Below are 45,648 nucleotides of genomic sequence, written 5' to 3'. Positions count from 1 at the left end.
ATATTTAAAAAAAAACTTCAACTTTTCCCCTTTTTCAACTTTTTCAGTCATAGCGTTTACAAACTGACAATCTACTGAATAGAACCGATTAAATCATTAATTCCAGAAAGTTACACTCCTTCCTTATTTTTGCTTAATAAACTGAGAATCAAATATAAACCATTGATTTGCTCAGCAAAACAGAAACGTTCGCTAACATGCTGTTTTATCACGCTTTTTTACAAAAAAACGCTTGTAACCCTTTTTAACAGGAGTATACTTCAAAGCATCAATAACCAATAGTTGTGGATTTAAAACACATCTATCATAGGAGAAGCATCATGAAGTGTCCTGTATGTATCAACCACGAACCTCACCTGATCAATCTGCATTCCGACCAGTTTTCAGAAGGCGTCTACGAATGTAGCGTCTGTGGTACCAGCTGGTCTGTCAACCACGGGCTCTCAGAAGTAATTGAAGACCCGAATGCCAGCTCCTTCCTTTCAGCCACCACTGAAGCAGTAGAAGGAGATGATTACTGCTGGTCAATGTAGATTCAGCCCCAATAGTTAAAAAAAAAGCCTGCCGGAGGTAACCGGCAGGCTTTTTTTTTACACAGCCCCACTTTCATTTGCTCACTCTATTGACTTGGAACTAATCTACAGTAGGCTTTTTCATTAAGAAAACATTGCCCATCCGTATTGTCCCTCCATAAATATTTCGCCCGGGAAATGGAGGTGCCAATGTCAACGATCAATTCCTATCAAACCAGTATCAACAGTGCCACGGCCTACTGGATGGCGCGAATCGCAAAAGCGGTCTACCTGAAAAAATCGGATAACACCCCCGACGAAACAGCCATCTTGACCGACCTGCAAACAGAGGATGCAGAATTTGCTTCTGTATTCGGCACGATCCGCAACAGTGCTCAGGCGGCGCTGATTGAACATAAAATCTATTTCTGACTGGCTCGCTAACATCAATGTCTTTTCTGAGAAAGTTCTGCTCGGCGAATTTCATCGCGGTTATTGAATACCCCGAACGATGTCTGGCAGCCACTGTTTGAAAAATATTTGCAGCTACGCAGCATTAGACGTCGGCCGTTGTTTTTAACCGTACACAGTCGGGGCGGAGTCATGGCAACTGTCGCGACTGCCAAACTGATCCATGACGACCTTCCTTTTACTTCGGCCAGCCGCGTACCATGTCATTGACCACAGCACGAATTTTCAATGTTGAGGCCAAGAACAAATTTTTCCGTTTTTAGAACAACAATGACATTGTTACCCCTGTCCCTTCGAGGTTGATGGGCTACAGCTATGTCGGTACCTACCTCTACATCTCCGAAGAGAAACAAATTTATAACGACTCCGGCTACTGGTTGCGATTCCTCGATTTTGTCTATGGGATTGTCAGTGATATAGGGAAAAAAGGGTTGGATGGGGTCGAAGACCACGGCATGGACAACTATCTGGCGGCAATCAAAAGCTGGGACTGCTCTTTCTAAACAAACACCCCCCAAAAAAGCCGTTCGGGAGATCCCTCGGCCGGCGCTTAGTCTCCAATAGATCAGTTTTAATCTCAGCCTACAGTGGTAGACGATAGTAAATTACCGACAAGGTTGCCGCCAGAAGACCTCCCAGCAATGCCCAGAGTCCGTTTCTGATCAGCTCGTATTTGCGCGTCAACCGATGAGTCCCCAGATAATAGATTTCATGCAGATAGGCATCGTAGAGCTTTTCCCGATCAATGATGGTTTCTTTGAAGCGCTGCTTATACTCCTCTTCTGAAAGTTCGGCAAACGAACGGAAATAAAACAAATTGGTATGATCGCTGACATGCAGTGGTGGGATGATCGCGACAATGGAAAAAATCACCGCCAGCAAGCTGGCTCCAACCAGCAATAGTGATGTTAATATGGGCAATTTGCCGTACTGGGTCAAGGTGATCGTGATCACCAGAGAGGCGGCGGTCAGGATCATCGAAGCCTTTGAATCAGCCATTTTATTTAGGGTCATGTGCTTGGTCAGGTTGGCGCGAAGCGCATTACTGGCCAGTAAGCGGGGAATCAGCGGTTCTTCAGTTGAAGGTGTCGGCATGAGAATTTGTCCTTAAAGCGGCTTTCCCAAAATGGGAACCTTGGCCAAAAGTTGCACACTCTAACACAAAAAAACTTCCAACCAAAAGCGGCCTGGACATTCTCCGATCACCGGAGATCCTGGCCATAAAACAAAAGGGGCAAGGCGTAGATGAGTTACTATTTTTTATCGCCAGAAAGGTGCTTATCAGTAATAACGCAATCGGGACAATGCAGTTCAGAATTATAAAAATAAGACATGCATTCTTGATAGCGTTCCCCTTCGTCCACCTCAGCTTCAAACTCAAGAGCATGCTGGCGACAGTGGGCATCAAATTTATCATGCAGAGCCTGCATTCTCCTATCGGGGGAGGTGGCGCAAGCGGTCAATAAAACGGCGAGTGCTAGAGTTAAACCCCATGCGATACCTTTCATATAGGTATCCCTCCTTTCCTGTTGCCGTTGCCCCTTACAGAAAAACTTTATCACGAATAAAACGGCTGACAAGGAAGCGATTGCTATTGTTTTGACCTTCGATGAAAGCGGAAAATAAACTATATGTTACTCTTTTATTCACTGTTGAGTTTGAATGTCGGAGGTAAGTTATGCCAACACTGGAACAAATCAAATTTGCCGCGACAAATCTACAGGACCGGATTCGCAGAACCGAATTGATCCACTCTCTCTATTATTCGAACAGCCTCGGCGTCCCCCTTTATTTCAAATGCGAAAATCTTCAGCACACTGGATCATTTAAAATCCGCGGCGCCTATCACTTCCTGTCTCAGCAGCCAACTCAGCAGCTGGCCACCGGAGTGATCACCGCGTCAGCGGGGAACCATGCCCAAGGTCTCGCCTATGCTGCCCGGCTGCACGACTGCCCCTGCAAGGTGGTTATGCCGGAAGGGACTCCGTTGGCCAAAGAACTGGCAACCCTCGATTACGGAGCGGATGTCGAAATCAAAGGGGCAAATTTTGATGAAGCGGTCGACTATGCCAAGCAGATAGCCGAAGAAACTAAACTGCTCTACGTACCAGCCTTCGACCATGAATTGATCATCGCCGGACAGGGCAGCCTCGGGCTGGAGCTGCTGGAAGACCTGCCGGAGCTCGAAACCCTGATCGTTCCGATCGGCGGTGGTGGTCTGATCGCCGGCGTTGCCACGGCTGTTTGCGAGACAAAGCCGAGCGTTCGAGTCATCGGTGTCGAAGCGGCCAGCGTGGCCAGTGCACAGCTGGCCCGCCGCAAAGGCCACCCGATAAAGGTTCCGACCCGTTGTCATTCGCTGGCGGACGGGATCGCCGTAAAACAGGTTGGCGAACTGACCTTCCCAATCATGGAACGATATATTGATGAAATCATAGCAGTGGAAGAAGAGGCGATCGCCATGGCGATCGTCAGCCTGATGGAGCGAGGCAAGCTGGTGGTAGAAGGTGCCGGCGCGGTCGGCCTCGCAGCAATGCTGTTCGGTCACAAAGCCATCCACAAAGGCACAACTGTCTGCCTGCTGTCGGGCGGCAACTTGGATGTCCAGACTATGTCGCGCGTGGTCGAACGTGGAATGCTGGCGGAGGGACGCTACCTGAAGCTGCGCTTGGAGATGATCGACATGCCGGGTGCCCTGGCGCAGCTGACCAAGATTCTCAGCCAGCTCGGCGCCAACATCTTCCAGGTCAGCCACGACCGGCATAAATCGTCGCTGCCACTCGGAGAAGCGGAAGTGATTCTCGAACTGGAAACCCGCGGTCCCGGACACATTCAGGAAATCCTGCTGATGCTGGAGGAAGAAGGCTACCGCCCGGAAGTGATGCGTTGAACGTGGCACTGAAGAAAGTAATCTCTTTTGCCTGACTGCTCAGTTTGTTGCTGACAGCCAGCATTGGTTGGTCACCCCAACACTGGGAGCGGTGATTATTCCCGATTCGACGCAGAAGCCGATCATCGAAAAGGCGATGCAGTTTGTTACCCTTCTCGACCAGCAACAACCCCTCAAAGCCTGGGCCGCGACAACTCGCTATTTCCAAAGGCAATTGCCGCCGAAACCTTGGCAACTCATCTATCGCGATCAGCGCCAACGCTTCGGCGGCACCATTGATCGTCAGCTGGCCGGCTATCGCTTCACCAGCTCTTTTGAAAAAGCCCTCGATGGCCTCTACCTGCAAGTCCGCTTCAAAACCGATTTCGAAACCCGTGCCGAGGTCAGCGAGCAGGTGACGATGTACAAAGACTTTGATGGCCGCTGGCGGGTGATCGGCTATCTCCTCGAACTGAATTAACCTCCCTTGGTGCATTTTCCCGCACCACCTCAGCATCTGTACAGCGACTATTGTTTTAAGGCAACCAATTCGGTTAAACTTACTCCTTTACAAATCAGAAAAGGGTAGATGTGAAACCACTATTAATCACCATGGGCGATCCAACTGGGATCGGTCCAGAATTGCTTATCAAGGCCCTGCTGGAACGAGCCTTCGCCAACCGTCGGCATCCACTGCAGCTGGTCGGCGACCTAGGGGTGTTGCAACGAGCTGCCGCAATTTTTTCCTGCAATCTGGAAGCGACCATGCAACAGAGGGATAGCTACGAATTAACCTGTGGGGGACAGACTATCGATCTGGTCAACCTCACGCAGCTGGATGCCGGCCAGCTGAAATACGGTAACCCGGACCATGCCTGCGGGAGGGCGATGGCCGATTACATCGAATATTGCATAAGCCGTTGCCTTGATGGTTCGGCCGCCGGGATGGTGACCTGCCCGATCAATAAGACTGCGATCAACGCCGCCGGAGTTCGTTTTCCAGGCCACACCGAGATGCTCGCGAAACGTTGCGGAGTGGAGAAAGTGGTGATGATGCTCGCAGGACAGAAACTGAAGGTCTGTCTGGTCACAACTCATCTTGCCTATCGGGATGTGCCACAAACCCTCTCCACCACCGAAATTCTGGAGACGATCCGCATCACCGAGCGGAGCTTCCGCCAGAAGTTCGGGATCGATCAACCAAAATTGGCGGTCCTCTCCCTCAATCCGCATGCGGGAGAGAACGGCCTGTTCGGCGACGAGGAAGCGCGACTGATCATCCCGGCGATCAAACAAGCACAAGCAGAAGGGATAGCTGCCGACGGGCCGCACAGCGCCGACACCCTGTTTCACTTCGCGGCCAAAGGCAGCCATGACGTGGTGATCTGCATGTATCACGACCAGGGGCTGATTCCCCTGAAGCTGTTGCATTTCGAAGATGGTGTCAATGTAACCCTAGGCCTGCCGATCGTGCGTACCAGCGTCGATCACGGTACCGCCTACAACTTGGCTGGAACTGGTAAAGCGAGCATTGCAAGTCTGGTTGCCGCGATCGACATGGCAGAACAGATGATGGACAGATAATTCTCAAGAACAGAAAAGACCGATGATCGACAAAATAAAAATCCGTGGTGCACGTGAGCACAACCTGAAGAATATCGATATCGACATCCCGCGTGACCAGTTGGTGGTCATCACCGGTGTTTCTGGCTCGGGTAAATCGACCCTCGCGTTTGACACCATTTACGCCGAGGGACAGCGCCGCTATGTCGAGAGTCTGTCGGCTTACGCCCGCCAGTTTCTCGAACAGATGGAGAAGCCGGATGTCGACCAGATCGATGGCCTGTCTCCGGCGATCTCCATCGAGCAGAAGACCACCTCGAAGAACCCCCGCTCCACCGTCGGCACAGTCACCGAAATCTACGATTACCTGCGTCTGCTCTACGCCCGAGTCGGCGAGATCCTCTGTCACCGTTGCGGCGAAAAAATCAGCTCACAGACCGTCGAACAGATGGTCGACCGGGTTATGCAGCTGCCTGAACGGAGTAAGTTGCTGGTGATGGCGCCGATCGTCCGTGAGCGCAAGGGCGAGTACCGCAAGGAGATGACCGAGCTGCAGGCGGACGGTTTTGTACGCATCCGCATCGACGGCGAAATGCGTGAACTAGGAGAAAAGATCGAGCTCGACAAGCAGAAGAAACATACCCTCGAAGTGGTTGTCGATCGACTAGTAATCAAGGAAGGGATCGAATCACGCCTAGCCGACTCGATCGAAACCGCACTGCGTTTGGCCGACGGGCTAGTGCGGGTAGAAGTACCGGACGGAAAGAGTCAGATTTTCTCGGCCAAACACGCCTGCATCGAATGCGGGCTCTCCTATCCCGACATCGAGCCGCGCATGTTCTCCTTCAACAATCCGCACGGCGCATGCCAGGACTGCAGTGGCCTAGGCACCCGCAACTATTTTGACCCGGAACAGGTGGTACCGAACCCCGACTTTTCCTTACGCGACGGGGCCATCGTCCCCTGGGATACGCGTACCGGTTACTATTACCAGGCATTACTCGAAGCCCTGGCGATACATTATCAGTTCGACATCCGCACCCCGTTCAACAAGCTGTCGAAACGATTACAGCAGATCATTCTTTATGGCTCCGGCGATGAAGATGTGCGCTTTTTCTACGATCAGGGAGAGAGGCGCCATTTCTACGAAAAACCCTTCGAAGGAGTAATCACCAACCTGGAGCGGCGCTACCGGGAAACCGATTCGGACGGGGTACGCGAAAACTTGGAACGCTTTATGAGCGTGATCCCCTGCCCCACCTGTGAAGGCGCGCGGTTGAGGCCGGAGTCACTGCATGTAACGGTGGCAGAAAAAAACATCCAGCAAACCTGTGCCATGTCGATCGCCGAGGCGGAAAAGTTCTTCGCCGAACTGGAACTCCCTGGCAAGCAGGCCGAAATCGCCCGACGGATTCTCAAGGAGATCCGTGAGCGGCTTTCGTTCTTGTCGCACGTCGGCCTCGATTATCTGACCCTCGACCGCAGCGCCGGCACTCTCAGCGGCGGAGAAGGACAGCGGATCCGGCTTGCCACCCAGATCGGCTCCTCACTGATGGGCGTGCTCTACATCCTCGACGAACCCTCGATCGGTCTGCACCAACGGGACAATCAAAGACTGCTGACCACGTTGAAGAGGCTGCGCGACCTCGGCAATACAGTGCTCGTGGTAGAGCACGACGAGGAAACCATCGCTGCCGCCGACCATGTCATCGACATGGGCCCTGCCGCTGGCGTGCATGGCGGCGAGGTCGTCGCGCAAGGCACACCGGAGCAAGTGATGGCGGTCGAAGACTCGCTGACAGGCCAGTACCTCTCCGGCAAACGACAAATCTTGGTGCCGAGCGAAAGACGCACCAGCGGGCGCTGGCTCGAACTGTTTGGCGCTCGCGCCAATAATCTGCAGTGCGTTGACGTCAGAATCCCCCTCGGCGTGTTGACTTGCTTCACCGGAGTCTCCGGCTCCGGTAAGTCGTCATTGGTAATCGAAACCCTCTACAAGGCGCTCGCCCAGAAGCTGCACCGCAACCGCGAAAAGGCCGGTCCGGTAAAGAAAATTGTTGGTCTGGAGCAGCTGGACAAAGTCATCGACATCGACCAGTCGCCGATCGGCCGCACTCCGCGTTCCAACCCGGCCACCTACACCGGGGTGTTCACCGACATCCGCGAACTGTTTGCCCAACTGCCGGAGGCGAAGATCCGCGGTTACAAGCCGGGGCGCTTCTCCTTCAACGTCAAAGGGGGTCGCTGCGAAGCCTGCAGTGGCGACGGTATCATTAAGATTGAAATGCACTTTCTACCCGATGTCTACGTGCAGTGCGAGGTCTGCAATGGGGCACGATACAACCGCGAAACCCTCGAGGTGAAGTACAAGGGCAAAAGCATCGCCGAAGTGCTTAACATGACTGTCAACCAGGCAAGCAAGTTCCTCGAGAACATCCCGAAGATCAGCAGCAAGTTGCAGACGATCCGTGACGTCGGCCTCGGCTATATCAAGCTAGGGCAGAGCGCCACCACCCTCTCCGGCGGTGAAGCTCAGCGGGTCAAGTTAGCACGCGAGCTGGGCAAGCGGGCAACCGGAAAAACCATCTACATCCTTGACGAGCCGACCACCGGCTTGCACTTCGCAGACATCCACAAGCTGCTTGAGGTGCTCAACCGACTGGTCGAAACCGGCAACACCGTCGTAGTCATTGAGCACAATCTAGACGTGATCAAAACCGCCGATTATCTTATCGATCTAGGTCCGGAAGGTGGCAGTCGCGGCGGCCAGGTGATTGCCGCCGGGACACCGGAAGAGGTGGCACAAGAACCCCGTTCCTATACCGGCCAGTTCCTACGTGATTATCTGGTGAAAGATTACAAGGTGGGGTGACGAGCCTCCGTCAGGTGTGGCATTTTGCTGACGCAAAATCTGCACAGGTTGCCAAAATCTGTCGCTAACAAGGCTCCTAAAGATTTTCACCGCACCTGCCGAAAAGCAAGACAGAAGTTAATGCAATCTTCTTATCTTCCTGATATAACCAAACTTGCTTCACCCCTTCGGGCACCAGGGCCAAATCAATTAACAAACTCGATGAAACGGCACACGCTTTGCAGGTTCCTAGACACTGCCGGCAAATCTGTTTCCGCGAAGGAGCCCCTAAATGATATGTAAACTGATAACCCTAATCGTTTTTTGCGCGTTTCTTTGTGCCTGTGCCCCCCATCAGGCAATGATTCAATCCGAACCGCCTGGAGCGATCGTAACTATTGATGGAAAAAAGATCGGACCAACTCCGGTCCGTTACGATTATGCTCTGAGTACTGGCAGTCAGCATCAGGTGTCGATCACCCAACAGGGGTATGAACCTGTCGACCTGACCATTAAGGCTGACAAAACTGATTCCGGCGCCATGAAGCGCTGGCTTATGGCGGGGGTGGTCTGGAGTCCGTTGTGGATTGGCACTCTCTTTACCAAAAAGTTGAAGGAAAGTTATCTGTTCGTCATGAAGCGCGACAACCCGCAGATGACAGCGAAGCTTGAAATCGAAGACTAACAATTCTTCGCTGTAACTGCCATGATTTGCCGACAAAAAAGAAGGCCAGCCCCCTCGGGACTGGTCTTCACTATTCCTGCCTCCTGACGAGGAAGTCAATCGATCAGCACCACGTTACGCACCAGGCTGCGATTCACCAAATGGGCATGTTCCCCGGCAAAAAGCGGGAAAAACTCTGTCCCATCGTTAATATAGTCGCTTAAGCGCGCCGAGTTAGCGAGCATATCCATCTTGATGGTGCCCTGCAGAACTTCTCCCCCTAGGAAAAAAATCTTCACCTGGCAGTCAGTGTATTCCAATCCAGGGTCAGGCTCGACCTGGCAACGGGCATGGCAGATCATCCCTTTGCAAATCAGGTGGAATTGGCCATCAGCGGTTTTTGCCGGCAGGAAGAGGTCCTCTTCCTGCAACAGATCGAAAACCGTCTGTTCACCACTATGATGCATGGCATAGGTGGCGAGAAAAACCGTGGCCTCAAAAATCGAACCATCCGCCATGAATAAAACTACTGGCTGCTGTTTTTTTTCAACCCGAAAATCGCTCGTCATTCACTGGCTCCTGCAAATCGAGAATATTAAAAACAACTAAAGGATCATAACAACAAACGTCCTCCGACTCAAGACCAGACTCTGCTTGGCAATCCGGGTCCGGTCGATTACAATAGAAAACTCCGACTGCAACGTGTCGATCATCAGAAAGAGGACGGGGTTGAACAATGGCAAAAAAATGTTCCAACTGTGGCGAACCACTCAAAGGCGAATACTGGTGCAGCAAGTGTAAAACCGTTTTTAAATGCCCGATTCCGGGCTGCGAAGCCACCATTCATAAACCAGGCACCAACGAATGTCCGCGTTGCGGACTATTTTTCGAAGACTATCTGAAAAACCGCAAGATGTACCGCCGCTGTCCGAAATGCAAGAAGAAACAAGGGCTTTCGGAGCAACAGTGCCGCTTCTGTCGGCACTGGTTCAACTGCCCGACCTGCGGCGATAAAATTTCCACCAACACGGTTCTCACCTGTGCCCGCTGTGGCACCTCGCTACGCTGATCTTTAACACCGCCGAATAAAAAATCTCCTCGCCATCGGTCACTTGCTGGACAAGTGACCGATGCTTTGCTAACCTCTTGAAAACGTTAAGATCTTCATTTTTCGTTCGGGGGCTTCATGCTCACCCTGCTACTGGTATTCATCTGGCTCCTAGCGTTCTTCTCGGCCGGCCATGCATTGTTAACCAAACGCGACCCGCGGGCCGCACTCGGCTGGATTGTGGCCTGTATCGCCTTACCCGGATTCGGCGCCCTCTTTTACTGGATGTTCGGGGTCAATCGCATCCGTACCCGAGCCCGTGAATTGCAGGAGCAAGGGCAGGGGATGCACTGGCTCAACGTCGATGCGTCTCCAAGCAGCAGAGACCTGCGGAGGTTTCCCGACACCCCGACAAGCCACGCGCTGATCCAACTCTCCGATGCTGTCACCCGCCGACCGCTGATTTGCGGAAATAGCGTCAAGGTTCTCTACAATGGTGAGCAAGCCTACCCGGCCATGCTTGAAGCGATCCGTAACGCAAAGGAAATGGTTTTACTCTGCAGCTATATTTTCAAGGCGGATTGTACCGGCGAATTATTCGTAAAGGAACTTGCGGCCGCGACCAAACGCGGAGTTGACGTGCGGGTACTGATCGATGCCTTCGGCCAATATTACGCCTTGGCCAAGGTGCGTCATCTGCTGAAACGGGAAAAAATCCCGTTCGCCATCTTCATGCCGCCGAGTCTGGCACGCAGCCTTTATCTCAATATGCGCAATCACCGCAAGTTGCTGGTTGTCGATAATGACATCAGCTTCACTGGCGGAATGAATATCTGCGACAAACATCTGGCAGAGATCAAGAATAATCCGCGCCGAGCCATTGATCTACACTTCCGCCTTGAAGGGCCGATCAGCAACCAGCTGCGCGATGCTTTTCTTGAAGACTGGCATTTCGCCACCGACGAAAAACGCAAGCCGCGCAATTGGCCAATCCCCCAAGTTTCCGGTAACGCCTGCTGCCGCGGCATCAGTGCCGGCCCGAACGAGCAGCATGAAAAACTGAACTGGATCCTGATCGGAGCGCTGACCTGCGCCACCTCGTACATCCGCATCATGACTCCCTATTTTATTCCGACCCGGGCACAGCTTGCAGCAATCAGCGCAGCAGCTTTACGCGGAGTCAAAGTCGACATCCTGCTGCCGGAACAAAACAATCTGCCTTACATGTCCTGGGCAACCAACGCCTTCCTGTTCGAACTGCTGGAGCACAATGTCAACATCTACTACCAACCACCGCCGTTTGTACACAGTAAACTGTTGCTGATCGACGACGAATATGCCTTGGTCGGTTCCGCCAACCTCGATCCGCGCAGCCTACGATTGAATTTTGAGTTCAATGTCGAAATTTTCGATACTGAAACGATCACCGAGTTGGGCGATCATTTTGATCAAAGTCGCGCGAGATCTAGGCAAGTCAGCCTTGCAGAAATCGATCAACGCTCGCTTCCATTACGGCTGCGCGATTCTTTCTGCAAACTTTTTACTCCCTATCTGTAGCAAAAGCGATAAAGAACCCGGCTAGGTGGTTCCGCCGGAATCCTTCTCAAACGCTACTGTTCCGCTGCAACGGAGCACCTCAGGAATGATTTTGTTCAACGGCAGGACCTTATCGACTCCTCCAAGCTAGTTTGCCTCCTTCGGCATTCCATAAACCACCATCCTGGGCAATATTTGTAAGCACCGACGTCCTTCCTCTCGAGCATTCCTTTGGCGCCATCATCCCCCATCTCGGTCATGATCACACCAACGCAGTTCTTTCCAGCATACTGGGCCGCTACGGAAGAGTACATCGACCTATGGGCGGCGGTGAGAGACCAGCGGAGCGTCCTTGACCTCCATGTAGTAACGGGCACCATTATGTTTGAGCAGGATCTTCTTGATGCCATGTGCAATTAGTGCCCATCTGCGGATAACAGTATCGTTGTTGGTCGCTTCCATGACACTAATCTTACAGAGCTCGTTCAACCTTTGAGCGAAGGTGGCGGTAAAATGTTCCGGTATATGCTGAACGATGACGATGCCGGAGGAATCGGCTGGAAACGCTTCCAGAAAAATACTCAAGGCTTCGGTTCCATCGATAGATGCGCCAACAACGACAATCAGTTCCGTCGTCTGGATCATCGCCTGACTTTTGCTCGACCCTTTCGAGAGGACCGCATCGGCGGTCAGCTAGGGAGTAGGAACGGTGGGGCGCAGGCGTGCTTGTTCAGCGGCCTTGACGACATCACAAATGCGGATTTTCGATTCTTCCAGAAATTGTCTACTGCCGAAATCAACTTGGTGATGATATCGACGTCCCCACCATGACTTTGAGCTCAGTTTCGATACCTTTTCCGGTCAAGCTGGAGTACATCAACGCAGAGATTGGGATGACTCATGATCTTCTGCAGAAACGTGAAGCCCTCCATCCGCGGCATTCCCAAGTCCGACGTGATCACATCGGGAATCTCAGCATTCATCTTGGTGACGGCAAATGGCTCGCTGGCAACGCCCATAACTTCGATTCCCGGATCGGAATCAAGAATCTCCTGAAATGTTCGGAGTACAATTGCCGAGTCATCGACAATCAAAACCCAGATATTTTCCCCATAAAATCCCCTTGCCCCTAGTTGATCAATCCCAACTCTCTCAACTTGTCGACCAGCTGCTTCTTTTCGATCTGCTGTCAACTTTTGGATTAAATATTTGCTATTCCTAAGGATGTATGCAGAACGGAATAGAAAAGCACCATAAAAAAGGAGCTCCCTCAGCGGAAGACGCGTAGCATGCTATTTCGGATTATTTTCAGCGTTATCGGCCGCTTGATCCTTTTTACTTCCGTCACGCGGAAGTTCACACCTGCCGGAAAGTCACGTATCGATTCCCATCCGGGGCAAAATCCATTTGTTGACGATATACCAAACCGCCACGATGCCAATCAGCGGAAGAAAATCCATAACGGCTCCTGCAATATTAAATTCTATAAACAAAATATATCAATTTTCCATTCTAGGCAAGACTATCTCGACAATCAGCCCACCGTGCGGATGATTTTCCGCCTTGATCGAACCACCATGCAACCTGACAGAACGGTCAGCAATAGCCAATCCGATGCCGGTTCCGCCACTTTGTCGCTCCCGTGCATATGCCACCCGGTAAAAAGGCTCAAACAATTTTGCCAGCGATTCTTCCGGCACGCCAGGCCCTTGGTCAACGATCCGCAGCCGGATCGATTGCGCCGAGGGCAGCAATTCCACTGCCACGACGGAGTCCTCTGCGGTGTACTTCACAGCATTGCGGATTACATTTTCAACCGCCCGCGCCAGCAACTCTTGTGAGCCGAAATAGAGGAGTGGTCCATCCCCACTGAACGTCACTCGACAGCCCCTGTTCCTGGCTTCAAAGTCAGCATCATGGACCAGATCGGCGAGCATCTCCGTCAGATCAAATGCATGCCGATCGAGTTTGCGAGCACCACTCTCCAGACGGGTAAGGCTGAGCAGCTGCCCGATCATCTCGTTCATCCGCTCCGCTTCCAGCTCGATCCGTTGCAATGCTCTCTGCTTAGCCTCAGGGGCACCCTCCTGGCGCGCCAGTTCCAGAGCGACCCCAAGCCGGGCCAGAGGAGAGCGTAATTCGTGGGAGATATCGCGAAACAGTTGCTGCTGGCCAGCAATCAGGCCTTCGATCCGTTCGGCCATGTCGTCAAAATCACGTGCCAGACCACCTATCTCATGCTTTCCTCTTACCTGTTCTCCAACCCGAATCGAAAGTTCACCGGCAGCAAACTGACGGGTCGCCTTGCGCAGACGGCTAATCGGCGCGGAGAAAGAGCGGGCTAACCAAAGGCAGACCAGCGCCGAAATCGCCAGCAGCATCAACAACCGCCACCCTAAAAAACCGCGCGTCAACCCTTTAAGCAGCTGCTCTGGGCGTGGTTTTTCCGGCAAGCCGATCGCGACAGCGTAGGTCCTGCCCTTTGAAGTGGTCAGAGATCCGGCGACCCAGTTCCGTTCACCCCTCATCGGAAATACGATCTGCCTTTCCTGCAGCGCCCGCCGCGCCATCATCTGCATACGTCGGGGCATATGGTTAAGCTGTTCCGTCAACAAACGCCCTTCTGCATCGTACAGCGAGAGGCGGACCCGCCTGTTTTTGTAGAGCTGCTGCGTATAGCCATAAAGCTCTTGAGAGCCTCCCGCTTCATATTTACTGATCGCTTCAAACCCGTAATCTTTGATCATCTGGCGGGCAAACTGCTGGTGAGCCTCCGGCGGAAATTCCTGGTCTCGCAAAAACGTCAGAGTAAGAGCTATAGCCACAAAGAGGATGTTTATCAGCAGGAAGCTGAAGAAAAATTTGACGAACAGGCTGCGCATCAGAAATCATTTTCCGAACGGGTGTAGAGGTAACCGATACCGCGGATGGTCTTAATCCGTTCTTCGCTGCCGCACTGTTTACCCAGTTTCCTGCGTAGCGCACTGACATGGACATCAATACTGCGATCATAGGCAGAAAGACGCCGCCCAAGGGCTTTTTCCACCAGCTCTTCGCGACTGATCACGATACCGGCCTGGCGCAACAGCACTTCGAGCAGCGTGAATTCGACAGAAGTCAGCTCGATATTTTCACCGTTCCGTTTAAGACTGCGATTTGCCGGACAAAGGACCAGATCGCCAACCTGCAATTCAGCATTGTTGGAAAGTTTGCCGCTACCCGTTTCGCTGCTCTCCATCCGCCGCTGTACGGCACGGATCCGCGCGATCAGTTCACGGGGATTAAATGGTTTTGGCAGGTAATCGTCAGCACCCAGCTCCAAACCAACGATCCGATCTATATCATCACCGCGTGCAGTCAACATGATCACCGGCACTTTACTGGATTCACGGATCTTGCGCAGTACATCAAAACCGTTCATTCCAGGCAGCATCACGTCAAGAACCACCAACGAGTAATCCTCCGCCAATACCTGCTGCGCACCTTCCTCCCCGTGGTTGACACTCCGCACCTCAAACCCCTCGTTGCCCAGGTAGTCGCTCAGCAGTTCACAAAGCTCGGTATCGTCATCAATCACTAAAATTCGATTCATTGCTGTTCTCCTGTCCATTTCATCATAGCGAAAAGCCTGCACAGAGGTTGTAAAGAATTTTAAAGATTGTGGGGGTAATGATTTACCTAACTTTACAAAACACAACCATCGTTAAGACGAAAACCGACTAAATAGTAAAATAGCAGTGTTTGAAACAAACATGGGCCAAGTGTTGACTTAAATCCCGCGACTGGCGCAAGGAATAAAATTCGTTTTGTAAAAAAATTGTCAATCGATATCTCCGCATTGCTTTTTAGGGAAGAGTAGGGGGAAGCCAATTTTATCCTGAAGGTTAACACCACAATGTTTTTTAGAAAAAAGAGATTTAGAAGATCTAAAAAATGCTGAAAATCTGCGAAACGAAAAAAGATGAAAAAGTTGATGAAAATCGCCTGGTGATCAGCGGCTCCCCCTTGAAAAATTGTACATCGGCTGGTCACCAACGAATGAAAAGCTTTCTGCAGAGGGATTTTGGGAAGACTGGTAGGCGACAAACTGAAAATCAATATCGACAAAGGCTTTTAAACACGCAACACCCTGCATTCGTAGGGCGTTGCTGATTTTCATTCAATTTTTAGCGACCATAAGGATTTCGCGGATCGGCCTTCAAGCGCATATCGAGGGTATCCAGCAGTTCGGCAGCCGCTTCCTTTGGTGTCATTTTCAGTAATTTACGCTGCAATCCCGACAGCCCCCCTGGAATATTACTAGTCAAATAGGTAAAGGCTTCGGCCGGGTTCTGGTACTGCAGTCGGAGCAATTCCTGAGCCGTGCGCCGATGGGTCGGCCGGACCCCGTTGACCAAGCCCCAGGTCATCAACTGAAAAACCGGCAATCGTTCACTGTCTGACGACTCGCCCGCTTCTTTCAATTTTAACGCCGCGACCTGATTGAGTGGTAATAACCGCCAACGCTCGAATGGATTTTCCGGTAACATGCGACCCTCTAAAATCCCAGTTTACGTTGAATTTGCTGCTGATATTGTCGATGAGCCGCAGAGGGGCGCCGCTTTTCCATCAGCAGATCATAAGCCAGCTGCTTGGCTGTCCGTTTTTTCTGCAACTGCAACCGCAGATCCTCGTCACGGCAGCCATCCAGCAGATCCTGTAATTTTATCAACTCCTGCTTCAGCTGCAGCTCTTCCGGCAAGATCCCGGCATTTTTCAAAATCTTGTAGCCCATGCGCAGTTCATCCGGAACCAAGCGATCATCCTCTTGATGAATCGGCTGTCCCTGCAGGCTGAGGTTATCCAGCTCACCACGCGCAATTGCCGCTGCGATTTTTTGCTCCGCAACTTTAGCCAGAATATCCATGACACCTCTGCAAAACGATCCTTCTGTACAGTTTACAAAACTTTACACAAGCCGCACAGCTCTTAACCCGCTCTTTAGATTCTTTTCCTTATAGTAGAGTCATCGAAACGATGACACACAAACCCACATAAAGGAGATTGATCATGAAAAAACGCGTTTTGATTCCAACTTTGGTTCTCGGCACTCTGTTAACCGGCAGCCTGGCATTTGCAGGTCCCTACGGTTTTGGCGGTTGCGGCGGCGATGGCAGCGGCCGGGGAACGGGGCCAATGAATTATGAACAGCACGAGGACCGGATGGACCATCGTCTGGAGATGATGACGACGGTACTCGATCTGACCGATGATCAGCAGGCCAAGGTTGAAGCTTTGTTCAATCAACAGTGGCAGAACCATCAGCAACAGCGCGAGCAAATGCAGGCCGCTCGCGATGCCATGCGCGAAGCTCGTTTTGCCGACACCTTTGACGAGGCTGATTTCCGGGCCAAGTCCGCAAAACAGGCAGAACTGAAAACCGAAATGATGGTCGATCGGGCCAAGCTGCAGCAGCAACTGTATGCGATTCTGACCCCGGAACAGCAGGCCAAAGCAAAAACCCTGGGTGGCCTGATGGGTGGGCACGAAAACGGTCGTCACGGTGGTCGAGGCTTTAGGTTCTAAACCTCCAGAACCGAACCGCCACCGTTTAACAAAAACGGACCCTCACTACGAGGGTCCGCTTTTTAATTGCGCGCACCTAAACCTTCAGGCAGTTGCGCTGGTCATCCCAGTAGGGGGAAAGTTTCCGCAGATTGGCGACAATCTCCGGCAAAACCTCGATGATCCGCTTAACATCCTGTTCATCGTTATAGCGACTGAGGCTGATCCGCAATGAGCCATGAATGGCGGTAAATGGAACAGCCATCGCCTTGAGCACGTGCGAAGGATCGAGAGATCCGGAAGTACAGGCGGAACCGCTCGAGGCACAGATACCGTAGCGACTCAACTCGAACAGGATCGCTTCCCCCTCGATGCCGTGGATCGCCAGATTCAGGGTGTTTGGCAGCCGCTGTGCTTCGCTGCCGTTCACCTCCAGAGCCGGGATGCACTCATACAATGCAGATTGCAACCGGTCGCGCAGTTGCCGAACCCGTGTCTGCTCCTCATCGACCCCGGCCACTGCCAATTCACACGCCTTGGCCAGCCCGACGATATAGGGAACGTTTTCGGTTCCTGCCCGCAACCCCCGTTCCTGGTGACCACCTAGGATAAACGGCTGCCAGCGGGTGCCACGCCGCACAAACAACGCCCCGACCCCTTTGGGGGCGTGCAGCTTGTGCCCGGAAAAGGAGAGCAGATCGACATGCCGCAAATCACCCTGCAGGTCGACCGGCAGTTTGCCGATCGCCTGGGTGGCGTCGGTATGAAAGATGATCTGCGGATCGGTTTCCTTGGCGATCCGGACCAGCTCGGCGACCGGGTAGCAGACCCCGGTTTCATTGTTGGCCAGCATGATAGTCACCAGCAGGGTATCCCTGCGCAGCGCCTTGACATAATCACGCATCTCCAGCTCGCCCTGCCGGTTGACTGGCAGGAAATCGACTTCCAGCCCGCGTCGCTGCAGCTCCTTGCAAACCTCCAGCACCGACGGGTGCTCAACCGCCGTGGTAATAACATGGTGGCGCTGCGAATTGGCCTGCACCGTACCGAACAGGGCGCTGTTGTTGCTTTCGGTCGCGGAGCCGGTAAACAGCAACTGCTCGGGGGCACCGGCGTTCAAGCAATTGGCAATAGTCTCCCTGGCCTGACGGATCGCCGCGGCTGTGGATTGCGCTGCGGTGTACATCGAGCTCGGGTTAAAGTATTCGCTGGTAAAGTAGGGCTGCATCACCTCCAACACCTCCGGGGCGATGGCGGTAGTGGCGTTGTTATCGACATAGATCGTCCTCATGCTTCCCCCTTCACACAGCGATCAGCTGCAGCTGTTCAGAGAACTCCTCTTTGAGCTTCTGTTCCACCAGCAGCTTGAAGGTCTGTGCCGATCCGGGACAGGTCGCACAGGCACCGATCAGACGGCAATAGACCTGCTGCCCCTTGATATCGATCAGTTCGATATCGCCGCCATCCCGTTGCAATAGCGGCCGGATCACGGTCTCGATGATCTGTTCAACCTTTTTCCCCAATTGATAGGGGGAGAGCGGTTCCGGGGCAACCGGCGTTTCGGCAACGGCTTCCGATTCGCTGATCGTTCCCCAGCATTCGTCGAGCAGATCCTTCAGCCCGCCGGGAGCATAGCGGCAGGCACCACAGCCGCCACCTGCTTTCAGGGCGTTGGTGATCGCTTCCACCGAATGCAGCTGCAGCTCGCGGATCTTGCGCCGCAGGTACGGTTCAGAAACCGAGAAGCACTTGCAAACCAGCCGCCCTTCCTCCTGCCGCTCCAGTTGCGTGGGAAGATACCCGCTCAGGTCGACCCCGCGCTTTTTCGCCCAGTCGATGACCGCCGCCTTCAGAGCCTCGGCACCCATTACCGAACAGTGGATCTTCTGATCGGGCAAGCCCCCGAGATAATCGATCAGATCCTGATTGGTGATCCGCAACGCTTCCAGCGGGGTTTTGGCCTGTTTTTCCAGAACGCAGCAGAGCGCTTCGGAGGCAGCAATCGCCGAAGTGCAGCCGAAGGTCAAATAGTGCGCCTCGGTGATAATGTCGCGGGTCGGATCGGTGGGGTGACGTTTAACGCGGAAGGCGAAGCGCAGGGCGTCGCCGCAGACAATCGAGCCGTGTTCGCCGAAGCCGTCGGGAGCCTCGAGCTCTCCCATATGGGTTCCACCGCTCCCCTGGACCGCCTCTCTGAACAGCTGCAGCACCTTTTCACTATATTCCCAAGGCATCCCTTCCTCCTTTCCCGGCTGGAGAAGACGGAACGCTGCTGTGCCCTTTATACCGTTTGAATGGAACTCTAGTTACAGTTTAGCGCAAAACCTGCGGGTGAAAACAGCCTACCAGAGCGTCGGTCACTTGCCTAAAGGCAAGGAAATTTCAGACGGGAAATGCGCTATTGGTCTTTGGGATACGGGGAATGTTGGTCGCCGATCAGGTTGAGGATGTTTGCCTGGGTTTTCCTCGGCAGATAGTTCCAGTAGTCACTATCCCGCAAAACTCGGAGTTCCTCACGATAATCCTTCAGGGACGGATCATTCTGCTTTTTGCGATCCATTGACAACCCCTTTTTGCCAACCATTTACGGAATTTTTTACCAGAACTAGAATTAAATTCTAGCATCATGCTGCCGGGTTGCAATCAACGGGAAAACAAAAAAAGCGGGCTTCGCCAAAAAGCCCGCATTCCTATTAAAAGTGTCGACGTTAGCCAAAAACTAGAATAGCAGCACCGGACACTTGACGTTGTGAAGAACGTAGTTGGCCACCGAACCGAACAGCACATCGCGAATCTCTCCGGTTCCGGCATGCCGACCAATCACCAACAACTGAAACTCCTCGTCGTTGGCGATCTGCGGGATCAACCGCCGTGGCGGACCGTATTCGAGGCGCAGCTCCGGTTCGAAGCCGGCCTCATGCAACAGCGCCCCGATCTGCTCAAGTTTAACCTGCCCCGCCTTGCCAGCATTCTCGCGCACCATCTCAATCTGAAAATCGGGAATCATCCGGTAAGCGAGCTGATCGTTGACCACATGCAGTAGGGTCACCTTTTTCGGGAACCTCTCTTTATGCGCAATCACCGCTTCGACTGTTTTCAGCGAGGTGGGGGAATCATCAACCGGGATCAGGATTTTCGGATTCATAGCGCACTCCTATCAGCCGTAGACCCATCTTGGCAACAGCAACACCAGATCGGGCCAGAAGGTCAATACCAATAGTATAGCAATCTGAATCAACAAAAAGGGCATCACCGCGCGAGAAACATACAAAAGATCGCGATCGACCGTCGCCCCGGAGATATATAGGCTGACCCCGAGCGGCGGTGTACAGTAGCCGATCCCCAGATTGATGGTCATCAGCAGGCCGAAGTGCATTGTATCGATGCCAAACTTGGAGAGCAGCGGCAGAAAGATCGGCGTCAGGATCAGGGTCGCCGAGATAATATCCATGAACATGCCGATCAGCAGCAGCAGCAGGTTGACCGAAAGCAGGAACACCCAAGGGGAGGAAATACTGTTAACGACCGCATTGGCGATCTTGTTCGGGATCTGCTCGAAGGTTAGATACTCACCAAACACCGAGGCCCCGGCGACGATAATCAGCAGGGTCGCCGAGGTAACCGCCGAGGAAACAATAACCTTTTTCACCTGCTGCAGTTTCATCGACTTATGTATAAAGATTTCAACAAGGAAGGCATAGAAGCAGGCGACCACTGCCGCCTCGTTGGCAGTGAACATACCGGAGTAGATACCGCCGAAAATCAGGACTGGCAGGAACAGCGCCCAAACACTTTCCTTCATCACAGCCAACGCTTCTTTCATGCTTGGCCGTTCGGTAGTTTTCATCCCCCGCTTCTTACAGACGAGGTAGGCATAAACACTCATCGCGATCATGATCAGGATGCCGGGGATAAATCCGGTCAGGAACAGGGCTTCGAGGGCGTCATTACTAACCATGGCATAGAGGATCATTGCGATCGATGGCGGGATGATAACGCCGAGGATCGGCGCGGTGGTCATGATGCCGACCGAGAAACGCTCATCGTAATCGTTCTGAATCAGCGCCGGAATCATGAAACCGCCAATGGCAACCACGGTAGCAACCGTCGAACCGGAGATTGCACCGAAAAAGCCGCAAGCCAAAACACCTGCCATCGCCAGACCGCCGGGCAAAAAACCAACCAATACATTAGCAGTCTTGATCAACTTCTCGACGATCGAGCCAGTGGTCATGATGTTGCCACAGAGCACAAAGAACATCACCACGATCAGGGCGAATTTGTCCATGCTGCGATAGAGCACTTCGATAACGATCTGCGGATCGATGCCGATCAGGTAGACCAGTCCGACAGTGCCGGTAAAGAACAGCGCCATAAAGACCGGTACGGTGGTCGCGAGGCAGCCGAGCAGGATGGCGAGAATCAACAGGTAGCTGGTTTCCATCGCTTAATTCTCCCCCGTAATCTCTGTTTTACCGCGCCAATCCTCGACCATCACGATCAAAGTGCGGACAAACATCATCCCCCCCATGATCGGCAGGACAATATAGAAGTACCACTCCGGAATCTGCAGAGTGGTGGTGCGGGCATATTCGTCCTGATACATCATCATCGTCATCTGCCAGCCGAGGTTCACCATCACCCCGGAGAAGAGCAGCACCACCAAGTGCGAAAAGAGGGTGAGCGGCTTCTTCAATACCGGCATCAACTGCGGCAGGGCGTCGATGCGGATCAGCGAGCGACTACGGACTGCCGCCACGCAGCCGATGTAGGTGGAAAAAAAGATGACCTTCCGCACCACCTCGTCCGACCAGTAGAGGCTGACATCGCTGGTCAGCTTGCGCAGCACCACGTTGGCCATCGCCGTCACCAGGGCGATGACAACCGCCACGAACAGTGACCATTCTTCGACGAAGAGGAAGCTCCGATCGATCGCTTTAAAGGTTTTTTTGAGCATTTCAAAATCTTTCCGCAAAAGAAAAGGGGCCGGGGAGTTTTCCCCGACCCCATAAAACGGATCGATTATACAGATATTGGTATTAACTGCCAAGCTTTGCGCGAACCGTCGCCAGATAGTCGGGACCGATCTTCTTGCCCCACTTCTCAATAACCGGCTCGGCCAGTTTCTTCAGTTCGGCGATCTCAGCATCGGACAGCTTGTGGAATTCAACACCGGCCTCTTTCGCCGCGGCCACCTGCTTTTCATGCTGCTGTCGGGTCAACTCACGCGTATGGGCGCTTTCTTCGCGAACAACCTCCAGGAAAGTTTTCCGCAAATCCTCCGGAAGTTTTTCCAGCCAGCGCTTGTTGATCAGGTGAACAAACAACCCCTGTGCGTAATTCAGCTCGGTGAAGTTTTTGGCAATAGTGAACTTTTTGGTGATGTTGCAAACGATGGCAGTATGGTCCAGGCCAGTAATAACCCCTGTTTGCAACGCTTGCGGAACGTCGCCCCATGGCATAACGGTGAATTGCAAACCCCAGGCATTGTAGGTATCGGCGTTAACGGGAGCCTCGGCAATCCGGAACAAGACCTTTTTGGCATCAGCAATGGTTTTAACAGGTTCGGTGGTCGCCCAGCCATAAAGACCATAGTTGGTAATGTCGATCGCTAGAACACCCTTGTTGGCGGAAGAATTGGCAAACGGCTCCCAGGTTTCCGGAGTGTTGCGGAAGGTATCGAGCTTGTCGAAAGTGTCCACAATATAGGGGAGGTTGATGATCCCCATCTTGTCCGCCACATTGCCGCCTGCAAAAACCGACGAGCTGAGCATGCCTTGAATTGCACCCATCTTGACCTTGTTATAGACATCCTTCTCCCCGCCAAGTTGCAGCAGGGGACGGTAATCAACGTAAATCTGACCATTGGTGGCTTCCCAGACTTTATCGCGGATGCGATACCCTGCGGCCACCCCTTCAATTACCGGGTGGGAGAGGTTGGAAAGCAGGTAAACATATTTGGCACCACTCGGATCAAACTTCGGCTGCCATGCGGCCAAGGGATCTTTTTTTTCCTCTGCCAAAACAGCGGCCGGCAGACAAAGCACAAGAACCAGCAACACAACCAGCAATCTCTTCATCGAGAAACCTCCTTCAGTAATAAACAAAATGGTGTTTGGTTAGTGTAAAAAAAAGTTAGATTTACACAAATTCAACAACTTAGGCCTAAAAGATAAGCTCTCGCAGAAGATTCGGTCAAGCAGAAAGGAGTGTTCGAAAAAATAGAACGGCCCGCAAAGTGAACCTTTCACGGGGCGCTTAATGCAAGGGGCAAATTTTTTAAAATTAGTCAGTTAAGCACACTCCGCACCTTGTGCAGATAATCGAGGCCGATTTTCTCGCCCCACTTCTGTACGACCGGCTCTGCCAATTCGACCAATCGCCCCTTTTCCGCTGCAGATAAATTATTAAATACAATGCCGTTCGCTTTAGCGGCGGCGATCTGAGCAAGCTGCTGTTGTTCGGTCAAGGCACGCACAGCCGCGCTCTCTTCAGAGATGGCGGTTAGCAAAATCTGCTGCAGATCCTGCGGTAGCACATTGAACCAGCGCTTGTTCATCAGGTGCACATATAATCCCTGAGCATAGTCGATGTTGGTGTACGCTTTGGCCACAGTGAACTTCTTGGTGATGTTACAGACGATAGGAGTATGATCGAGACCGCTGATGACACCGGTCTGCAGAGCCTGCGGCACATCCGGCCACGGCATAACCGTGAACTGAACACCCCAGGCCTTATAGAGGTCGACGTTCACCGGAGCCTGGGCGATGCGAAAAATCTGCTGTTTAGCTTCCTTGAGGGTGGTGACAGGGGTCTTGGTCGCCCAGCCATAACTTCCATAACCGGTAAAATCGACGACCATGATCCCTTTTTTGTCGGCGTCGGCACCGAACTCACGGAACAACTCCGCATTGTCACGAAACTGATCCAGCTTGGCAAAGCTATCGATCAAGAAAGGAAGATTGACAATGCCGAGCCGCGGTGAAACGTTGGGAGCAAGCACCGAGGAGCAGAGCATTCCTTGGACAGCCCCCATCTGCAGCTTGCGCAGCACGTCCTTTTCCCCGCCCAGTTGCGAAATCGGTCTATAGTCAACGTAGAGCCGCCCGTTCGACTCCTTCCAGACCCGATCGCGGATGCGGTAGCCGACGGTGCCCCCTTCGATGGCCGGGTGGGCGACAGTCGACAGCAGGTAAGTATATTCAGCGCCGCTGGGATCGAATTTCGGCTGCCAGGTTGCCAACGGATCGGCGGCGGATACAGTCAGCGGCAGCCACAGTAGGGAAAATAGCAGGCAAAGCAAATCACGACACTTCATTGTGTTTCTCCTCGATAAAAATAATTGTTATCTCACTAAAGCTCCGGCGGCATTCTCGCACAAAACTCTGGACTATGGAACGGGTTATGATTATTAAATTGTGGGTGGTTTTCTTCTCCTTGACATTTGCCATTTTTTATATATATTGTTTTTGATATATTTCTCGAAGAGGACACATTCCATGAAACTATGGCTGACCAATTTCAGCATCCGCTTTCCGCGCCTAATTCTGTTGCTAGCTCTGATCATTACTGCGCTTTTCGCCAGCCAGTTTCCGAAGGTGACCTTCGACAATGATCCGGAGAACATGCTGCCCGCCGACGAACCGGTCCGGATGTTCCACCACGAAGTCAAAGAAAAGTTCGCGCTTTACGATTTCGTGATAGTCGGAATCGTCAACGAAAGCGACGAGGCGGGAATTTTCAATCCAGCAACCTTAGGTCGCATAGACCGTTTGACGAAACAACTGCTCAGCCTGCAGCAAGGGAGCAACGGGCTTCCCGAGGTCGCCACTTTCGATGAGAACAACAATCACACCGGCCTGCGGTCCATTAACCTGAACCCGCAGAGCAGTTGGCAACGAGCGCTGAATATCGCCTTCAATCACCAGCCGAATCGCCTGTTCGACGCCGAAGGAAAGAGCATTATTATTGGGCGGGAACTGATTGCACCGAGCGTGGTGGACAACATCAAACAGGCCGATCTAGGATCGCTGAAGCTCGAATACCTGATGGAACAGGTGCCGAAAAACAGGGCGGAAGCGGAGATCATCCGTTACGATGCGATGAACAATCCACTTTATGCTGGCACACTGGTTTCTGAGGACGAGAAGGCGATTTGCCTCTATATCCCGATCCAGAAGAAGATCTACAGCTATAACGTCGCTACGCTGGTGGAGCACCTGACCGCTGACTGGCCGGCAACCGATCAACTCTACATCACCGGCCTGCCGGTCGCTGAAGACACCTTCGGCATTGAAATGCTGGTGCAGATGGCAACGTCGGCACCACTGGCCGGACTGGCCATCTTTCTGCTGCTGCTGTTCTTTTTCCGCAACCTGAACCTGATCATTGCACCGATGATCGTCGCCATCATCAGCGTCATCACGACCATGGGGCTGCTGATCGGCCTCGGCTTTGATGTCCACATCATGAGCTCGATGATCGCCATCTTCCTGATGCCGATCGCGGTGGCCGACTCGGTCCACATCCTCAGCGAGTTCTACGATACCTACCCGCGCTTCAAGGATAAGGCGGAAACGATCCGCTACGTCATCGGCCACCTGTTCCGGCCGATGCTCTACACCTCGCTGACCACCATCGCCGGCTTCGCCTCCCTCGCGACTACCCCGATCCCGCCGGTACAGGTTTTCGGTCTGCATGTCGCATTCGGGGTGGCGGTCGCCTGGGTACTGAGCATAACCTTGGTGCCAGCCTATATCCTGACCCTGGTTCCGGAAAAGCAACTGAAAAAACTGGAGATTTCACATGGCGAGGATGCGCCGAAAAACGGCACGCTGACCCGCTTTTTGGAAGGGCTGGGCGCCTTCAGCACCCTGCGTTGGCGACCGATCCTGCTGGTGACCTCGGCCCTGGTGGCGGTTGCCGTTATCGGCATCAGCCGCATTCAGGTCAATGACAACCCGGTTAAATGGTTCAGCCCGAAACATGAGATCCGTATCGCGGATCGGGTGCTCAACAACCACTTCGGTGGCACCTACACCGCCTACTTGACCCTCTCAGAAACCCAGCCGGGGCTCTGCGATTGCGAACAAAGCGCGGAAATCATGGCAGCGGAGGTCAAAAAACGTTTTGCCGACCGCTACCCGGAGGAAACGGCACTCTTTCAGAAAAAACTGGCGGAACTGAGCAGGCAACATGGCAAGCTCCCCAGTCAGGCTGCCAATCGGGCGTTTGTCGAGCTGGTTCATCTGGCAGAACAGCTCGACAGCAGTTCGACCGCGGTCTGGGCAGATTTGGCGGACGAGATCAACTATTTGGACCCTGCGGGTCTGACCATACAGACCCTGCACAAGCGGATCGCCGATCTCGATGGGATTCCGGAGAGGTACAAACAGCAACTCAACGCAGAGCTCGCCCCGCAAAGCGATCTCCAGGGAGAGGACTTGATCGTTGCGGCGCTGCAGGTGACAGATCACTACACGCAGGCATCCTTCGTCGACTTTGTCTATGAAATGCAGGCGGAATTGACCGCTCCCTTGTTCAAAAAACCGAAAATGCTCCATTACCTCGAACGGCTTCAGCAATACCTGGTTGCCAACCCGGTGGTCGGAAAAACTTCCTCGGCGGTCGATGCGCTGAGGAAGGCTTCTTACGAATTGAACTATTTGGAACCGCCCAGCGGCCTCTCCGAAGAAGAGCTAAAGGCCTATCGTGAACGAAACCAGGCGTTCAACAGTATCCCCGACACTGCCGCGGCGGTCGGACAGGTGTTTGTCCAGCTGGAAGGGATGAAGAAGAAGGACAGCCTGTTTCACCTGGTGACCCGCAATTATCAGGAAGCGAATGTCTGGGTGCAGCTGACCAGTGGAGATAATCAGGATATGGCTGCAGTGGTCGCCGATCTGGAGGAGTACATCGCCAAGAATCCGCCGCCGACCCCGTTGAAACACGAATGGGCCGGGCTGACCTACCTGAACGTGGTCTGGCAGGACAAGATGGTCAAAGGCATGATGACCTCGCTGGCCAGTTCCTTCGTCGTCGTGCTGGTGATGATGATCATGCTGTTCCGCTCACCGCTGTTCGGCTTGCTGGCAATGATCCCGCTGTCCATCACCATCATGATCTGTTACGGCATTATCGGCCTGGTCGGCAAGGACTACGACATGCCAGTTGCGGTGCTTTCCGCGCTGACCCTCGGCCTCAGCGTCGACTTTGCCATCCATTTCCTGCAACGCGCGCGCGAGCTGCAACTGCAGACCGGCAGCTGGGAAATCGCATCGAAGAAGATGTTCATGGAGCCGGCGATGGCTATTAGCCGCAACGCAATCATCATCGCCATCGGCTTCACCCCGCTGCTGCTGGCGCCGCTGGTCCCCTACCAGACCGTCGGCTTCTTCCTAGCGACCATCATGGCGGTCTCCTGGCTGGCAACCCTGTTTATCCTGCCGGCGCTGTTGACCCCGTTGCAGAAGTACGCCTTCCGCAAAAAAGAAGACCCCGACCCAACCACGAAGGAGAGCTGATATGAGAGCGTTCCGCACAATGCTTTTAGCCCTTTTTACCCTGCTGTTGTTTGCCGCCCCCCTGTTGGCAGCCGAATTGACTGCGCAGGAAATCGTCGAAAAGGCAAACCGGGCTTCCTACTACGCCGGCAAGGACGGCAAAGCCGACATCACCATGACGATCACCGCACCCGACGGCAGCACCCGCAGCCGCGAGTTCACCATGCTGCGGCTGAACGACCAAGGGGAGGATCAGAAGTTTTATGTCTATTTCAAGGAACCGGCAGATGTGCGCAAAATGGCCTACCTAGTCTGGAAGAATGCCGGCCGCGACGATGATCGCTGGTTGTGGCTGCCGGCGCTGAACCTGAAAAAACGGATCGCCCCGGGAGACAAGCGGACCAGCTTCGTCGGCTCCGATTTCTTTTATGAGGATGTCTCCGGTCGCGGCACCCATGAGGATACCCATCAGCTAGTCGAAGAGACCGACCAGGCCTATGTGCTGCGCAATGAGCCGAAGGATGCGAACAGTGTCGAGTTTGCCTGGTATCAGGTCTGGATCGACAAACAGAATTTCCTGCCACTTAAAGCGATCTATTACGACCGGCAGGGACAGGCCTATCGCCAGGTTGAAGCGCTGAAGGTGCAGACCATTGACGGTCACCCGACCGTTACCGAAGCCAAAGCCGCCGACCTGCGGGCCGGAACCAGCACGGTCAACAGCTTCAGCAACGTCAGCTACGACATCGGCCTGAATCCACGTATCTTCACCGAACGCTTTCTGCGTCGCCCGCCGCGTGAAGTCGGCAATTAAGAGGGAATCATGGTGCGCTTTTTTCTGATCTGTTTGTTGCTTTTGCCGGGTCCAGCGCTCGCTTTTGAGCTTGTCGATCTGCACGGTTTCGCCGACCTGCGGGCCGGCAGCCGCCTACAGGATGACGATTACCAACGCGATACCAGCCTGCTGGAAGGCCGCCTACAGCTCGACTACAACTACCAGTACGATATCGGCTTGGTTCAACTGCGCGGTGACTTCGTCGCCGACGAAGTGACTGCCGGTGAAAGCGTCGATCTGGAAACCGGTGATGGCATTTTCGATCTGCGCGAAGCGAACCTGCTGTTTTCACCGACCTTAAGCATGGATGTAAAAATCGGCCGACAGATCCTCACTTGGGGCACCGGCGACCTGCTGTTCATCAACGACCTGTTTCCGAAAGACTGGCAGTCTTTCTTTATCGGTCGCGACGAGGAATATCTGAAAGCGCCCTCCGATGCAGCACTGATCAGCCTGTTCCCGGCTTGGGCGACCATCGATATCGCCGTTACCCCCCGCTTCGACAGCGACCGTTACCTGAGCGGAGAACGGCTCTCCTACTGGAACCCGAACCTGGGCCGGATTGCCGGCCGGGACGCGGTGATTGACGCCGACCAGCCGGATGAGTGGTTTGAGGACTTTGAGCTGGCGACCCGCGTTTCGAAGAACATCGAAGGTTACGAATTGGCACTGTACGGCTACCGCGGCTACTGGAAAAGCCCTGTCGGCTTTAACCCGAGCAGCGGACAAGCTGCATCGACCCGCCTGAACGTCTACGGCGTGAGCGCTCGAGGCGCTTGGCTGGGGGGAATCTTTAATCTGGAGCTTGGGCTTTACGATTCCAGGCAAGACCGACAGGGGAACAATCCGCGACAGCCAAACAGCGAAATGCGCTATCTGGCCGGCTACGAACATGAGATTTCCAAAGAGCTGACCGGCAGCGTGCAGTTCTATTTGGAGCAGCTGCTCGATTACGACAAATACTGGGCCGCCCTGCCGGTTGACCAGTCGGCACGCGATGAGTACCGGCAGGTGCTCACCTTGCGGCTGACCAAACTGCTCCTGCAGCAGAACTTGACCTTGAGCCTGTTCAGCTACTGGTCACCGAGCGATGAGGATTATTACCTGCGCCCGATGCTGAAGTATAAGCTGACCGACAATTGGCTGCTGACCGCTGGCGGCAACCTGTTCGGCGGAGCTAGTTCCCAGACCTTTTTCGCCCAGCTTGAAGACAACTCAAACCTCTATGCTGGGCTCAGATACAGTTTCTAAAAAGACAATAAATAGAAGGAGAGAATCATGACCGTTAATCGTTATTTACGTCTGGCTGCCGGATTTTTCGTGCTACTCAGCGTTGCTTTGTCCCAACTACACTCGCCCTATTGGCTCTACTTCACAGCCTTTGTCGGTCTCAACCTGTTTCAGAGTGCATTCACCGACTGGTGCCCGCTGATGACAATTTTGCGGAAAATGGGCATAAAAGAGGGCTGAAAAGAAGGCAGCAAACAAAAAAAGCGGAAGTTCCCAAAGGGAGTTTTCGCTTTTTTAGCAGCACAGTTTCAGGCGAAAGAGTTAGTGCTTGCCGATTGAAATCTGGGCCATGTAGTTTTGCCCCAACTGCCGCAAGCGCTCAGTAAGTTTCTCCAGTTCATCAATCTCGGAAAAAATCGTCGAGGTTTTAGCCACGTTCTTGTGCAGACGATCTTCCACCTTGGTAAAGTGTGCGGTAATCCGGTTTGATGCCTGCTGCTGAAAACTGTTCGCGTCCATGATCGACTTGATCTGAACTTCACGTTCCGTCAACCCGCGATCCAGCTCGCGGGTCGCCCTCAATTGCTCATCCATTCCGCGGGCCACCTGGTCGGCAGCCGACTTCATTTCCGTCACCCCATCCTGAATCCGTCCGATGCCAGATCTCTGCTCCTTCATCGCCCTGGCGACAGCGCGCACCGAACGCAAGCTCTGCCCGGCCTCGTTGAGCATCAGTCGAGCCCGCTCGCCCTGAGCGCTGGTCAGATGACTGATTTCATCGGTCGCCGCCGAAGCCAGATCTACTGAATGTACGATCTGGTTAAGAGCATCACCTGTCCGCAGCGAATTCTCTTTCCCCTGGCTGACCCGCTTAACAGTAGCTTCCACCGCAGTCAGCGCCTCTTCGGTATCCTTGCTGATCGCCTGAATGATCCGCTGAATATCCTGAGCACTATCGGTCGTCCGGTCGGCGAGTTCCTTGATCTCGTCTGCGACCACGGCGAACCCTTTCCCTTCGTCACCAGCTTTGGCGGCAATGATCGCCGCGTTGAACGCCAGCAATTCGGTATCACCGACCAACTCCTTGATGACCCCGATAATCTTTCCGACCTCCTGAGCCTGGTGCGCCAAACGCTCCATCGCCGCCATTGCCTGCTGACTTTCGGTCGCCATCAAGTCTATCTCGCCAAGGGTCTGGGTCATCATCTGCAACCCTTCCTCGGCATCCTGCTTGACCTTCTGTACCGCTTCGTTGCCAGCTGCGGACCCGCTACGGATGCGCTCGAACGATTCGCCGATTGTATCCAGCTGCTGAGCGGTCTCTTCAACCGAGCGAGCAATATCTTCCGCTTGATTAGCCACTTCCCGAACGCTGGCTGTCATCTCTTCCACCGCAGTGGTGGTTTCGATAAACTTCGCCGTCGAGTGATCCATTGCCCTTGCCATCTCTTCCAGCGATTGGGACAGCTCGCGTGAAAGGGCGGCTTCATCCTGCGACTGGCTCGACAATTCACGAATCAGGGCCACCACATCCTTCTGTTTGGTTTCCATGATTTCAACATCTTGACTGGTCACCTTGGCTGCGGCGAGTCCCTCATTGGCCCGATCGGCCAGAAACAACACCGCCTGGCCGAGAGAACGATAATAGGGAATCAAGTTATCGGAGGTCTTCATCACCCCTTCAAACAGCTCCTGAACCTGATCGATGCCATCGCTGAGCAAGGTTGCCATGGTTTCCAAGCTTTCATTGCCGGTCTCGACTTTGCCGGTCAGCGGTTCTAGCATGTCGAGTTGGGTGCGCAGCTGCTTTTTCATGGTAGCGCGAACAAAAAAGTAGGAGGAAACGGCAACGAGGTAACCGAACATCACCGTCATCAAGATAAACCCAACCGTAAAGGCTTTGTCGCCAATCAGTGGCCAAACGGCAAAAGGGAACAGAACGGCTGCGGAGAAGCCCATAACATGGGTAAAATAGAAAACTTTTCTCAAATAGCTGAGACCGTTTCTCTGTCCCTGAAGCATAACAACTCCCGTTGCGTTAATTTACGAATGCAGAGCGTTGATTTTTTTAGCAAATGACGTAATTGAAAAGCAAAACCATTAAATATCACAAATCTACTTCGCCAGCAAGCATCTGCCTCGCTTTCTCCTCTTTTACCTGAGACGCAGCTGAGGTATGCTTGGGAAGTTCACTCAGAACTTACCTACAGGAGTATTGAAGAATGTCTCGACTTGTTTTTTCGCTGCTAATTTTGTTCCTCTATTCACCTCTAGCCGCCTGCGCAGCACCGGTTGACACAAATGATCAGCTAAAATCTGTTGCCAGTGCTTTGCGGATGACCTTTCCCAACATACCGCTGCAGCAGGTTCATGAAACCCCAGTAGAAGGGGTTTACGAAATAGTCACACAGAAAAATGAAATTCTCTACTTTGCACCACGCAGCGGTCACATTTTTGCCGGTGAGTTGTGGAACAGCCAAGGGAAGAATCTGACACGCGAAAGCCAAGCGCGAATGATGACCGAGAAACTGGCGCTGTTACCACTCGACAAAGCGATCAAGATTGGTGACGGCCCCAACCAGGTGGTCGAGGTATCTGATCCTGACTGCCCGTTCTGCCGCGACGGCTCTGCCTTTTTCTCGGGCCGGGAGGATGTCACCCGCTACATCTTCCTTTATCCGCTCGAGCGGATTCATCCGCAGGCAGAGGCCAAAGCAAGGTTTATCCTCTCGTCAGAAGACCAGGAGGGAGCCTACGAAGATGTTTTCAGTGGCGCATACGATAAGCAACCACTCCCCGAGTTTAAAGACAACGGTATGCTCGACACCCACCGGGAGATTGCCCGCAGCATAGGTATCCACAGCACTCCCCAGTACTGGATCAATGGTAAGTATATTTCCGGGACCAATCTGGAAAAATTAGAAGAGATGCTTGATCAGGGTCCGGCAGAAAAACAATAAGAAAGATCTGAATGAGTTCAAAAAAATCATTTCAACGCCCCGAACTGCTCGCTCCGGCGGGCAGCTTCGAGGCTTTTTTTGCCGCTGTTGAAGCCGGTGCCGACGCGGTCTATACTGGCCTGAAGGAGTTTTCCGCCCGCGCCAAGGCGAAAAACTTTACCCTCGCCGAGGTCCAAAAGCTGACCAACTACCTGCAGCAGCAAAACAAACGGCTCTATGTCACTCTCAATACCCTGGTCAAGGAGACCGAGCTGCCACAACTGATCGATACCCTCGGCGCCTTGGAGCAGATAGGCGTCGACGCGGTGATCCTGCAGGATCTGGCTGTCTGGAAGCTGGCTCGCGATCACTTCCCCGGCCTGGAATTGCATGCCTCGACCCAGATGACTGTGCATAACAGCGCCGGAGTGAAGATGCTCGAGAGGATGGGTTTTACCCGCGGAGTGCTGGCCCGTGAACTGAGTCTGGCGGAGATCGCCGAAATCAGACGTAACACTACCCTGGAGCTGGAACACTTCATTCACGGAGCCCTCTGCTTCTCTTTTTCCGGACAGTGTTATTTCTCCTCCTTCCTCGGTGGCAAAAGCGGCAACCGAGGCCGCTGCGCCCAGCCCTGTCGGCGCCGCCATCGCTACCGGCAGCAGCAGGGCTACTATTTTTCCACCAATGATCTTTCCGCCATCGACATGCTTCCGGAACTCGAAAAAGCTGGCATCTGCAGCCTGAAGATCGAAGGACGGATGAAGAGCGCCGAATACGTGCACAAGGTGGTCGGCGCTTATCGTCAGGCACTTGACACACCCCCGGAACAACGGCAGAAAGTACTTAAAGAAGCCAAGCAGTTGCTGAAAGAAAGCTTCGGAAGACAGCCCACCAAAGGTTTTTTGACGGGAGGCCAGCCAAACGACATTGCCATTCCCTCGGTCAAAGGGGCGACCGGACGCTACCTCGGCGAGGTGGCCAAGGTGCGTGGTGGGGAGATAAGTTTCAAGACCAAGGCCGGGCTACATATCGGCGACCGGCTGCGCATTCAACCCGCCAGCGACAAAGCGGGTACCGCCTTTACCGTTCGCCAGTTGACGCTCGGCAAGCGGAGTGTCAAGCAGGTCCCGACCGGCAGCTTCGTCAACGTTCCATCGCCCTTCCATAACCAGTTCAAAGTTGGCGATGCTGTCTTCATGGTCTCTTCTAGCTCCGCTTTTAACATGAGTGATGCCGCCTGTCGGCGCAAGTTGAGCAACGTAAAGCCGGTCGCTGAAAAGGTCGACCTGCTGATTGAGGCCACAACCAGTCAACTGCAGATTGAAGCGGCCGTAGCCGGACAGACCGAGCGTTTCCAATACAACGTTGACAGCTATCCAGCCGAATCTCGCGCCCTTGACCAGGCGACTCTGCAACAGGTGTTTTCCATTACCGCCGACGAACCGTTCCGCCTCGGGTCGCTCCGTTGTGGCAAACTACCGGAAATTGTCATTCCGCCGAAACAGCTCAAGCAGGTGCGTCGCGACCTCTACTCCGGCTTACGCCAGCTGCGACAGCCACAGAAACAACAGCTCAGACAGCAACACCTGCAAGCGGCCCGTGACGCGCTGTTGTCGAAAGGAGCGCCACAGAGCGGACAACGAAAACTCCGGCTGCAACTGCGCGACGCTCGCGACCAGCGAATTCTTCAGGATCAGCTGATCGACCAGATCCTGATCCCCTTAACCGGACAGAACCTGCAGGCTGCCGTTAAACTTGTGCGTCGTAGTGATCAGGTAATCTGGGATATCCCCTTTATCCTCTTCGATCAAGACTGGAGCGACACCCGCAACGCCATCAAGCAGCTGATCCAGGCCGGCTTCAGCAAGTTCCGTCTGAACAACTTGGGCCATTTTCCGTTGTTCGATGGTCAGAAGGCTCTGCAGCTGTTCAGCAGCTTCCGGCTCTTTTCACTGAACAGCCAGGCGATCAGCGCCTGGGCCGAACTGGGGATCAGTGAGGCGGAACTCTATATCGAAGATGACCGCGAAAATTTGGCCGAGCTGCTCAGCCGGCAGTTGCCGGTGCCGACCGCGCTGACCGCATATGCCAGCGTACCGCTACTCACTTCGCGGATAGCCATCAGGAATGTGCGTTCCGACCATCCTGTGCACTCCGATCGGGACGATGCCTACCGGGTCCAGCATCGCCAGGGGCTTACCTGGCTCAGCAGTGAAACCGATTTTTCCTTTATCGCCAACCTACCGGAGCTGCAAAGCTTCGGTTGTCACAATTTCATTATCGACCTGTCGCACCTAGGTCCATTCAGCTGGGCCGGAAAGAAGGTGCTCGACGCAGTTCGCCGTGGTGTCGACCCGCCCGAAACCAGCAAATTCAATTATCTGATGGGGATGGAATAGCAGATGAAACCGACGCAATGGGATGAGCGTTACGCGACGCAAGAGTATCAGTATGGGACCGAAGCAAACGACTTTCTGCGCAGCCGCGCCGAGCAGCTGACGCTGGGGAAATGCCTCTGCCTTGCGGAAGGGGAAGGGCGCAACGCGGTCTACCTAGCCCAGCTAGGCCACCAAGTGACCGCCGTCGATGCCTCGGGGGTCGGATTGAGAAAAGCCGAGCAGCTTGCCCGGCAGCGCGGCATCACGATTACGACGCAGGTTGCCGACCTAGGCGAGTATGCCATCGATGCCGAAAGCTGGGACAGCATCATCTCCATCTATTGTCATGTCGACGGAGCTATCCGGCCCGAGCTGCACCGCAAGGTCGTCGCCGGCCTGCGTCCCGGCGGCAAGCTGATTTTGGAAGCATACCGCCCGGAACAACTCTCCTACGGCACCGGCGGCCCGCCGACCTTGGAAAAACTGATGAGCCTTAAACAACTGCAGCACGAACTGCAAGGGCTGAAGATGCTGTATGCGGAGGAGTTGGAGCGTGAAGTATTGGAAGGCCAGCTGCACACCGGCATTGGCGCGATCGTCCAGATCGTCGCAGAGAAACCATGAAGCTTCTTCGGATTGCCCTGTGTCTCATTCCTGCCTATAGTAAATAGCTGATATTTATCGAATGATTTAAACTCGGAGGTTAATATGTTTGCTTGGCGATATCGTATTCACGCGATTTGCGTTCTGTCGGTGTTGGCAATTCTCTTTGTTCCCTGGTACATGAATAAGCCGGACAAAAATACAGTTGACGCTACAAACAATGCGGCGTTGGAATTTCTCCAGATGGTCGATGCAGGCAGATACGATGACAGCTGGCAAATAGTCGCACCATACCTACAGAAAAAGATTCCTTTGCCCGACTGGAAAAGTAAACTGGCCAAAGATCGCAAAACCATTGGCGAACTCGACAGCCGCTCCCTTGAAGATGCCAGCAAGACAGCCGCCACTGAAGAATTTCCGGACAGCGAATTGATCCTGCTTAAATACAGCAGTCAATTCAAACTCAAGGAGGTGGAAGAGGTGGTCACGGTTATTCAGGGTAAAGACAATCGCTGGCGTGTCGTCGGCTATTTTATTCAGTGAGATGAAGACCGTTTCTTTTTTAGCCATAATTCTTCCGGGCCTTTTGGTGATCTGCTTCCTTTTTGCTGCTTGTTCCCCAGTTAATGCGGAACCGCAACAGGAAGGGATTCTAAGAGTTGCAATCAGCAGCATCAATACACAGGCTGGTGGCATCTTAAGGGTTGCCCTGTTTCGAGGCGAATCCGGTTGGCCGAAGCTGAAAAACGCCTTTGAGCTGAAACAGCTGCCCGCTACTGCCGAGCAGCTCGAATTGCGCTTCGAAAAGCTTCCCTACGCTGATGATTACGCCATTGAAGTTCATCACGATGAAAACGGCAACGGCAAATTCGACATGCGCTGGCTGCCCTACCCGCGACCGAAGGAAGGAGTCGGCGTCTCGAACAATCAGTTCGGTTTCGGCCATCCCGACTTTATAGACGCCCGCTTCTCTCTAAGCAGCCCTGAAACAACGATTTCGATCCAGATGCGTTACTGATAAAAGATAGAACTGGAAAACAGAGACTTGCTCGCGGTATCTGTGTATAATTGGTCGATATTTCCGTTAACCACAATAGGACTTTAAGAATTCAGGATGACAGCTGATTCCACGTCCTCACCGGACGAACAACCGACTTCTCTACCCGTTTGTCCCAACGGCAAAAGCGATTGTGCCATCATTGAGCAGCTGGTCGAAATTAGCCAATCGCTGACGGAACTGTCGCAGTTGGTACCCACTGATCAGCTGACCGGGTTGGCTAATTATAGGACCTTCCGCAAAGCCCTGGTGCATGAAATGGAACGGACCCAGCGAAGTGGTCAACCAACCACCCTGATCATGCTCGACATCGATCATTTCAAAAACGTCAATGACAGCTGGGGGCATGAGATCGGCAATCAGGCACTGGTGCATATCGCCAAGCTGTTACAACGGACGGTGCGGCGGCTCGACATCCCCTGTCGCTACGGCGGCGAAGAGTTTGCCATCATTCTGCCGAACACCGAATTATCAGCCAGTGTACTGGTCGCCGAACGGCTCCGCCAGATCATCGCAGAAACCCCTCTGCTGATGGGCGAACAGCTATTACCTCTCACCGTCAGCCTCGGCATCGACAGCTACCGTTTTGGCGAACAGACATCACCAGAAGAACTGGTTCAACGCGCTGATCATTATCTTTACCAAGCCAAGCAGAAAGGACGGAACCAAGTCCGTCATACGAAACTGCCGCCAGTCGAAATCGTCAGCCGGGGCGAAAAAAAATGCGCTTCTCAACCTGTTCGGCAGAGGCGCCCGTAAAGACCAGGGCGAAACAGCCGAGTAGGGCCGGCTGCTGCTGCGTAACGTCAAGGAGTCCGTTATGGATATTGTAGTACTCGATGGTCATACCCTGAACCCCGGAGATCTGGATTGGTCTTCGCTCAAAGAACTCGGTACCTATGCGGTCTATCCGCGCACAACTCCCGAAGAAGTCATTGAACGGGCGGCGAGCGCCGAAATCATCCTGACCAATAAAGTCGTTCTCGACGCACAGACCATCGCCAGCCTGCCGAAGCTTAAATACATCGGCGTACTTGCCACCGGCTATAATGTCATCGACCTCGACGCAGCGAAACAAAGAGATATTGTCGTCACAAACATTCCCGGCTATAGCACCGCTTCAGTCGGTCAGATGGTTTTCGCGCTGCTGCTGGAAATGTCGCAACAGGTCGGACACCACGCCCAGCTGGTCAAACAGGGGCGCTGGTCGGCCTGTGAGGACTTCAGTTTTTTTGATCGTCCCCTGTTCGAACTGGCCGGTCGTGTTTTCGGCATCGTCGGTTACGGTCAGATCGGTCGCCAGGTTGCTAGGATCGCTAATGCCTTCGGCATGAAGGTGATGGTAAATACCGCCAACCCCGATAAGTACAAAACCGATAAAGAGTTGGAATTCGTCGACATCGACACCCTATTTAACGAATGCGACATCATCAGCCTCAATTGCCCGTTAACCAACGAAACCAGAAACCTGGTCAATACCGCTCGGCTAATGCGCGTCAAACAGGGAACGTTGCTGATTAATACCGGCCGGGGTGATCTGGTCGATGAAGAAGCGGTTGTAGAAGCGTTGAACGAAGGATATCTTGGCGGTTTCGCGGCCGACGTCCTTTCCAGCGAACCCCCAGAGGAGGACAATCCGCTGCTAAGCGCGCCAAACACCTTTATTACCCCGCACATCGCATGGGCGACTGCCGAAGCCCGCCAACGCCTGCTCAATATCGCCATCGCCAACATCAAGGCGTTTCAGGATGGAGAGCCGCAGAACCGGGTCAGCTGATGGCCTGGGAGAAAATGCTTGCCGAGCTGGAAACCTCTCGGCAAAACATGGATCAACAGCTCGTCACGATCTGTACAATAGATAGCCGAACAACTATTTATTGCGCCAAAGGATGCAGCAACTGCTGCTCTTTATCGGTTAACTGCAGCTTTCCTGAGGCGGCAGCCATTGCGCAATCTCTTACGTCCGAACAACGCCAATACCTTGCAGACAAGTTACCGACATTGCACCAAATCTGTCGGCAGGCGGAAAACCTGAAATTGTTCCTGCGCCTGTTTCGCAACCGGCTCGGAGGTTGTTCGTTTCTCGACAAAGAGGGCCGTTGCAGCATTTATCCACAGCGCCCCTTCTCCTGCCGTTCGCTCCTCTCCACCCGAAACAGCAACTGGTGCGCGGTCGACTTTGCCGAGCTGCATCCGCAGGAAAAAGAAGCCTTTCTCAGCAGCCTTGATCGGCAGATCGTCGCCTTTCCCACCCACTACCTGGCGGCTTCTCAAGAACTCGGACTGGAGTATGAATCGCTGAGTTTAAGTCGTATGCGCGATAGCTACGGATTCTCTATAAGCGGAAATCTGCTCTATCAGGTTTGGCTTGAAACTGAACATCGACTATCTGAGGTGATCAAAGGGGGGTATGGGCAAACGCGACGTTTTTTGAAAGAGCAGGGGTTGGATCTGCCCTTTTTGCTACAGCTGCGCGAAAGTTAACACTCTCTGCCGCAAATGCTCATACATGACATCCGAAGACGCTACATAGAGGGATAAACTCTAAAAGGTATACCGTTCAATTAAATGAATAATGCTTTGCGTTCGGTAGCTTACCGAACGGGTTTGCCACTATGTACCGAAATATCCACATCTCGGTAATCAGGAGAGATAGGACCAAAAAAATATAGTACAACGGCGAAGCCTCAATTAAAATTGGGGCTTTTATGTCACACGTCCGGAGACAAGGCCGCCCCCCTTTCCCCTTGAGGGCCAATCACGAAAAAGGCGCAAATAACAGTAAGATACGAGATTAAAAGGGTGTGATTGTCGAAAAACACGCCCGCTAGAAGTTCGCTTCTTTCTTTCCGGACGAAAGATTAATTACGAAAAACCCTATATAAAAAAGAGATAGCAGATTGATAGAGTGCGGTTTTTAACGAAAAACGTCCATTCAGGGTGCCCTCTCTATCCACAATAGAGGGTATTTGCTAAAATCATTGTTATAGTGGATTATTAAGGGACTAAATGGGGGCGGTTATTTACTAAATGTCACAAGTTTCGAGAACTCGGACAGCACAATGACATATTTTATCGACTGAGTGTGGTACCAATCGATACAAACGAGCTTTAGGGACTATTAGCTGCTGATCTTTTATTCGAGGAAACTTTTGTTCTTACTGAGACGGTGGTGGAATGTTGTGGAATAAAGTGAACAGCCGACGTCAAATTTTGTCTCATAAGTTCAAATTGTTTTTGTTAAGCGGTGAAATGGTCTCTTCCAATCTAGCAAATGGAGCCCTGCTGATTACTCGATTGAGTTTGAAATTGGCTCAAGATATTGGAGGCACTAATGAAACCTAAAAACACGTTCCCGCTGATTATCGGTATATTGATGATTGGTCTGGTTGCCGGTCCGGTTGCCGGTGAGGACACCAATATCATTTTCAAGCATGATCGAACCGGCGTTGCCGATGAAGTAAATAAAATGAAGGATTTTGATTTCGAACTTCAGCAACGTGAACGGGACCGGATGAAAGAATGGAAAATCGAAGATTCAACGGATGCCTTGAAAGTCGGCGATACTTACTTCAACAAAGGGGAAATGGACGATGCCATTTTCTTTTATCAGATGGCCATTAAAATCGATCCAGCCAATACTGAAGCCCATAAGAAATACATTACAGCCAGAAACAAAGAGAAAGAAACGACCTCCGCTCATTATCATCAGGCCATGGAATATTACCGCAAGGGAATGAAAAATAAGGCCATTGATGAACTAATTTTGGAAATCAAAGAGAACCCGGATAATGAACAGGCTCGTATCAAGCTGAACGAAATCGAAAGCCAATAAATCCTCTCTAACTGCCTCAAAATCCAGTCAAGGAAAGGGGGCGAAATCACATAAAATCAGGAGGTATGGCGGCAATCATAACTTGCTCAAAATCATCAAATGCATTGAATATCTGGTAACAAGTGAAGCGTCCATGTATGGTTACGGGTTGTAACCGACTGTGGCCATTACATCAAAATCCTTTACAGTCCCCCAAAAAACCGAAAGCGGGTCATTCCTGACGCCGCTTTCGATTCTCTACAGGCGGAAAACTTTCCTTATCGGAACCTATGGCTTGTAAGTCTTGCTTAGATAGTCTAAAAGAATTTGCTTTTCTTCCTGCGTAAGTTGTGCGCCTTTCGCCATCATACGGGATACAGTCGCTTCCCATTGTTCCGGTGTCTTCTGTTTAGATTTTGCTCTTTCTGAGGAGTGGCAAACCGAACAGCGGGCTTCTAGAATTGTTGCACCATCTTCTGTCGCAAACACATCAGTTACCAAGATAGTAGAAAGTGCGAATCCTAAAGCTACACTGAGTATTAAATATTTTCCCATAATTAACTTCCTTCCCCTTAGGACTGTTGGAGTTCAATCAAGAAAAAAGACACGCCTCTCAATGTTTCTGGATCAACCCCAGCCTTAGCGCCAGTTCAAGTATCTCACCTGAGTCTAGAGTGATTCCGGACTTGTTGTCCCTGTATTTAATCGGAGGCATGCCGTAGCGATCATAGCATCGCTTGGTTTTGGCGATAAAATCATCTTGATCAATCTTTTCGAAGATCCTATTTTCTACCCCATCTCATTGCCCTCCCCTCCCAAATTCTTACCAGAAATTTCTCAGACTTAATCTCTAAAAATTAATTATAGCTTGTTTTCACCAATATTTGCCATCTGCTTGCGGAAACTATTTTTGTTACAATATTTGAGCCTCAATAATGTCCGTTTAGCTAGTTCAGTTCGTGTAGACGTAGCGTTTAAGGAACAATATGGTTTTCTGCGTCCTTACCGGCAACCGTAGCCCACTCGCCCACCTTCCAAGATGTCACGAAGCCATTAATTACATAGAAACAAATCTAGCTATGGAAGAATGGATGGGTGCGTAAATATGTAGTCGTTGTCTTTTACCGGGGTGTGGCAACCGAAACATTCAAAGACAAAAGAGGCATCTTCTCCATAAGGCTGAAGACCTTCTCCTTTCCAGCGAGCAAATCCCCATCCGCCAGTTTGGGTGTACTTCTTAGAGTCTTTGACCATAAATTCGACCTGAACAAATTCGCCTGGAACAATGGCTTTTTCCCAGCTAGGAAGGGTGACCTGTTTCCAAACTATTTTGGCAAGTATAGTTCCGTCAGGCCATGGATTTGTTTGCTTAGATCTCGCCGATTTGATTGCTATGTCATTGCCTGTTATGACCCGTAATGTATTGTTGTCAATTCGATGTGAAGAACTGACAAGTTCCCAATTTTTGTAATCTGAAGGAAAGTCTATTCCGTTGGGAGAGGAAGGAACTGTTTCGCTCGCATTAACTGTACCCAATTGAAAGGCAATCAGGAAAAAGAAAGCTAACCATTTTTTCATAATAGATCTCCTCCTAGGATTCTTGTTTCTATAACTTTATAGCTTAATTTTGGGATTTATCAAAAAACTCCTTGCCTTAATTGCGCACCTGACTTTTCGGAAAAAGCAGACCTGTACCAAATCAAAGACCGTTTAGCTCACTATGCTCTCCTTGTTTACCAGCTTCGAAGGGCTGTATAAATAGCGTTACTAGCTTTAACAGGCCGTTGAAAAACTAGCCAGGAGCAGCCCATATCCTCCCGAGAAGATTTTTTTTGCTCTTTGACAATCTATAAGTATAACAGTGGACAACAGGCATTTTCAGTATCCTCAAAATATGCAATCAAGAGTTTTTTGTTGTTACCGTTGTTGAAATTACATGTGCTGACGAACGTACTCAAACATTACCACCGATGATGCGATACTCACGTTAAGGCTTTGTACGCTTCCAAATTGGGGGATGCTCAAAGGGACAATAGAAGGATATTCTGATTGAGTAAAACTAAATCCAAACTCTTCATGACCAAAGATAAAAGCACTTTTTTTAGGGAGTTCAAATTTGCACAAGCTGTTCTTAGTTTTTGGATCTAGCCTGTAGAGGACATAGCCACTATCTACCAATTGCCGATAGCAACTATCAAACATGTCGTGGAAAACTGCAGGGACTTTCCTAAAAGATCCTTTCGCTGGAGCTGGATCAAAAGGTCCAATCCCAATTAAATGAACCGCTGTGGCACCAAAGGCTTCGGCACTGCGGAAGATTTTTGGCACGTTAAAACCAGGCTTTAAATGGTCAAGCACCAAAACAAAGTCATTAATTCCCGGTTTAGCAAGGATGTTTTTCCGGCGTTCTTTTTCGTAGCGCAGCTGGGCATTACGTTCGTAGCGATTCACTCATTATTATCTTTCTGCGTTCTTCTCTGGCTAGCCCCCCAAAAGGAGTCGCACAAAAATATTTTACATGACATAAAGAGTCTACTCCTGGCAGCCTGAATATCTCTCTTGGTCGTGACCACCACTATTACGATTTAAAATTCTCCTAGATGTTCTTAACCCCAAGAACTTTTTTCCCGGTCGGCCCCGGACTGCCGCCATAGGGCTCGATGGTGATTCCAAAACCATCATAACTGCCCAGCGGTTGTGTCGATGATACCAGGATTGCTGCCATCCCATGCTCATCCACTGAAAAAACCGCCCCACTGGTCCGCTGCCCATCACGAATCAACCAAAGCTGGTATTGCAGGGACTCTCCCAATGGGCGTAGCGCTGTAACCAGCAGAAGCCCCGTTGAGGCCATTCTTTCGGCAATCAGTCTACCTGCTGCGGTCGGCATACTTTCGGTGCCCTGCATAAAAACCAGCGGCTTACCTGCCAGTTTTTCCAGTTGCTTTGTATCACTTTTCTGCAACCAAAACATCGCGCTAGTGCTGCCTAGAACGACCACAAGCACAATAGCGGCGAGAGAAATGGCTGGAACCAAGCGAGGCCAGCGATCAAAAAGTGTTTCAAACCATAGATAGCTCTTACGAGACCCAACGATGGCCAACAGCTTCTTTTTGAGGGTTTTGCGAGGAACAATTTGGGAAGCAGTATACCCCAGCAGGGCACTGACTTCTTCAAACACTTTAAGCTCAGACTGACACGTCACACAATGCAGCAGATGTGTTTTCACCTGTTCAGCGTCATCCCGTTCTAGACAGCCCAAGGAATATGCCGGCAACGATTCTGTCGGATGGTTCTCTAGCATGTTTTCCACCTATTATTCCTATGTACGTAATTGCCTGGCAAATGGATGTCAGAAACTCTCCGCAAATTTTTCCCGTAAGGTCAACATCGCCATGCGTATCCGTCCCTTAACGGTTCCCAGAGGCAGTCGAAGCTGCTCGGCAATCTGGCGATGGGAGAACCCCTTAAAATAAGCTAGAAATAGCACGATTTGTTGTTCTTCCGGCAAGAGCCTTAGGACCGCTCGTACCTTCAGAGAGATATCCAGCTGAACCGTTTCACTTTCCGGATTTCTGTGGTCTGGAAGTTTATCCAACACGCCATCGACCCAAAGAGCAGGGTTACAATCTAGGCGACTACTTCTCCTTCGCAAAACATCGATCGCCCGGTTTCTGGTAATGCAGACCAACCAAGTCTTCACCGCAGCTTTGGCAGGATGATAATCACGTGCCCGCTGCCAGAGTTGATTGAACGCATCTAGGGTGTTTTCCTCGGCCAAACCAGGATCATCAAGAATCTGCAATGACAAGCTATATATCAGCCCGTTGTAGCGATCATAGAGAACCTCGAAAGCATCTTCGTTCCGCAAAGAAATTTGCTCGAGAAGGGTCGCATCCGACTCTTGCCCATCATCTGCTGCGGACAAAAAATGGCTCTGCTGCAAATACAACAAAGAAAAAAATCTCACCATCGACATCCGATCCAAAAAATTCTACGTATACTTTGATAAGCACAACTGCATTCTTGCAAAATCGCAGAGCCCCGTACTCCATAGCCAAAAGGAGATCGCCATGAAACGCCTAGCCTTCATCATTTTAACATTAACCCTGGCGCTTGGTATCGCAACAGTCGCTTCCGCCACTCATAATACGGTTAAAATCCGCAATGACCCTACGCTTGGAAAATATCTTTCAGATAACGATGGCATGCCACTTTACTGGTTTACCAAGGATTCCCCAGGAGTCAGTGCTTGTGGTGGGAGTTGCTTGGAAAAATGGCCGATTTACTACCGCGATAAAATTGTACCCCCAGAGGGAGTTCCGACAGAAGATTTCACCACCATTGTCAGGGAGGACGGACTCAAACAGACCAGTTTCAGAGGCTATCCACTCTACTACTTTTTCAAAGATGAGGAGGCTGGGGACCTTAAGGGGCAAGCCGCAAGAGAAGCTTGGTACATCATCGATCCTGACAACTTCCCGCTCAAATGACGACGTGTAACCGGGCTAATTTTGCGACGCTTAGATCCAACGAAAAGGAGTCAACCATGAGAAAAAATTTGACGCTATGGCTCATCATAATTCTGTTGATTGGTGGTTGCACCCAGTACTACGGCCCCAAAGAAGGAACCGGAGCTCTGCTCGGAGCGACTGCAGGAGCAATTCTTGGCTCTAATATCGGAAAAGGGCAGGGGAACATTGCGGCAATTGCGATAGGTGCTTTGGCCGGGGCACTGTTCGGACAGGAAATTGGCCGTTCTCTGGACCGGGCAGACCGCATCGCAATGGGGCAAAACGCCCAATATTCTCTGGAATATACCCCCAGCCATGAAACAACTTACTGGAACAATCCTGATTCTGGCAACAGCGGCTCGATGACACCGACGGGTACTTTTCAAAAAGGGGATGGTCAATATTGTCGCGAGTATCAGCAAGTGGTCTCAATCTCAGGTAAAAAACAGGAAGCCTATGGCACAGCCTGTCGTCAACCGGATGGCAGTTGGATAATTCAAAATTGATATCGACACACCGCTGGCCAAAGTCCTGTGTATACGCGGGGAGGGTTAAAATCGAGTAGGGTGATGTGAGAATGAACTCACCTCATCCCTCTCACAGAACCGTGCGTACGGGCCTCGTACACGGCTCCTGTTCATTCTTCTCTCAATAGTTCTGAGGCAGATAACCCGTTTCCATTCTGCTCAGATCAAACAGTCCCAGCTCCTCAAAC

General features: G+C 52.2%; 47 protein-coding genes and 1 pseudogene. 26 read left to right on the top strand and 22 right to left on the bottom strand.

Annotated features, from left to right (window positions below; genetic code table 11):
* Positions 1-320 precede the first annotated feature (320 nt).
* The 3 genes from Q7J88_RS10355 to Q7J88_RS10345 all read left to right on the top strand — a co-directional run bounded on the left by Q7J88_RS10355 (position 321) and on the right by Q7J88_RS10345 (position 1,486).
* A complete protein-coding gene (locus Q7J88_RS10355) occupies positions 321-533 on the top strand; it encodes a hypothetical protein (protein ID WP_303722114.1) in 213 nt (70 codons plus the stop codon).
* Between the two features lie 189 nt (positions 534-722).
* Positions 723-944: a hypothetical protein gene (locus Q7J88_RS10350; RefSeq protein WP_303722113.1), complete on the top strand. Its 222-nt coding sequence runs from the start codon at positions 723-725 to the stop codon at positions 942-944.
* A 341-nt stretch (positions 945-1,285) separates the two neighbouring features.
* Positions 1,286-1,486, top strand: a complete 201-nt coding sequence (locus Q7J88_RS10345; RefSeq protein ID WP_303722112.1) for a hypothetical protein — start codon at positions 1,286-1,288, stop codon at positions 1,484-1,486.
* 79 nt (positions 1,487-1,565) lie between these two features.
* On the opposite strand, the gene Q7J88_RS10340 is transcribed toward Q7J88_RS10345, so the two are convergent.
* Positions 1,566-2,078, bottom strand: a complete 513-nt coding sequence (locus tag Q7J88_RS10340; RefSeq protein ID WP_303722111.1) for a Pycsar system effector family protein — start codon at positions 2,076-2,078, stop codon at positions 1,566-1,568.
* A gap of 158 nt (positions 2,079-2,236) precedes the next feature.
* Positions 2,237-2,491, bottom strand: a complete 255-nt coding sequence (locus tag Q7J88_RS10335) for a hypothetical protein (RefSeq protein WP_303722110.1) — start codon at positions 2,489-2,491, stop codon at positions 2,237-2,239.
* Positions 2,492-2,661: 170 nt separating this feature from the next.
* Between Q7J88_RS10335 and ilvA the strand changes: the two genes are divergently transcribed.
* The 5 genes from ilvA (at position 2,662) to Q7J88_RS10310 (ending at position 8,951) form a co-directional block, all read left to right on the top strand.
* Positions 2,662-3,873, top strand: a complete 1,212-nt coding sequence (ilvA, locus tag Q7J88_RS10330; RefSeq protein WP_303722109.1) for a threonine ammonia-lyase — start codon at positions 2,662-2,664, stop codon at positions 3,871-3,873.
* Between the two features lie 91 nt (positions 3,874-3,964).
* Positions 3,965-4,333: a DUF4019 domain-containing protein gene (locus Q7J88_RS10325; protein WP_303722108.1), complete on the top strand. Its 369-nt coding sequence runs from the start codon at positions 3,965-3,967 to the stop codon at positions 4,331-4,333.
* A gap of 110 nt (positions 4,334-4,443) precedes the next feature.
* Positions 4,444-5,436 (top strand): 4-hydroxythreonine-4-phosphate dehydrogenase PdxA, encoded by a 993-nt coding sequence (gene pdxA / locus Q7J88_RS10320; RefSeq protein WP_303722107.1) that lies wholly within the window; start codon positions 4,444-4,446, stop codon positions 5,434-5,436.
* Positions 5,437-5,458: 22 nt separating this feature from the next.
* Positions 5,459-8,287 carry an excinuclease ABC subunit UvrA gene (uvrA, locus tag Q7J88_RS10315; protein WP_303722106.1) on the top strand — a complete coding sequence of 943 codons (2,829 nt, stop codon included), beginning with the start codon at positions 5,459-5,461 and terminating at the stop codon, positions 8,285-8,287.
* Positions 8,288-8,558: 271 nt separating this feature from the next.
* The gene (locus Q7J88_RS10310) at positions 8,559-8,951 is read left to right on the top strand and encodes a PEGA domain-containing protein (protein WP_303722105.1); all 393 of its coding nucleotides are present in this window, start codon (positions 8,559-8,561) and stop codon (positions 8,949-8,951) included.
* A 95-nt stretch (positions 8,952-9,046) separates the two neighbouring features.
* Here Q7J88_RS10310 and Q7J88_RS10305 read toward each other — a convergent pair whose 3' ends face one another.
* Entirely contained in the window at positions 9,047-9,499 is a 453-nt protein-coding gene (locus tag Q7J88_RS10305) for a hypothetical protein (RefSeq protein ID WP_303722104.1), read from the bottom strand.
* A gap of 167 nt (positions 9,500-9,666) precedes the next feature.
* Between Q7J88_RS10305 and Q7J88_RS10300 the strand changes: the two genes are divergently transcribed.
* Both Q7J88_RS10300 and cls read left to right on the top strand, forming a co-directional pair.
* Positions 9,667-9,999, top strand: a complete 333-nt coding sequence (locus tag Q7J88_RS10300) for a hypothetical protein (RefSeq protein ID WP_303722103.1) — start codon at positions 9,667-9,669, stop codon at positions 9,997-9,999.
* Positions 10,000-10,116: 117 nt separating this feature from the next.
* The gene (cls, locus tag Q7J88_RS10295) at positions 10,117-11,535 is read left to right on the top strand and encodes a cardiolipin synthase (protein WP_303722102.1); all 1,419 of its coding nucleotides are present in this window, start codon (positions 10,117-10,119) and stop codon (positions 11,533-11,535) included.
* A 21-nt stretch (positions 11,536-11,556) separates the two neighbouring features.
* Here cls and Q7J88_RS15420 read toward each other — a convergent pair.
* From Q7J88_RS15420 to Q7J88_RS10260, 5 genes and pseudogenes are all read right to left on the bottom strand, one after another.
* A pseudogene (locus Q7J88_RS15420) lies at positions 11,557-12,656 on the bottom strand (chemotaxis protein CheB).
* 357 nt (positions 12,657-13,013) lie between these two features.
* On the bottom strand, positions 13,014-14,396 hold the full coding sequence (locus tag Q7J88_RS10275) for an ATP-binding protein (protein ID WP_303722099.1): 1,383 nt from the start codon (positions 14,394-14,396) through the stop codon (positions 13,014-13,016).
* The gene (locus tag Q7J88_RS10270; protein ID WP_303722098.1) at positions 14,396-15,106 is read right to left on the bottom strand and encodes a response regulator transcription factor; all 711 of its coding nucleotides are present in this window, start codon (positions 15,104-15,106) and stop codon (positions 14,396-14,398) included. The genes Q7J88_RS10275 and Q7J88_RS10270 overlap by 1 nt, the downstream gene beginning before the upstream one ends.
* 574 nt (positions 15,107-15,680) lie before the next feature.
* Positions 15,681-16,043 (bottom strand): hypothetical protein, encoded by a 363-nt coding sequence (locus Q7J88_RS10265; RefSeq protein WP_303722097.1) that lies wholly within the window; start codon positions 16,041-16,043, stop codon positions 15,681-15,683.
* 8 nt (positions 16,044-16,051) lie between these two features.
* Positions 16,052-16,420 carry a DUF1992 domain-containing protein gene (locus Q7J88_RS10260; RefSeq protein ID WP_303722096.1) on the bottom strand — a complete coding sequence of 123 codons (369 nt, stop codon included), beginning with the start codon at positions 16,418-16,420 and terminating at the stop codon, positions 16,052-16,054.
* 143 nt (positions 16,421-16,563) lie between these two features.
* On the opposite strand from Q7J88_RS10260, the gene Q7J88_RS10255 reads away from it, so the two are divergent.
* Positions 16,564-17,079: a Spy/CpxP family protein refolding chaperone gene (locus tag Q7J88_RS10255; protein ID WP_303722095.1), complete on the top strand. Its 516-nt coding sequence runs from the start codon at positions 16,564-16,566 to the stop codon at positions 17,077-17,079.
* Positions 17,080-17,155: 76 nt separating this feature from the next.
* Here the strand turns inward: Q7J88_RS10255 and nifS are convergent, their stop codons facing one another.
* From nifS to Q7J88_RS10215, 8 genes are all read right to left on the bottom strand, one after another.
* Positions 17,156-18,349 carry a cysteine desulfurase NifS gene (gene nifS, locus Q7J88_RS10250; RefSeq protein ID WP_303722094.1) on the bottom strand — a complete coding sequence of 398 codons (1,194 nt, stop codon included), beginning with the start codon at positions 18,347-18,349 and terminating at the stop codon, positions 17,156-17,158.
* Between the two features lie 10 nt (positions 18,350-18,359).
* Positions 18,360-19,292, bottom strand: coding sequence for an iron-sulfur cluster assembly scaffold protein (locus tag Q7J88_RS10245; protein WP_303722093.1), 933 nt, complete (start codon positions 19,290-19,292; stop codon positions 18,360-18,362).
* A gap of 164 nt (positions 19,293-19,456) precedes the next feature.
* Positions 19,457-19,618 carry a hypothetical protein gene (locus tag Q7J88_RS10240; protein WP_303722092.1) on the bottom strand — a complete coding sequence of 54 codons (162 nt, stop codon included), beginning with the start codon at positions 19,616-19,618 and terminating at the stop codon, positions 19,457-19,459.
* 159 nt (positions 19,619-19,777) lie between these two features.
* Positions 19,778-20,203 (bottom strand): universal stress protein, encoded by a 426-nt coding sequence (locus Q7J88_RS10235; RefSeq protein WP_303722091.1) that lies wholly within the window; start codon positions 20,201-20,203, stop codon positions 19,778-19,780.
* Positions 20,204-20,215: 12 nt separating this feature from the next.
* On the bottom strand, positions 20,216-21,502 hold the full coding sequence (locus Q7J88_RS10230; protein WP_303722090.1) for a TRAP transporter large permease: 1,287 nt from the start codon (positions 21,500-21,502) through the stop codon (positions 20,216-20,218).
* 3 nt (positions 21,503-21,505) lie between these two features.
* Entirely contained in the window at positions 21,506-22,015 is a 510-nt protein-coding gene (locus Q7J88_RS10225; protein WP_303722089.1) for a TRAP transporter small permease, read from the bottom strand.
* Between the two features lie 82 nt (positions 22,016-22,097).
* Positions 22,098-23,138, bottom strand: a complete 1,041-nt coding sequence (locus Q7J88_RS10220) for a TRAP transporter substrate-binding protein (RefSeq protein WP_303722087.1) — start codon at positions 23,136-23,138, stop codon at positions 22,098-22,100.
* Between the two features lie 209 nt (positions 23,139-23,347).
* A complete protein-coding gene (locus Q7J88_RS10215; protein WP_303722086.1) occupies positions 23,348-24,376 on the bottom strand; it encodes a TRAP transporter substrate-binding protein in 1,029 nt (342 codons plus the stop codon).
* 181 nt (positions 24,377-24,557) lie between these two features.
* Between Q7J88_RS10215 and Q7J88_RS10210 the strand changes: the two genes are divergently transcribed.
* From Q7J88_RS10210 to Q7J88_RS10195, 4 genes are read left to right on the top strand one after another with little or no spacing between them, the layout of a single operon-like run.
* A complete protein-coding gene (locus Q7J88_RS10210) occupies positions 24,558-27,581 on the top strand; it encodes an RND family transporter (RefSeq protein WP_303722085.1) in 3,024 nt (1,007 codons plus the stop codon).
* A 1-nt stretch (position 27,582) separates the two neighbouring features.
* Positions 27,583-28,374: an outer membrane lipoprotein-sorting protein gene (locus Q7J88_RS10205; protein ID WP_303722084.1), complete on the top strand. Its 792-nt coding sequence runs from the start codon at positions 27,583-27,585 to the stop codon at positions 28,372-28,374.
* 9 nt (positions 28,375-28,383) lie between these two features.
* Positions 28,384-29,646, top strand: a complete 1,263-nt coding sequence (locus tag Q7J88_RS10200) for a hypothetical protein (RefSeq protein ID WP_303722082.1) — start codon at positions 28,384-28,386, stop codon at positions 29,644-29,646.
* Between the two features lie 27 nt (positions 29,647-29,673).
* Positions 29,674-29,865 (top strand): DUF2892 domain-containing protein, encoded by a 192-nt coding sequence (locus Q7J88_RS10195; RefSeq protein WP_303722081.1) that lies wholly within the window; start codon positions 29,674-29,676, stop codon positions 29,863-29,865.
* An 81-nt stretch (positions 29,866-29,946) separates the two neighbouring features.
* Here the strand turns inward: Q7J88_RS10195 and Q7J88_RS10190 are convergent, their stop codons facing one another.
* On the bottom strand, positions 29,947-31,647 hold the full coding sequence (locus tag Q7J88_RS10190; protein WP_303722080.1) for a methyl-accepting chemotaxis protein: 1,701 nt from the start codon (positions 31,645-31,647) through the stop codon (positions 29,947-29,949).
* Positions 31,648-31,847: 200 nt separating this feature from the next.
* On the opposite strand from Q7J88_RS10190, the gene Q7J88_RS10185 reads away from it, so the two are divergent.
* The 9 genes from Q7J88_RS10185 (at position 31,848) to Q7J88_RS10145 (ending at position 40,440) form a co-directional block, all read left to right on the top strand.
* On the top strand, positions 31,848-32,585 hold the full coding sequence (locus Q7J88_RS10185; RefSeq protein ID WP_303722079.1) for a DsbC family protein: 738 nt from the start codon (positions 31,848-31,850) through the stop codon (positions 32,583-32,585).
* Between the two features lie 11 nt (positions 32,586-32,596).
* Positions 32,597-34,966, top strand: coding sequence for a U32 family peptidase (locus Q7J88_RS10180; protein ID WP_303722078.1), 2,370 nt, complete (start codon positions 32,597-32,599; stop codon positions 34,964-34,966).
* Between the two features lie 3 nt (positions 34,967-34,969).
* Positions 34,970-35,569 (top strand): bifunctional 2-polyprenyl-6-hydroxyphenol methylase/3-demethylubiquinol 3-O-methyltransferase UbiG, encoded by a 600-nt coding sequence (locus tag Q7J88_RS10175; protein ID WP_303722077.1) that lies wholly within the window; start codon positions 34,970-34,972, stop codon positions 35,567-35,569.
* Between the two features lie 84 nt (positions 35,570-35,653).
* Positions 35,654-36,091: a DUF4019 domain-containing protein gene (locus Q7J88_RS10170; protein ID WP_303722076.1), complete on the top strand. Its 438-nt coding sequence runs from the start codon at positions 35,654-35,656 to the stop codon at positions 36,089-36,091.
* Between the two features lie 46 nt (positions 36,092-36,137).
* A complete protein-coding gene (locus Q7J88_RS10165; protein WP_303722075.1) occupies positions 36,138-36,566 on the top strand; it encodes a DUF2141 domain-containing protein in 429 nt (142 codons plus the stop codon).
* A 96-nt stretch (positions 36,567-36,662) separates the two neighbouring features.
* A complete protein-coding gene (locus tag Q7J88_RS10160) occupies positions 36,663-37,364 on the top strand; it encodes a GGDEF domain-containing protein (RefSeq protein WP_303722074.1) in 702 nt (233 codons plus the stop codon).
* Between the two features lie 61 nt (positions 37,365-37,425).
* Positions 37,426-38,382: a D-2-hydroxyacid dehydrogenase gene (locus tag Q7J88_RS10155; RefSeq protein WP_303722073.1), complete on the top strand. Its 957-nt coding sequence runs from the start codon at positions 37,426-37,428 to the stop codon at positions 38,380-38,382.
* Positions 38,382-39,089, top strand: a complete 708-nt coding sequence (locus tag Q7J88_RS10150; protein ID WP_303722072.1) for a YkgJ family cysteine cluster protein — start codon at positions 38,382-38,384, stop codon at positions 39,087-39,089. The genes Q7J88_RS10155 and Q7J88_RS10150 overlap by 1 nt, the downstream gene beginning before the upstream one ends.
* 850 nt (positions 39,090-39,939) lie before the next feature.
* Complete coding sequence (locus Q7J88_RS10145) at positions 39,940-40,440, top strand: hypothetical protein (RefSeq protein WP_303722071.1); 501 nt, start codon at positions 39,940-39,942, stop codon at positions 40,438-40,440.
* 267 nt (positions 40,441-40,707) lie between these two features.
* On the opposite strand, the gene Q7J88_RS10140 is transcribed toward Q7J88_RS10145, so the two are convergent.
* The 5 genes from Q7J88_RS10140 to Q7J88_RS10120 form a co-directional block, all read right to left on the bottom strand.
* Complete coding sequence (locus Q7J88_RS10140; RefSeq protein ID WP_303722070.1) at positions 40,708-40,974, bottom strand: hypothetical protein; 267 nt, start codon at positions 40,972-40,974, stop codon at positions 40,708-40,710.
* A 522-nt stretch (positions 40,975-41,496) separates the two neighbouring features.
* On the bottom strand, positions 41,497-41,997 hold the full coding sequence (locus Q7J88_RS10135; RefSeq protein ID WP_303722069.1) for a cytochrome P460 family protein: 501 nt from the start codon (positions 41,995-41,997) through the stop codon (positions 41,497-41,499).
* 354 nt (positions 41,998-42,351) lie between these two features.
* Entirely contained in the window at positions 42,352-42,870 is a 519-nt protein-coding gene (locus Q7J88_RS10130; RefSeq protein ID WP_303722068.1) for a TrmH family RNA methyltransferase, read from the bottom strand.
* Positions 42,871-43,015: 145 nt separating this feature from the next.
* Positions 43,016-43,648 carry an anti-sigma factor gene (locus Q7J88_RS10125; protein ID WP_303722067.1) on the bottom strand — a complete coding sequence of 211 codons (633 nt, stop codon included), beginning with the start codon at positions 43,646-43,648 and terminating at the stop codon, positions 43,016-43,018.
* Positions 43,649-43,771: 123 nt separating this feature from the next.
* A complete protein-coding gene (locus Q7J88_RS10120; RefSeq protein ID WP_303722066.1) occupies positions 43,772-44,347 on the bottom strand; it encodes a sigma-70 family RNA polymerase sigma factor in 576 nt (191 codons plus the stop codon).
* Positions 44,348-44,492: 145 nt separating this feature from the next.
* On the opposite strand from Q7J88_RS10120, the gene Q7J88_RS10115 reads away from it, so the two are divergent.
* A complete protein-coding gene (locus Q7J88_RS10115; protein WP_303722065.1) occupies positions 44,493-44,912 on the top strand; it encodes a hypothetical protein in 420 nt (139 codons plus the stop codon).
* Between the two features lie 56 nt (positions 44,913-44,968).
* Positions 44,969-45,439, top strand: a complete 471-nt coding sequence (locus Q7J88_RS10110) for an RT0821/Lpp0805 family surface protein (RefSeq protein WP_303722064.1) — start codon at positions 44,969-44,971, stop codon at positions 45,437-45,439.
* Positions 45,440-45,648: the final 209 nt, after the last annotated feature.

The organism is Malonomonas rubra (assembly GCF_003247215.1).
GTDB classification, from domain to species: Bacteria; Desulfobacterota; Desulfuromonadia; order Desulfuromonadales; family Geopsychrobacteraceae; genus Malonomonas; species Malonomonas rubra_A.
The sequence above is the reverse complement of the archived record's forward strand: the minus strand, read 5'-3'. Positions and strand labels throughout refer to the sequence as shown.

Excerpts from the sequence above, each read along its gene's own strand:
- Q7J88_RS10355 (WP_303722114.1), top strand. The coding sequence starts at position 321 with ATGAAGTGTCCTGTATGTATCAACCACGAACCTCACCTGATCAATCTG.
- Q7J88_RS10350 (WP_303722113.1), top strand. The coding sequence starts at position 723 with ATGTCAACGATCAATTCCTATCAAACCAGTATCAACAGTGCCACGGCC.
- Q7J88_RS10345 (WP_303722112.1), top strand. The coding sequence starts at position 1,286 with ATGGGCTACAGCTATGTCGGTACCTACCTCTACATCTCCGAAGAGAAA.
- Q7J88_RS10340 (WP_303722111.1), bottom strand. The coding sequence starts at position 2,078 with ATGCCGACACCTTCAACTGAAGAACCGCTGATTCCCCGCTTACTGGCC.
- Q7J88_RS10335 (WP_303722110.1), bottom strand. The coding sequence starts at position 2,491 with ATGAAAGGTATCGCATGGGGTTTAACTCTAGCACTCGCCGTTTTATTG.
- ilvA (WP_303722109.1), top strand. The coding sequence starts at position 2,662 with ATGCCAACACTGGAACAAATCAAATTTGCCGCGACAAATCTACAGGAC.
- uvrA (WP_303722106.1), top strand. The coding sequence starts at position 5,459 with ATGATCGACAAAATAAAAATCCGTGGTGCACGTGAGCACAACCTGAAG.
- Q7J88_RS10310 (WP_303722105.1), top strand. The coding sequence starts at position 8,559 with ATGATATGTAAACTGATAACCCTAATCGTTTTTTGCGCGTTTCTTTGT.
- Q7J88_RS10305 (WP_303722104.1), bottom strand. The coding sequence starts at position 9,499 with ATGACGAGCGATTTTCGGGTTGAAAAAAAACAGCAGCCAGTAGTTTTA.
- Q7J88_RS10300 (WP_303722103.1), top strand. The coding sequence starts at position 9,667 with ATGGCAAAAAAATGTTCCAACTGTGGCGAACCACTCAAAGGCGAATAC.
- cls (WP_303722102.1), top strand. The coding sequence starts at position 10,117 with ATGCTCACCCTGCTACTGGTATTCATCTGGCTCCTAGCGTTCTTCTCG.
- Q7J88_RS10275 (WP_303722099.1), bottom strand. The coding sequence starts at position 14,396 with ATGCGCAGCCTGTTCGTCAAATTTTTCTTCAGCTTCCTGCTGATAAAC.
- Q7J88_RS10270 (WP_303722098.1), bottom strand. The coding sequence starts at position 15,106 with ATGAATCGAATTTTAGTGATTGATGACGATACCGAGCTTTGTGAACTG.
- Q7J88_RS10265 (WP_303722097.1), bottom strand. The coding sequence starts at position 16,043 with ATGTTACCGGAAAATCCATTCGAGCGTTGGCGGTTATTACCACTCAAT.
- Q7J88_RS10260 (WP_303722096.1), bottom strand. The coding sequence starts at position 16,420 with ATGGATATTCTGGCTAAAGTTGCGGAGCAAAAAATCGCAGCGGCAATT.
- Q7J88_RS10255 (WP_303722095.1), top strand. The coding sequence starts at position 16,564 with ATGAAAAAACGCGTTTTGATTCCAACTTTGGTTCTCGGCACTCTGTTA.
- nifS (WP_303722094.1), bottom strand. The coding sequence starts at position 18,349 with ATGAGGACGATCTATGTCGATAACAACGCCACTACCGCCATCGCCCCG.
- Q7J88_RS10245 (WP_303722093.1), bottom strand. The coding sequence starts at position 19,292 with ATGCCTTGGGAATATAGTGAAAAGGTGCTGCAGCTGTTCAGAGAGGCG.
- Q7J88_RS10240 (WP_303722092.1), bottom strand. The coding sequence starts at position 19,618 with ATGGATCGCAAAAAGCAGAATGATCCGTCCCTGAAGGATTATCGTGAG.
- Q7J88_RS10235 (WP_303722091.1), bottom strand. The coding sequence starts at position 20,203 with ATGAATCCGAAAATCCTGATCCCGGTTGATGATTCCCCCACCTCGCTG.
- Q7J88_RS10230 (WP_303722090.1), bottom strand. The coding sequence starts at position 21,502 with ATGGAAACCAGCTACCTGTTGATTCTCGCCATCCTGCTCGGCTGCCTC.
- Q7J88_RS10225 (WP_303722089.1), bottom strand. The coding sequence starts at position 22,015 with ATGCTCAAAAAAACCTTTAAAGCGATCGATCGGAGCTTCCTCTTCGTC.
- Q7J88_RS10220 (WP_303722087.1), bottom strand. The coding sequence starts at position 23,138 with ATGAAGAGATTGCTGGTTGTGTTGCTGGTTCTTGTGCTTTGTCTGCCG.
- Q7J88_RS10215 (WP_303722086.1), bottom strand. The coding sequence starts at position 24,376 with ATGAAGTGTCGTGATTTGCTTTGCCTGCTATTTTCCCTACTGTGGCTG.
- Q7J88_RS10210 (WP_303722085.1), top strand. The coding sequence starts at position 24,558 with ATGAAACTATGGCTGACCAATTTCAGCATCCGCTTTCCGCGCCTAATT.
- Q7J88_RS10205 (WP_303722084.1), top strand. The coding sequence starts at position 27,583 with ATGAGAGCGTTCCGCACAATGCTTTTAGCCCTTTTTACCCTGCTGTTG.
- Q7J88_RS10200 (WP_303722082.1), top strand. The coding sequence starts at position 28,384 with ATGGTGCGCTTTTTTCTGATCTGTTTGTTGCTTTTGCCGGGTCCAGCG.
- Q7J88_RS10195 (WP_303722081.1), top strand. The coding sequence starts at position 29,674 with ATGACCGTTAATCGTTATTTACGTCTGGCTGCCGGATTTTTCGTGCTA.
- Q7J88_RS10190 (WP_303722080.1), bottom strand. The coding sequence starts at position 31,647 with ATGCTTCAGGGACAGAGAAACGGTCTCAGCTATTTGAGAAAAGTTTTC.
- Q7J88_RS10185 (WP_303722079.1), top strand. The coding sequence starts at position 31,848 with ATGTCTCGACTTGTTTTTTCGCTGCTAATTTTGTTCCTCTATTCACCT.
- Q7J88_RS10180 (WP_303722078.1), top strand. The coding sequence starts at position 32,597 with ATGAGTTCAAAAAAATCATTTCAACGCCCCGAACTGCTCGCTCCGGCG.
- Q7J88_RS10175 (WP_303722077.1), top strand. The coding sequence starts at position 34,970 with ATGAAACCGACGCAATGGGATGAGCGTTACGCGACGCAAGAGTATCAG.
- Q7J88_RS10170 (WP_303722076.1), top strand. The coding sequence starts at position 35,654 with ATGTTTGCTTGGCGATATCGTATTCACGCGATTTGCGTTCTGTCGGTG.
- Q7J88_RS10160 (WP_303722074.1), top strand. The coding sequence starts at position 36,663 with ATGACAGCTGATTCCACGTCCTCACCGGACGAACAACCGACTTCTCTA.
- Q7J88_RS10155 (WP_303722073.1), top strand. The coding sequence starts at position 37,426 with ATGGATATTGTAGTACTCGATGGTCATACCCTGAACCCCGGAGATCTG.
- Q7J88_RS10150 (WP_303722072.1), top strand. The coding sequence starts at position 38,382 with ATGGCCTGGGAGAAAATGCTTGCCGAGCTGGAAACCTCTCGGCAAAAC.
- Q7J88_RS10145 (WP_303722071.1), top strand. The coding sequence starts at position 39,940 with ATGAAACCTAAAAACACGTTCCCGCTGATTATCGGTATATTGATGATT.
- Q7J88_RS10140 (WP_303722070.1), bottom strand. The coding sequence starts at position 40,974 with ATGGGAAAATATTTAATACTCAGTGTAGCTTTAGGATTCGCACTTTCT.
- Q7J88_RS10135 (WP_303722069.1), bottom strand. The coding sequence starts at position 41,997 with ATGAAAAAATGGTTAGCTTTCTTTTTCCTGATTGCCTTTCAATTGGGT.
- Q7J88_RS10115 (WP_303722065.1), top strand. The coding sequence starts at position 44,493 with ATGAAACGCCTAGCCTTCATCATTTTAACATTAACCCTGGCGCTTGGT.
- Q7J88_RS10110 (WP_303722064.1), top strand. The coding sequence starts at position 44,969 with ATGAGAAAAAATTTGACGCTATGGCTCATCATAATTCTGTTGATTGGT.